Here is a 41,025-nt window from a genome sequence, read left to right on the forward strand (position 1 = left end):
GGGGCCCCCGAGGGCCCCGATGCAGCCACCGCAAGACCCGCCTACGCAACCGGGCGGGCGTGGGGGGTTCGGGTGCGGGTCAGGTGGGGGTGGCCAGGGTCAGGGGGAGGGTCGAGCGGGCGCCGGACTCCTTCAGCAGGCGGGTCGCCACGGTCATCGTCCAGCCGGTTTCCATGCGGTCGTCCACCAGGAGGATGTGGCCGGGGTTGTCGGCCAGGGCCTCCGCCAGGTCGGTGGGGACGGTCAGGCTGTGCCAGACGGAGCGGAGCCGCTGGGCGCTGTTGTGCCGGCGCGGCACGGGCTCGCCGACGGGGACCAGTTCGCCCAGGTAGGGCAGGCGGCCGATCTGGGCGATGCGCTGCCCGAACGTCGTGACCAGGCGGGGGCGGGAGCGGGAGCCGATGGTGACGACGCCGGTGGGGCGGGCCGCCCAGTCCCAGGCGGCGAGGACCTGGACGACGGCGTCCACCAGGTCGGCGGGGACGTCGGTGTCGCCGGCGGCGAACAGGTCGCGCAGGCGGTTGCCCCAGCCGATGTCGGTGAGGCGGCCGAGCGCCCGGCCCGTCTCGGCCTGGAGCTCGGGCTTGATGCGGCCGGAGACGCCCAGGTCCTCCTTGACGCCGGTCGGCCACATGCGGCGGGGGGCGATGTCGACGCCGGGACGGTGCAGGCGGTCGCGGGCCCGGTCCGCGCTCTCCCGGGTGACGTCGGTGGGCCAGTGGCGGCCGGTGCAGTTGTCGCAGCGGCCGCAGGGGGCCGCGTCGGGGTCGTCCAGCTGGCGGCGCAGGAACTCCTCGCGGCAGCCGGTGGCCGCGATGTAGTCGAGCATCGCCTGCTGCTCGCGGCGGCGTTCGGCGGTGACGCGCTCGTAGCGCTCGCGGTCGTAGGACCAGGGCTCGCCGGTGGACGTCCAGCCGCCCTTGACGCGGCGGGCGGCGCCGTCCACGTCGAGCACCTTGAGCATCATCTCCAGGCGGGCCCGGTTGAGGTCGACCAGCGGTTCCAGGGCCGTGGTGGAGAGCGGGCGGCCGGCGGAGTCCAGGACGTCCAGCGTGCTGCGGACGATGTGCTCCGGCGGGAAGGCGAGGCTCGCGAAGTAGGCCCAGATGTCGCGGTCCTCCCGGCCGGGCAGCAGGATCACCTCGGCGCGGTCGACGCCGCGGCCGGCGCGTCCGATCTGCTGGTAGTAGGCCACCGGGGACTGCGGGGCGCCCACATGGACGATGAAGCCGAGGTCGGGCTTGTCGAAGCCCATGCCGAGGGCGCTGGTGGCGACGAGAGCCTTGAGCTTGTTGTCGTGGAGGTCGCGCTCGGCCTGGAGGCGCTCGGCCTGCTCGGTCTGGCCCGAGTAGGCGGCCACCTCGTAGCCGCGGTCGCGGAGCCACGCGGTGATCTCGTGGGCCGCGGCGACCGTGAGGGTGTAGATGATGCCGCTGCCCGGGAGGTCGCCGAGGTGCTCGCCCAGCCAGGCGATGCGCTGCTCGGCGGTGGGGAGGCTCACCACGGCGAGGTGCAGCGAGTCGCGTTCGAGGGGGCCGCGCAGGACCAGCGCGTCGTCGCCCGCGAGCTGCTCGGCGACGTCCTTGGTGACGCGGGCGTTGGCCGTCGCGGTGGTGGCGAGGACCGGGATGCCGGGCGGCAGCTCGGCCAGCAGGGTGCGCAGCCGCCGGTAGTCGGGGCGGAAGTCGTGGCCCCAGTCGGAGATGCAGTGCGCCTCGTCGACCACGACCAGCCCGGCGCCCGCGGCGAGCTTGGGGAGGACGAGGTCGCGGAAATCGGGGTTGTTGAGCCGCTCGGGGCTCACCAGCAGGACGTCGACCGCGCCCTCCTCCACCTCGGCGAAGACCTGGTCCCAGTCGCCGGTGTTGGAGGAGTTGATCGTGCGGGCGCGGATGCCCGCCCGCTCGGCGGCGTCGATCTGGTTGCGCATCAGCGCCAGCAGCGGCGAGACGATCACGGTCGGGCCGGCGCCGCGCTCGCGCAGCAGCCGGGTCGCCACGAAGTAGACGGCGGACTTGCCCCAGCCCGTCCGCTGGACGACGAGGGCGCGCCGCCGCTCGACGACGAGCGCGCTGATCGCCGTCCACTGGTCGTCGCGCAGGCGCGCGTGGTCACCGGCGAGGGCGCGCAGGCACCGCTCGGCCTCGTCGCGCAGACCGTCCGAAGAACTCATGCGTCCTTGCTACCAGTGCTTCGGAGCACACCACACCAGAATCGAGTTCTGTGGAAAACAGCGGAGGCCCTCTTGGGGGGTCGGCGCCCGGCGCCCGCGCGGTGACGCCGACGAGTGCGGAACCGTGCGGGTCGGGCTCACCGATCGGGGAACCAACACCCTGGAGCGCCTGCCAACGTCAACGGACGGGCGCCGGACGGCGAACCAGCCGGTCACTCTTCTGATTCAGCAGGTGGACGCGGCGGCGCCCGGCGTCCCGGTCGCCGCCTGCGCGGGCGGTCGACCTCTGCGGAAGGGGTGGGACGCAGGCCACGGATTGGGGACACCGGGCTGGTGGGTAGCCTGCCAGTCAAGATCGGTTCATGGGCGGGAAGGGACACCGGCGGGGGTATGGGCGCGGCTGATCGCTTGCGGCGGACATGGCAGGTCCTCATGGACGGGTCGCCCCCGGAACCGCCCGAAGACGAGCCCGGCGAGGTCGTCGACCCGCGGGCCATCGACCTCGTCCTGCGGGTGGGCGAGCTCCTCCTGGCCAGCGGTGAGACCACCGAGCGCGTGAACGAGGCCATGCTCGGCCTGGGAGTGGCCTTCGAACTCCCCCGGTGCGAGGTGCAGGTCACCCTGACGAGCATCCTCGTCTCGGCGCATCCGGGAGGGGGCGCGGCGCCGATGACCAGCGCGCGTTCCATCCGGCGGCGGACCCCGGCCTACTGGCGGCTCACGGCGCTTCACCAGCTCGTCCAGGACGCCTCCATCGGCATGCTCGAACTGGACGAGGCCCACAAGCGGCTCGCGGAGATCAAGAGGGGCGGTCCTCCGTACCCGACCTGGCTGCTGGTCGTGTCCCTCGGCCTCATCGCCGCCTCGGGCAGCGTGCTGTCCGGCGGCGGACCGCTGGTGGCGACCACCGCGTTCGTCGCCACGATGCTGGGCGACCGCACGGCCGCCGCGCTGGCGCGCCGCGGCATCGCGGAGTTCTTCCAGTTCGCGGTGGCCGCGGCGATCGGCGCGGCGGCGGCCGCGGGGGTGGTGGCGCTGGGCAACCCCGGCCAGGCCGCCACGATCGTCACCGGCTCGATCCTGGCGCTGCTTCCGGGGCGCCCGCTGGTGGCGAGCATCCAGGACGGCATCACCGGCGACCTGGTGAGCGCCGGGGCGCGGATGCTGGAGGTCTTCTTCATGATCGCGGCGATCGTCGCCGGGCTGGGCGCCGTGGTGTACGCCGCGGTCAGCATGGGTGTGCCGATCGACGTCCGGCACCTGCCCACCCCGTCGGCGAGCCTGGAGCCCGTCGCCGTCATCGCCGCCGCCGCCATCTCGCTGTCGTTCGCGGTGTCCCTGGCCGCCCCGCGGGACGTGCTGACCACCGTCGCCCTCGGCGGCGCGCTGATCTGGGTGCTCTTCGTGCTGGCCCGCGGATGGCACGTTCCACCGGTTCTGGCCGCCGCCGTGGCCGCCACCATCGTCGGCGTGATGGCGAGCTGGCTCGCCCGCAGGCACGGGGAGCCGGTCATGCCGTTCGTGGTCCCCGCCATCGGCCCGCTGCTGCCGGGGACCGCGCTCTACCGGGGCATGGTCGAGCTCAACACCGGTTCGCCGCAGGCGGGCGTGCTGAGCCTCATCGGAGCGGTGTCCGTGGCGCTCGCCCTCGGCGCCGGCGTGAACCTCGGCGGCGAACTCGTCCGCGCGTTCCAGCACGTCGGGCTGAGCGCGTCCGGCCGCTGGGCCCGCCCCGCCGCGCGCCGGACCCGCGGCTTCTGACCCCCGCCGCCCTCGTCGGGGCGCGGGTTCTGTCGGTGGCGGGCGTTACGTTCGCCGCATGTACCGACAGGGAGACGTCCTGATCCTGCCCGTGCCCGAGGAGACGGTTCCGCAGTCCGTCCGCGAGCTGCCGCCGTCCCCGCGCGACGGCCGGGGCCGCATGGTGCTCGCCCTCGGCGAGGCCACCGGGCACGCGCACGCGCTGGCCGCGCCCGGCACGCTGCTGCGCACCCCCGACCCGCTCGTGCCGGACCACCTGCACCTGCCGTCCGGCGGGCGCCTGGTGCACGAGGAGCACGCGGCGATCACCCTGCCCAAGGGCTGGTACCGGGTGATCCGCCAGCGCGAGTACGTGCCCGGTTCCGTCCGCGTCGTGGCCGACTGAGGAGGCGGGATGCTCACCGGAACGGTACGCGAGACCCACTTCGTCGTCGGCGACTGGCAGGCGGCCGGGTTCGCCACCGGCCCCGCCGACCGAGCCCGTGCCGAGGCGGGCGTGGCCGCGGCCTACGCCTCCGCCGGGCTGAAGCCCCCCGAGCGGTGCCTGTGGGTGCCCTCCCCCGCGCGCGGCTCCGTCGCGGCGGCCGTGCTCGCCGGCCACGGCGAGGCGCTGGAGGCGGCGGGGCTCGACGACCTCCTCGAACAGGCCCGCGCCGACCTCGGTGACCTCGCTGCCGGGCCGAGCGTCCTGACGGACGTGCGCACCCGCCCCTGGGAGGCCGAACGTGCGGCGGCGTGCTCCGAGCAGGGGCCGGAGCAGTGGCCGCGCACGTGGGCCGACACCGGCGGGCTCCTGTGGGACCAGGTGCAGGCACTGGTCGCGCGCGTGCGCGGGGCGTGCGGCGAGCAGGCGACCGGCCGGTCCCTCGGTGCGCGGAGAAGGCGGTCGACCCAGGAGAAGCGCGAGGCCGAATCGCTGCTGCGCGCGGCCACGCTCGACGCCGTCCTGGGCCAGCACGACGCACCGTGGCTGGCGTTGTTCGAGTCGCTCGGACGGCTCGACGGCCGGCTGGCCGGCCTGGCGGAGGTGGCCCGGTCCGCCGGCTGGTGGTGGCCCTACGAGCGGCTGGTGATCCTGTCGGAGCGGCCGAGCGAGCTGTACCGCGACGAGCCCGGGCGGCTGCACCGCGGGGACGGCCCCGCCCTCGCCTACCCGGACGGGTTCGCGCTGCACGCCTGGCGCGGCATGCCGATCCCCGCCGGCTTCGTCGCGTCGCTGAAGAACCTGACGCCCGACCGCATCTCCTCCGAGCAGAACGCCGAGCTGCGCCGCGTGATGCTGGAGATCTTCGGCTACGACCGCTACCTGGCCGAGACCGGCGCGCGTCCCCTGCACCGGGACGAGACGGGCGTCCTGTGGTCGATCGAACTGCCGGGCGACGAGCCGGTGGTCATGGTGGAGGTGGTCAATTCCACCCCCGAACCGGACGGGACCCACCGCACCTACTACCTGCGCGTCCCGCCGGACACCCGCACGGCGCGCGCTGGCGTCGCGTGGACGTTCGGCGTCGACGAGGCCGACTACCACCCCGAGAAGCAGACCTGAATCCGGCGAGCGGTTCCGGCCAGACGCCGGTCGGAACCGCCCCCGTTGCTTCTGCCTCGGCGGGTGACGGCGGGCGCGACCACGCTTCCGGTCTTGCTGCGAGCCGCTGGCGACCCGCCGGGTGGAGGCATGGGCGCGGTCTGGTGACAACACGCGGCGGGACGCCCGCCCTGCGGAGGGAAGCGCAGTGCGCTTCCCTCCGCGCGCGTCTGCGCCCCGGTTCCGGCGATCGGTTTCAGCGATCCCGCAGCTCGGAGAGCGCCCTGTTCAGGCGGGTGGCGCGCCCGGCCGGGGTCCGGGCCTTGAGCAGCGGCAGGATCATCAGGTAGCGGGACGTCTTGTCGAGCGCCTCGAAGCGGGCGGCGGCCTGCGGGCAGGTCGCGAGCGCGGCCGCGAGGTCGGGCGGGACGGTGGCGTCGTGCTGGGCGGTGTAGGCGGCCGCCCACCGGCCGTCCGCCTGGGCGGCGGCGACTTCGGCCAGGCCGGGCGGGCGCATCCGCCCGGCGGCGGTCAGCGCCTCCACCCGCTCGACGTTCTTGCGCGACCAGGAGCCCCCCTTGCGGCGGCGCGAGTACCGCTGCAGGTAGAAGCGCTCGTCGTGGGTCCGGCGATGGCTGTCGATCCAGCCGTAGCACAGCGCGATCTCCAGCGCCTGCGTGATCGTGACGGAGGCGGCGTCCGACCCCTTCTTGGCGATCTTCAGCCAGGCGCCGTCCCCGCTCTCGTGGTGCTCGGCCAGCCACGCCTCCCACTCGGCGGCGTCCGCGAAATGCATCATCGGTGGTTCCCCTCTCGGTGGGCGACGCCTTCCATGCTTCCGGGTAAAGTGCTCATCCTCTGAGCACTTTCTGCGGAAATCCGGGTTCATGCGCGCTGACCGCCTCGTCGCCGTCCTGCTGCTGTTGCAGGTCCGCGGCCGTGTGACCGCCGCCGACCTGGCGGCCGAGCTCCAGGTGTCGGTGGCCACCGCCCGCCGCGACCTGGAGGCGCTCGCGTCGGCCGGCGTCCCGGTCTACCCGCAGCCGGGCCGCGGCGGCGGCTGGCAGCTGGTCGGCGGCGCCCGCACCGACCTCAGCGGTCTGACGGCGGCCGAGGCGCGGGCCCTGTTCCTGCTGGTCGGCCCCGCCGCCGTCTCGCCCGAGGCCAGGGCCGCGCTGCGCAAGCTCATGGGAGCTCTGCCGCGGACCTTCCGCACCGATGCCGAGGCCGCCATGGACGCGACGTTCGTCGACCCCGTCCGGTGGGGTGAGCGGGGCCGTCCCCGGCCCGCGATGGTCGACCTGCTGCAGACCGCCGTGATCCGCCGCCTCAGGGTCCGCCTGACCTACGCCGGCCGCACCGGGGAACCGTCGGAACGGCTGGTCGACCCGTGGGGCCTGATTGACAAGGACGACGTCTGGTACCTGCTGGCGGGCACCGAGCGGGGGCGGCGGACCTTCCGCGTCGACCGGATCACCCGGGCCGAGCCGACCGGCCTTCCCGCCGAACGCCCCGACGACTTCACCCTCGCCACCGCCTGGCAGGAGGTCACCGACGAGATCGAGAGCCGACGCTCGCGGACGTGGGCGACCGTGCTCGTCGAGGAGCGGTTCGTGCCCGTCCTGCGCGACCAGTTCGGGCGGCATTGCCACACCGACGGCGAGGCGGGCGACGGGCGTGTCCGGGTGCGTCTCGCCGCCCCGACGCCACTGGACATCGCCCGCCACCTCGCCGGCTGGGGCACGCTGCTCGACGTCGTTGAGCCGTGCACCGTCCAGCGCGAACTCGCCAGGATCGGTGCCGAACTCGCCGGCCGCTACGCCGCCGATCCGGACGGGCGGAGCGGGCAACACGAGGCTCCGGGTCCGGACCGCTGAACGGCGGCGCGACGGTCAGGGCTGGTCGAGCAGGGCGGGGATGCGTTCGAGGATGCCGCCGGCGAAGGTGTCGTAGAGGCCGAGAGGTTCGAGGTGCACGTAGCCGATGTGGCAGTCGCACGTGTCGAGGGGGCACGGGCGGGGCGCCAGGGCGGCGCGGAACGAGCCGTCGTAGAGATTGCCCAGGACGGACGGGACGAAGTGGCAGCGGCGCACCGTGCCGTCGCCGTCCACCGAGACGACCGTGTCGCCCGTCCGGCAGGAAAGGCCGCGGCTGGCGTGCGGGTGGCGGCTCACGGGGAACAGCGGGTCGATCTCGGTCCAGGAGGCGGCCTCGGCGTCGTCGTAGGTGCGCCCCTCGGCCGCGTTGACCCAGAGATAGGTGCCGGCGGGAAGGTCGGCCCGGAGGCGGCGGGCGGCGTCGAGGTGCTCCGGCTGGCCGACGACGCCGACGCTGAAGCGGACCCCGCGCTCCGCCAAGTCATGGCATTTGCCCAGGAACCGCTCGTAGGGGACCTGGCCGGGGTGGTAGGTCGCCCACAGCGCCAGCCGTGAGAGGTCGGCGTCGGCCGTCCAGGAGACGCGGTGGCTGAGGTTCGTCTGGATCGCGACCCGGTCCACATGCGGAAGGCGGCTGAGGCCGGTCAGGGCGCGCCGGTACCAGGAGCGGACGAGCCCCTCGCCCCACGGCGTGAAGAGGACCGAGACGCGATGGTCGCAGCCCGACACCCACTCCGTGAACCGTTCGAGCGCGGCGCGGTCGGCGCGGAGCTGTTCCGGGGTGTCGCGGCGCTTGGCGAACGGGCAGTACGGGCAGTCGTAGTCGCAGCTGGCGAGCGGCCCCCGGTAGAGGATCGTCAGATGGTCCATCACCGCGCCTCGTAGGACGCCATCAGCGCCTGCACGCGCGAGGAGAAGAGCGCCGGGCCGACGGCGTCGGAGTAGGCGAGCCCTTCGGGGGTCAGCCGGAGGACGTCTTCCGAGGTCTCCAGCCACCCTCGCTCGGCGAACGGCTTCAGGTCGGCGGGGAAGTCGTCCATCGGGTCGCTCCCGAAGCGCGCACGGTAGGCGCGCAGGTCGACGCCGGCCGCTTGCAGAAGGGACTGGACGAGATGCCGCCTGCGGCGCTCGTCGTCTTCCAGGGTGAATCCGACGCGGGCGGTGGTGAAGTCGGTCTCGCGCACGTAGTCGTCGATGATCGAACGGACCTGCCCGGCTCCGACCGCGTACTCGAACGAGTAGTGGAGGCGGGAGGTGTAGGAGCGTGCACCGCAGCCGAGGCCGACCATGCCGTCGGTCTGGCAGCAGTACTCCGTGCCGCCCGCGCCCGATGACGGCAGCCGGAACATCCGCATCGACACCTGCTCGTAGCCTTCGCCGAGAAGGTGGTCGCGGCCGAGCCTGTAGAGGGTGAGGCGCTGGTCGTCCCAGTCCTGGGCGCGGCGTCCGAGGCCGGTCAGCGGGCGGACGTAGAGCGGGTACAGGTAGATCTCCTCCGGACGCCATGTGAGAGCGGCGTTCAGGGAGTGCAGCCACGTCGCGGGTGTCTGGCCGTCGATGCCGTAGATGAGGTCGATGTTGAGGATCGGGAACCCCACGGCGCGGATGCGGTCCAGCGCGGCCTCCACTTCGGCGCGCTTCTGCGGCCGGACGGCCGCGCGCGCCTCCTCGTCCAGGAAGCTCTGCACACCGATGGAGACGCGGGTGGTGCCGTGTTCGGCGAGGACGGTCAGCCGGTCGGTGGTGGCGGTCGCCGGGGACGTCTCCACGCCCAGCGGGATCGACCCGAATCCGGGAAACCGTCCGGCGATGCCGCAGAGCCGTTCCAGCTCGGACGCGGTGAAGTAGGTCGGCGTCCCTCCGCCGAAGGCCGCGGTGGCGAAGGCGGCGCCGTCCAGGGCGTCCAGGACGGCGGTCGCCTGGCGGTCGAGCGCGTCGAGGTAGGCGCCGGTCAGCTCCTCGGGCGCGCCGGTGCGCGTGAAGAGGTTGCAGAAGCCGCACCGCATCTCGCAGAAGGGGACGTGCAGGTACAGGAAGAGCGCGTCGAGCGGCTCCCCCGCCCATACGTCGCGCAGCCCGGGCGCCGGTCGCAGCGGACGGTAGGCGGTCTTGTGCGGGTAGGCGTACACGTACGCCTGGTATGGATTCACGACAGAACGAACTCCCCGTACGGAACGGTCCAGACGACTTCATGGCCGATGCGGTGGCCCGTGTGGCCGTCCTCGCCGTACGCCGTTCCGTGGTCGGAGCAGACGATGACGAAGCACGGCCGGCGCATCAGTCCGAACAACCTGCCCATGTGCGCGTCCACATGCCGGAGGGCGGCGGCGTGACTCGCACGGGTGTCTCCGTTCGAGCTTGTGGCGCCGTCCAGGTAGAACCAGTTGGGCTGGTGCAGGGACGCGACGTTGAGCAGCAGGAACAGGCGCCGTTCGGCAGGCAGCCGCGCCACGACCTCGGCGATCCGGTCGATCTGGTTGGGCAGCGACTCCGGGTCGGTCACGCCGAACCCGCGCTCCCAGTGGCTTTCGGCGAACAGGGACGGCAACGCCGACCCGAGCGGTGTCAGCTTGTTGAAGAACCCGACGCCGCCCACGCAGACCGTGTGGTAGCCGGCCGACGCAAGGCCCGTCGGCAGGTCGGCGGCGTCGAACGTCCACGTGCCGGGGGCGGTGGTCTCGCTGCCCGGGAAGGCTCCGGCGAACAGGCGCGGATGCGGGCCGGGCGACGCGGGCGTCGGCAGGAAGCCGGCCAGCATCGCCGCGTGCGCGGCGTAGGTGAAACTGCCGGGTGTGTGGCGGCGCTCCCAGCGGCCTTCTGGAAGCAGCCCGGCGAGCGTGGGGGTCTCGCCGGCCGCGGCCAGTTCGGCGGCCACGTCGTAGCGCAGGGTGTCGAGGGTCAACAGCAGCACGTCGTGGCTGCCGATGATGTCGTTCATGTCGTGCATGCCTGCACCAGCGACCTGACCTGGGCGCCGTAGGTGTCCAGGCCCTCGGCGGAGCTTCCCGGCAGGCCGGTCAGCCCGGGGAGCAGGTCGCCGAAGGCGTTCACCTCGCACACCGCGAACCGCCTCAATCCGAAGCCCACGAGCAGGTCGACGCCGACCATCGGGCTGCCCGGGAAACAGGCGGCGGCCCGCGCGCACACGTCCAGGGCCCGTCTCCAGCCGTCCTCCCCGAGCGCGTGCCGCACCGCTTCCAGGTCTCCCCTGGAGCCGCCCAGGTGCAGGTTCGTCATCGGGGTCCGGCTGGTGCGGACGACCGCGTGCGTGGGCTCGCCGCCGATGACGACGACGCGCAGGTCGAACACGCGCCCGCCGAGCGCCGCCTTGGGCAGCCACCGCTCGACGTGCAGGCCGTCCGGCGCGAGCAGGTCGATCAGCGTCGCGACCTCCTCCTCGGTCTCGTACGAGCGGACGCGCAGCGAGTTGACCAGCCGGCCGCCGGTCAGCGACGCCGACGTCACGGCCCGCACGCGGCCCGGCGCGGTCTGGAGCGCGACCACCCCGGAGGCGGAGGACCCGTGCGCCGGCTTCACGAACACCCGCCGCTCGCCCGCCTCGTCCATCCGGGAGCGGAGTGCCGCGTACCCGTCGACCTCGGGCAGGGCGACCGGGACGGGGACACCCGCGGAGAGCAGGCGGGCATGGGTCAGCCGCTTGTCGAACATGACCGCGATCTCCTCGACGTCGCCGAGGACGCGGGCGCCGGCGGCCGACGCCGCCGACGACAGCCGCCGCAGCGCCGCCGTGAACGTCCGGTGCCAGCGCGCCCCGCCGCCGACCCGCTCGGGCGCGCCGGGGCCGCGCAGCAGCGCGTCGGCCCCGGCGTCCTCACCGGGCGAGTCGACGCGGACCAGCTCGCCCGCCTCGAAGGAGAGCGGGAGGCCGCGCAGCACGTCCGTCCAGGGGACGAGCCGGGGTTCGGGAAGCCCGGCGGACCGGCACGCCACGGCGAACAGCGCGGGACGCCGGTCGCCGGGCGCGCCGACCACGGCGAGCGTCATTCCGACACCGCGACGTAGGAGTCGCTGAAGAGCCATTCCTGGTCCCGCCACGCCGGCTCGCCCAGCGCGTCGGTGAGATCGAGGTCGACGCCCGGCAGCGCCGCACGGAGCCGCTCGGCCATCGGCTCGCTCAGGAAGGCGTGGTGCAGATCGAGGCTGCGCAGGTGGGTGAGGGGCTGCCCGGACAGCAGGGCCTCCGCTCCCTGGTCGGACAGCATCCCCATCGCCAGGCTGAGGGACTCCAGCCGGGCGACGACCGGCGCGCTCGCCAGGGCCTCCGCCAGCTCGTCCTGGAACGGGCCGTTCTCCAGGCCGAGGTGCTTCAGGGAGGGGAACCGCTCGCCGGTGAGGAAGGGCGCGAAGTCCTCGGCCGAGGACGACCCGCCGTGCTGCTCCGAACCGATCCACAGGTCCAGGTGCTCCAGCGCGGGCAGGTCGCCGCCCGCGACCGCCCGCACGACCTCGGCCGGCAGCCCGCCGGACTCGATCCGCAGGGCCTTCAGCCGCTGGTGGCGCAGGGGCTCGAACCGCAGGTCGGACGCGCCCCGGATCTCGAAGTGCTCCAGCCCTGGGAAGGCGGCGAACAGCGGCGAGATGTCGCCGTTCTGGATCCAGGAGATGTGGCATTCCCAGTCGAGGATGTCGCCGAGGAACAGCGCGCGCAGGCGGGGGAAGCGCCCGGCGTTGTCCACCAGCCACTGCACCGGGTCGAACTCCTCGCGGGAGAACCCCCAGAAGCCGATGACGAGGTGGGTGACCTTGGAGGTGTCGACCGTCTTCAGGAGGAGGTCGAGGTTCTCGGGGACCTCCGCGCCCCACGCGCCGTTGTCGTGGACATGGTGGTAGACGCCCCAGGCCACCTCGCCCGGGTCCGGCAGCGGGCCGTCCGGCTCGCCGTCGAAGGTGTGGACGGGCAGCCCCGCGAACGTGGACAGGCGTTGCTGGATCATTCGGACACCGCGATGTAGTGCCAGTCGCCGTCCGGCTTCTCCTGGTCGTCCAGGTCGACCTCGACGCCGGGCAGCGCCGCCCGCACCCGCTCGATCATCGCGTCGGACAGGAAGTGGTGGTGCAGGTCCAGCTTGCGCAGGTGGGTGAGCGGCTGGCCGGCCAGCAGCGCCTCGGCGCCCCGGTCGGTCAGGACGCCCATCGCCAGGCTCAGCGACTCCAGCCGGGCGACGACCGGCGCGCCGGCGACCGCCGCCGCGACCTCGTCCTGGATCTCGCTGTCCTCCAGGCCGAGGTGGCGCAGCGCCGGCAGCCGCTCGCCGGACAGGAACGGCGCGAGGTCGGCGACGGTGGCGTCCCCGCCGTAGTTCGCCTCGCCGAGCCACAGGTCGAGGTGCTCCAGGTTGGGCAGCTCGCTCGCGCCGACGGCGCGGACGATCCGCGCCGGCAGCCCGCCCGACTCGAAGCGCAGCACCTTCAGCCTGTCGCTCTTGACCGGGTCGAGGACGAGCTCCTGCGCGCCGCGCACCTCCAGCCGCTCCAGGTCGGGGAACGCGGCGAACAGGGGCGTGATGTCACCGTGCTCGATCCAGGAGATCTCCGCCTCCTCGCCGGTGATGTCCCCGAGGAACAGCGACCGCAGCTTCGGGAACGACGCGGCCGCCCCGGTCAGCATCTCCACCGGGTCGGGGACGTTCTCCAGCTCGTAGGACGCGCCCCAGTAGCCGATGATGAGCGCCGTCACCTCGGTGGTGTCGACGGTCTCCATGAACCGCGCCCAGACGGCGCCGAACGGCTCCTCGTCGAAGGAGGTGCCGACGAACCAGGCGGCCTCGCCCGCGGGCGGGAAGTCCTCCCCGCTGACGGGATCGGTGCCCGCGCCGCGGCCGTCGTCGTCCTCGGTGCCGTCCTCCTCCTCGGTGCCGGTGTCCTCGTTGAACGTGGCCACCGGCAGGCCGACGTACTCCTCAAGGTGCTGATAAATGGCCATGAGTCCCCTTCGCCTGATCGTCGGCACTTGTCCTATCAGGACCGACGGACAGTCCGCGCCGCTTTCCGGGGTTCGAAGACCGGCCCGGGCCTGGGACGAAGCCGGGTCAGGAGGCGATCAGCACCGACCCCTTGTACTTGTCCTCGACGAACTTCTTCACCTCGGGGCCCTGCAGCAACTGGACGAGCTTCTTCACGCGCGGGTCGTCCTTGTCCTCCGGCAGCGTCACGATGCCGTTGGCGTAGGGGTTGCCCTCGGCCTTCTCGGCGGCGAGCGCGTCCCTGTTCGGGGCGAGCCCCGCCTCGATGGCGTAGTTCCCGTTGATGACCGACAGGTCGACGTCCTCCAGCGAGCGGGGCAGCTGCGCGGCCTTGAGCGGCTTGAACTTCAGGCCCTTGGGGTTGCTCGCGACGTCCCGCTCGGTCGCGCTGGTCGGCGCGTCCGGCTTCAGCGTGATCAGGCCGTTGTCGGCGAGCAGCTTCAGCGAGCGGCCCTCGTTCGCCGGGTCGTTCGGCACGGCGACGGTCGCGCCCTGCGGGACGGCCTGCAGGCTCTTCACCTTCTTCGAGTACACGCCGAGGGGCTCCAGGTGCACGGGCGCGACGAACGCCAGCTTCGTCCCGGACTTCTTCTCGAACTCCTCCATGAACGGCACGTGCTGGAAGTAGTTGGCGGTGACCTGCTTCTCCTTCAGCGCGGTGTTGGGCTGCTGGTAGTCGCTGAAGGTGACGATCTCCAGCTTGAGCCCGGCCTTGCCCGCGAGGTCGTCCTTGACGTACTTGAGGATGTCGCCGTGCGGGACGGGGTTGACCGCGACCTTCAGCGGGGCGTCCGGGTCGTCGGACGCCGACGAGGAGCCGCAGGCGGTGAGGCCCGCGAGGAGGACGGCGGAGGCCAGCGCGGCGGTGAGTCTGCGAAGCACGAGGAGTGCCTTTCTCTGTGGGGTCGGTGCTACTTGTGGGTCAGGCGGCGGGCGACGAGGTCCCCCGCCGCCTGGATGATCAGGACGATGACGACCAGCAGCGCCACGGTGGAGACCATGACCTTGGTCTCGAAGCGCTCGTAGCCGTAGACGACGGCGAGGTTGCCGAGCCCGCCGCCGCCGACCGTCCCGGCCATGGCCGTGTAGCCGATGAGCGCGATGACGGTGACGGTCAGGCCGGACACCAGGCCCGGCCGCGCCTCGCGCAGCAGGACCTTGCCGACGATCTCGCGCCGGGTGGCGCCCATCGCGTCCGCCGCGGCGAGGACGCCCGGGTCGACCTCGCGCAGCGCGATCTCGACGAGCCGCGCGTAGAACGGGATGGCGCCGACCGTCAGCGGGACGATCGCGGCGGCGTTGCCGATGCTGGTGCCGACGACCGCCCGGGTGAACGGGATGATCGCCACCATCAGGATCAGGAACGGCAGCGACCGGCCGATGTTGACCAGGACGCCGAGCACGCCGTTGACCGGCGGCGCGGGCAGCAGCCCGCCCCGCTCGGTGATCACCAGCAGCACCCCGAGCAGCAGCCCGAGGACGGCGGTGAACAGCGTCGCGACGCCGGTCATGTAGAGGGTCTCGCGGGTGGCGGGCCACAGCAGCGGCATGACCTCGTCCCAGCTCATCGGGGGTCCTCCTGTACGGGGTTCGCGGCCTGCGCCGGATTCGCCGCCCGCACCGGGTTCGCGACCTCCACGGCGAGGCCGGACTCGCGCAGGAACGCCAGCTGCGCGGCGTTGGCCTCCGGGTCGCCGGGCAGTTCGAGCTGGAGCCGGCCGACGCGCTCGCCGCCGACCGTCTCCACCGCGCCGCCGAGGATGTTGACGTCCAGCGCGTACTTGCGGGCGAGCGCCGACACGAACGGCTCGTCGGTCGCGCCGCCGGTGAAGGTGACCTCGACCAGCGTCCTGCCCTCGCGGGGCTCGGCGGCGGGCAGCGGGAACAGGCCGCGCGCCAGCTCCGAGCCCGGACGGGCGAGCAGCGCGGGCACCGGCCCCGACTCGGTGAACCGGCCCTCCCGCATGACCGCGGCAGAGTCGCAGATGCGCTTCACCACCTCCATCTCGTGGGTGATGAGCAGGATCGTGAGGCCGAGCCGGCGGTTGAGGTCGCGCAGCAGCTCCAGGATCGAGGCGGTCGTCTCGGGGTCGAGCGCCGAGGTCGCCTCGTCCGACAGCAGCACCTTCGGCCGTCCCGCGAGCGCCCGGGCGATGCCGACGCGCTGCTTCTGCCCGCCGGAGATCTGGGCGGGGTGGGCCTTCGCGTGCTCGGTGAGCCCGACGAGGTCGAGCAGCTCGGCGACGCGCCCGGCCCGCTCGGCGCGCGGGACGCCCATGACCTCCAGCGGGAACGCGACGTTCCCGGCGACGGTCCTGCTGCCGAGCAGGCCGAAATGCTGGTGGATCATGCCGATGCCCTGGCGCGCCCGGCGCAGCTCCCCGCCGCGCAGCGCGAGCAGGTCCCGGCCGCCGACCACCACGCGGCCCTCGTCCGGGCGCTCCAGCAGGTTGACGCAGCGCAGCAGGGTGCTCTTTCCGGCGCCGCTGCGGCCGAGCACGCCGAAGACCTCGCCCTCGGCGACGGTCAGGTCGACGCCGTCGACGGCGGTCACCTCGCGGCCGCGGCCGCGGTAGACCTTTCGAAGTTTTTCGATCTGAATCACAGGGAATCACCCATGCGGACGGGGGCCGCCGGACGGGCGGCGGCGTTCGGGACGGGTCGGCGATCGGGACGCGCCGGGCGTCAGAGGACGCGCCTAGGAGGCGCCGCGCGGGTCAGGAGCGACCGGGCGGGTACGGCGCGTGGCTCAGCAGGTGGCGTTGGAAGAACATGCGCGACTCCAGGGGGTCGGAGTTCGCTCGCTTCGGGGCGCGAGTCTCAGGCGGGGGCCCTCAGCGGTCACACATTCGCCGGCAACACGTACGCCGCATGGCCCGCCGCATCGGCGGGCGGTGCTCACGGCACGGGCGTACGGAAGGCATGCCAGCAGTTAACCGGCCGCACACCGATGACGCAAATCCGCCCGGTGTGATGCTCATCGCTCCGGATCGTCCCGTTCGCCCTAGTCATCGCGGTAGTCGACCCAGGTCTCGCCCGAACCGCTGCGGACGGAGATCAGGCGGGGCGAGCGGTCGTCGTAGACGGCCGGGTTGAGGTGGGCGTTGCCCGCGCCCGTCCACCCGGCGACCCGGTAGCGCGAGCCCGGCGGAACGATGATCTTCACGGTGCCCGAGCCCGCGGAGGCGTCGACCGAGCCCGGCGGCTCGGCGTAGCGGAGGTCGAGGGTGCCCGACGACACGTCGGCCTGCGTCTTCGCCGAGGCGAGCGCGCGGCCGTTGATCGTCCCGGACCTCGCCAGCAGCCGCAGCCGCCCGCGCGCCCCGGTCACGTCGATCTCTCCGGACCCGGTCCGCAGGTCGAGGTCGCCGGTCACCCCGCGCACGTCGATGCTCCCGGAGCCGGCGACCGCCGACACGCGCGCCCCGGCCGGGACCTGGACGTCGATGTCCGCCCCGCACCCGACGCCCAGCCGGTCGGGTCCCGGGCAGCGGAAGGTGACGAACAGGATGTCGTCCACCAGCGACTCGGTGAGCTCGGGCTTGCTCAGCCCCCAGTGGAGGTCCTTGTAGACGCGCGTCCCGCCGTCCGATCCCGGACCGACCGAGATCTCGGCGTTGCCCACGTCCAGCCGCACCTCCCGGATCGGCTGCGGGTAGGGGGTCATGGACGTCGCCGTCCGCTTGACGGCGCGGCCGAACGCCGTGAGGCCGATCGGCGCGGCCACGACCAGCGCCGTCGCGATCGCCAGCGCGATCCAGACGCCGCGGCGGCGCGGCCGGTCCGGGGCGGCCGGGGCCGTCACCCCTCGCCGTCCAGGAAGCGCAGCACGGCGAGGACGCGGCGGTGGTCGCCCTCGGCATGCGGGAGGTCGAGCTTGGCGAAGATGCTGTTGATGTGCTTGGCGACCGCGCTCTCGCTCACCACCAGCGCCGCGGCGATGCCCGCGTTGGAGCGTCCCTCGGCCATGAGGGCGAGCACCTCCTTCTCGCGCGGCGTGAGCCGGTCGAGCGGGTCGCGGTGCCGGCGCAGCAGCAGCTGCGAGACGACCTCGGGATCCAGGGCGGTGCCGCCGGAGGCGACCCTGCGCAGCGCGTCGAGGAACCCCGACACGTCCGCGACGCGGTCCTTGAGCAGGTAGCCGACCCCGCTGGTGCTGGTCGACAGCAGGTCCGCCGCATACCGCTCCTCGACGTACTGCGACAGCAGCAGCACCGCGGTCTCGGGCGTCTCGCGCCGCATCACCAGCGCCGCGCGGACGCCCTCGTCGGTGAAGCCGGGCGGCATCCGGACGTCCACGATCGCCGCGTCGGGGCGGTGCTCGCGCACGGCGGCCAGCAGCCCCTCGGCCTCGCCGACGGCCGCGGCGACCTCGAACCCGGACGTCTCCAGGACCTTGATCAGCCCGGCCCTCAGCAGGACCGAGTCCTCGGCGATCACAATGCGCACGGCAACTCCACGGTGACGGTCGTCGGGCCCCCCGCGGGGCTGGTGATCCGGAACGTACCGTCCACGGACCGGACGCGGCGCGCGAGCCCGGTCAGTCCGGTCCCGGCGGACGGGTCGGCGCCGCCCGCGCCGTCGTCGCGGACGGTCACCCGCAGCACGTCGCCGAGGCGGGCGACGCGGACGTCCACCTCGTTCGCGCGCGCGTGCTTGACCACGTTGGTGAGGGCCTCGGAGACGACGAAGTAGGCGACGGCCTCGACGGTGGAGGAGGCGCGCGGCTCGATGTCGACGCGGAGCCGGACGGGCAGCGGCACCCGCGCGGCGACGCCGGACAGGGCGGCGTCCAGGCCGCGGTCCTCCAGCACGGCCGGGTGCAGGCCGCGGATCAGGTCGCGCAGCTCGGTCAGCGCCGCCTTGGCCTCCTCGTGCGCCTCCACGATCACGCGCATGGCCTCGTCCGGGACGCCGCCGAGCGTCTCGCGCGCCAGCCCGAGGTTGAGCGCGAGGGAGACGAGCCGCTGCTGGGCGCCGTCGTGCAGGTCCCGCTCGATGCGGCGGCGCTCGATGTCGGCGGCGTCCACGACGCTGGCGCGCTTCTCGGCCAGGTCGTCGACGCGCCGCTGGAGCTCCTTCGCGCGGTCGGGGCCGAGCAGCGCGGCGGCGGCGCGGGCGTCCAGGCGCCGGACCCCCGCCGCCGCCCACGGCGCCGCGGCCAGGAGCAGCACGCCGGCCGCGGTGAGCACGGCGACGCGCTGCGGGTGGCCGGACAGCGGGTCGCCGGGGTGCACCGCCCACGCGTAGGTCCCGGACGTGGCGAGGGCGAGCCCGGCCGTCCACGCCACGGTGACGGCCAGCCCGCCGAGGGCGAGGAGCGGCCCGACCAGCAGGTGGTACTGGAGCACCCGCCACAGCTCCGGCGAGCGGAGGTCGCGCAGGACGTCCCAGGCGCGCCCGCCGTCGAAGTCGGGCATGCGCGGGATGTCGAGGCCGAGCATCGCCCAGCACCGCTCCCGCTGCCAGGACGTCAGCGGGCGCAGGGCCAGCAGCAGCAGGATCGCCGACACGCAGGTGAGCACGAGGATCGGCGTCGCCCGCACCGGCGTCCAGAGCGTCCAGAGGGATCCGAGGATCAGCCAGCCGGCGAGCTGCAGCGGCACCCCGGAGACGACGAAGACCGTGTCGCGCCACGCCGCGGCCGACCACGGAGCGCGCACGCGGACACGCCGGGCCGCGGAGAGGGATGCCATGGGGAAACCGTATTGCCCCACTTCGGGCGCCGCCATGAACCAGAGTGCAGGGCCGGGGGTGAACCCAGTGCCACCCCCGGTCGGAAGGGTGCGCTACTGATCGTGCGGCCGATCCCGGCGAGGCTTTGATCAGGCATCCGGACCGCGGATGCGCACCGATCACCGTCCGCAGGAGCCCCCCATGGTCGCCGTCCTCACCCGCCCCGGTCCCCCCTCGCCCCGTCCCGCGATCAGCGTCCGGCGCCGTCCGCGTCCCGGACGGTACGGGCCGCCGGGCGCCGTCGCGCGGCGCGGGGAGGGAGGCCGGCGGCTCGGCTGGGCGTTCATCGGGGGCGCCGCCGCGCTGGTGCCCTGGATGTGCATGCTCGCCGCCACCATGCCGTCCACCGCCACGGTGTCGAACTGGTCCGCCGCCTGGGTGGGGCTGGACGCGATGGAGGCCGCCGCGCTGCTCGGCACCGGCGTGCTGCTCGTCCGTCGCGATCCGCGCCACGGCCTCGCCGCCGCCGCGGCCGGGGCGCTGCTGGCCGTGGACGCGTGGTTCGACGTGACGACCTCCGCGTCCGGTGCGGAGCGGACGGCGGCGATCGCCCTGGCGGCGGGGGTGGAACTGCCGCTGGCCGCCCTGTGCGCCGTCCTCGCCTCGCGGGCGCTCCGGCCGCGCGGGCCGGTGATCGACCATGAGATGAAGGACGGATGGCAAAGGCTTGTCGGGAGTACGCCAGACGGGTGAAACCAGACGAGCCGGACCTCTAGAGTGAACCTCACGTGGGGCCCTCTCGCGGGAGGGCCCTTTGCCCTGCCTGCACGATCAAAGGTCCCCCATCATGAACGACCACGAGGTGCACGAGGAGTGCCTGCGGCTCCTCCGGGACGGCCTTCCCGTCCCCGCTCCCGCCGCCTTCGCCGAAGGCCGGGACTACCTTCCGCTCGGGCTCGACAAGGACGGCGACATCGCCGTTGTCACGTTCCTGTACCAGTGGGGGGACTCCGCGTCCTCGTTCATCGAGGGCTGGACGTTCCACCGCCGCGACGGCGAGTGGATGGAGCTGGGCGGCGCGGGCGGATCGGCCCCCGAGGAACCGCTGGCGCGCCGCTCGTCCGGCGAGATGGGGCGCCACCTGCTCAAGTACGGGTCGGGCCGCACGGTCCGCAACGCCAACCGGCTGCTGCCGTGGGGCGCCAAGTGGGTGAACGAGGCGCGGCTGCGGGCCTCGGCCGAGGTCGCGCGGGTGCGGGTCGGCAAGCGGATCCTGGACGTCCCCGAGCACGGGCACGTCGTCGTGGTCTGGGGCGCCCGCCGGGGACCGGTCGTGGAGGCGCTCGCCGCCGACGGCGCGGTGCTGGACGTCATGGACCTGGACCGCCCGTCCCTCCCGATGCCGTCGCGGGCCTGATATTTGACCGCTCGTTCTTGAACGCTCTATCGTCGTCGGCATGGCACGGGCGAAGGAGTTCGATCCGGACGCCGCGCTGCGGCGCGCGCTGGAGCTGTTCTGGGAGCGCGGCTACGAGGCGACCTCCATGGCCGACCTGGTGGCCCATCTCGGCATCGCCCGGGCCAGCCTCTACGCCACGTTCGGCGGCAAGCGCGAGCTGTACCTGAAGGCCCTCGAACGCTACGTCCGCGACACCGACCCGAAGATCGCCGAGGCGCTGTCACAGCCCGGGCCCGTGCTGCCCGCGGTCCGCGCGCTGATCGAGCGCTACGCCGCGGAGTCGGCGCGCGACCGGCCCCGGCTCGGCTGCCTCGTGGTGAACACCGCGGTCGAACTGGCCGGGCGCGACCCCGAGGCCGCGCGCCTGGTCGAGGCGAGCTGGAATTTCCTGGAGGCCTCGCTCACCACGGCGCTGACCCGGGCGCGGGCCCAGGGCGAGCTGCCCCCGGACAGGGACCCCCGCGCGCTGGCCCGCCTCCTGCTCGTCCTGTTCCAGGGCATGCGCGTCCTCGGCCGCGCCCCCGCCGACGACCACCGCCTCCGCGACGCGACCCGCCAGGCAGCCGCCCTCTTCGTCTGACCCCGCCCTCTCTCCGAAGGCGGGCTTCTCTCGGCCCTTATTCAAGACCGTTCGTTCTAATATTCTGGGAGCTCGGCATGCGATTCGACAACAAGATCGTTCTCATCACCGGCGGCGCGGGCGGCATCGGCCGCGCCGCCGCGCACGCGTTCGCCCGCGAGGGCGCGACCGTCGTGCTGGCCGGACGCGACGAGGCCGCGCTGGCCGAGGCGGTGAAGGAGGTCGGCTCCGGCCGCGCCGACCACGTCGTCGCGGACGTGACCGACCCCGCGTCGGCCGCCGGGATGGTCGAGGCGGTCGCGCGCCGCCACGGCGGCCTCCACGTCGCCGTCAACAACGCCGGGATCTTCGGCGCTGCCGGCCCCGTCGCCGACATCGACGACGCCGCCTGGAACGAGGTCCTGGCGGTGAACCTGACCGGCGTGTTCCTGTCGATGAAGCACGAGATCGCCCACATGCGCGCCCACGGCGGCGGGACCGTCGTGAACGTCTCGTCCAACATCGGCGTGCACGGGCGCCGTCCCGGCCTCGCGGCCTACGCGGCCTCCAAGGCGGCGGTCAGCGTCCTCACCCGCACCGCCGCCCTCGACCACGTCGCCGACGGCGTCCGCGTCAACGCCGTCAGCCCGGGCGCCACCGACACGCCGATGTCGCTGCTCCCGGGCGAGACGCCCGCCGGGCGCGCCGAGCGGATGCGCGCCTCCGCGCCGTCCGGCCGGGTGGCCGAAACCGCGGAAGTGGCCGAGACCATCCTCTGGCTGGCCTCCGACGCCTCGTCCCACGTCATCGGGCACGACCTGGTCATCGACGGAGGCGTCACCGCCTGACGACGCTTTCGGGGCGGCACACCGGGCAGACTCTCTGCATGGCCCTCACGCCCGACCACGACACCGGCCCCGAGCGCTTCCGCCTGGCCGCCAGGGTCATCAGGAAGTACCTGATCGGGGCGCGGAGCCTGCACGACCACATCGCCACCAAGCTGCTGGGCTCGGGCGCGTCCCGCGTCCTGGACATCGGCTGCGGGGAGGGCGCCCTCAGCGACGCCCTCCCCCACCCGCCGCCGTTCCGGCTCGTCGGGCTGGACGCCTCCGCCGAGCTCGTGTCCGCCCATCCGGCGCCCCGCCTGCGGGCCGACGCGCTGCGCCTGCCGTTCCGGGACGGGACGTTCGACGCCGCCGTGGCCGTGAACCTCCTCCCCCAGCTGGACGACCCCGACCGGGCGCTGCGCGAGGCCCGCCGCGTCCTCGCCCCGGGCGGCCTCCTGCTGGTCACCGCGATCTGCCGGACCGACAGCCCCGAGCTGTCGCCGGTGTGGCGCCCCGAGCCGACCACGTTCGACGCCGAGGAGGCCCCGGCCCGCGTCGGCGAGGTCTTCGGCGAGGTCGAGGTGGAGCGCTGGGACGCCCCGCTGATCACCCTCCCCGACGAGGCCGCCGTCCGCGACTACCTGATCGCCCGCCAGGTCCCCCGCCCCCAGGCCACCGAGGCGGCCACCCACCTGAACACCCCGCTCCCGGTGACAAAACGAGGCTCCCTGGTCCTAGCCCGCCGCTGACCCCCCGCCACCACCGCAACCAAGCGACAGCCTCCACCAATGCGATCGCACCCAAAGGCAGATTCGAGCAAAGCAAGAATCTGACCGCGCACCGAGCCGCAGACGAGACGGAGCGAACCAGCGATCACCAGCATTCATCGACAACCCCAGCCACCACCGCAACCACACAACAACCTCAACCCATGCGATCGCGTCCAAAGGCAGGTTCGAGCTTGCGAGAACCTGATCGCGCAGCGAGCCGCAAGGCGAGACGAAGCGATGCCAGCGATCGCCCGCGTTTATCGACGATGGAGGGCCGCCAGGCCCGAAGGAGGAGAAAAACGCAATAAAACTACAACCAGCCGAGGTCCTTGGCGGTGCGGGCGGCGGTGTGGCGGTTGTCGGTGCCGAGTTTGGTGACGGCGGCGGAGAGGTAGTTGCGGACGGTGCCCTCGGAGAGGCCCAGGGTGCGCGCGATGCGGGAGACGGGGGCGCCGTCGGCGGCGGCGCGGAGGGTGTCGAGTTCGCGGGGGGTGAGGGGGCACTCCTCGGCGGCGAGGGCGTCGGCCGCGAGCTGGGGGTCGATGTAGCGGGCGCCGCCGGCGACCTGCCGGACGACCTCGGCGAGACGGCGGCCGGGGGCGTCCTTGCCGAGGAAGCCGCGGACGCCGGCGGCCATGGCGCGGCGCAGGTTGCCGGGGCGGCCGTGCGCGGTCACGATCACCAGGCGGCAGTCGGGCAGCTCGCGGGCCAGGCGCTCGGCCGCGGCGAGGCCGTCCAGGCCGGGCATGTCGATGTCGAGGACGGCGACGTCGGGCCTGAGGGCGAGGGCGCGTTCGACGGCCTCGTCGCCGCGCCCGACGTCGGCGGCGACCTCGATGCCGTCCTCGGTCTCCAGGAGCAGGACGAGCGCCTCCCTGATCAGGAGGTGGTCGTCGGCCAGCAGCACGCGGATCATGCGTCTCCCTTCGCGGGGACGGCGGCCGTCACCCGGAACGTCCCGTCGCCCTCGGGGCCCGCCCGGAAGCGGCCGCCGGCGGCCGCGATCCGTTCGGCGAGCCCGGCCAGGCCGCTGCCGGCGTCCGCGGCGGCGCGGCGCGCGGCGCCATCGTTGACGATCTCCAGCTGGACGCGGTCGCGGCCGGCCCGGACGGTGATCCGGCACCAGGTGGCGCTGGAGTGCCGCAGGACGTTCGTGGCGGCCTCGCGGGCGACCCAGCCGAGCGGCTCGTGGACGTGGGCGGGCAGTTCCGGCGACACCTCGGGGCGCTCGCAGCGGATCCCGGCGGCGCGCAGGACGGCGGACATGCCGTCCAGCTCGGTGCGCAGGGAGGTGGCGCGGTAGCCGCGGACGACCTCGCGCACGTCCCGCACCGCGTCCCGCGCCATCGTCTGGATCTCGGTCAGCTCCTTGCGGACGCGGCCGTCGTCGCGTTCGACGAACCGTTCGGCCACCTCGGCGCGCAGCGCGACGGCCTGGAGGCTGTGGCCGAGGACGTCGTGCAGGTCGCGGGCGAACCGGAGGCGCTCCTCCCCCACCGCGGACCGGGCCAGCTCGGCGCGCGCCTCCCGGAGCTCCTGCACGACGTGGAACAGCCAGACCGTGACGTATCCGGAGAAGGCGGCGAGCGGCACGGCCGCCGTCTCGTACAGGACGGTCAGCGCGGGGAGCCCGAGGAGCACGCCGTAGGCGGGGGTCAGGACGGTCGCCGCCGCGATCACGGCGACCGCCTCGCGCACCGGGAGCACGACGGCGATCAGCCCGGCGGGGACCAGGAGGGCGTTGCCCCAGCCCTCACCGGTGCCGAGCAGCGGGGGCAGCGCCCAGCAGACCGCCGCGACCGCGGCGAGCCCCAGCCTGTGCGCCGGTGCGGTGCGGCGCATCAGGTTCTGCCACAGGAGGCGGGCGTAGAGGGCGAAGGCGCCGCCGGTGCCGGCGAGGGCCAGGAGCAGGCGTCCGGCGTCCCGCCGGTCGACCGCCTCGTACCAGAGCGCCTGCAGCAGGGACCCGGCCAGCGTCAGCACGGTCATCCCCACGATGATCGCGGCGATGACGGTGGGACGGGGGATCCGGGGCTGCACGCGCCCAGCGTATGCGGCCGTCAAGGGGGGCGCGGGGGCTCAGGCGGCGCGGAGGCGGGCGGCGTCCCGTCCGGTGACCAGGCGGCCCTCGTCGAGGATCCCGACCCGGTCGGCGCGGCACGCCTCGCCCGGGTCGCGGGTCGCGACCACCACGGCGGCCCCGTCCGCGGCCACCCTCGCCAGGACGGACCACACCTCGCCCGCGGCGGCGGCGTCGAGCCCCGCGGTGGGCTCGTCGAGGACGAGCACGTCCGACCGTCCGACCAGGGCCAGCGCCAGGTCGAGCATGCGGCGCCACCCCGCGGTCAGCCGCTCGAACGGCACGTCGGCGAGGCGGCTGAGGCCGACCAGCCGCAGCGCCTCGTCCCGGGTGAGCGGATCGAGGGTCCAGCGCCGCCAGGCGTCGACCACCTCGGCGACGGTCAGTCCCGGGAAGAGGCCCCCGTCGCGCCAGACGGCGGCGGCGCGCGCGGTGTCCCGGTCGGTGTAGGGGTCGGCGCCGCGGAGCCGGACGGTTCCGCCGGTGGGCCGCCGCAGCCCCGCGAGGATCTCCAGCAGGGCCGTCTTGCCGGAGCCGTAGCGGCCCAGCAGCGCGTAGACCTCTCCCCGCGCGACGGTGAACGAGACGTTGCGCACGGCCTCGTTCAGGTCCAGGTCGCGTACCTCGATCACAGGTGCCCTCATGGCCTCCATGCTGTCCGGCGGCGGCGCGGGCGTGCAGTCACGGACGTCAGGAAACGATCATGAAGTTCTCAGGGGCGGCCCATGACGGATGTCATGGTTCGGCGATCGCCCAGCCGGCGGGCGGGACGACGGCGCCGTCCCCGGTGAAGGCCGCGTCACCCGCCACGCACGTCCAGCCGGCGGCGGGCAGGGACACCTTCGCGGGCTCCTCGCCCGCGTTCAGCACGACGCCCAGCCGCTCCGGACCGTCCTGCACGGTGTAGGAGAAGGCCGTGTTGGTCAAGGTGTGCGCCGTGGTCCGCGCCCGGACGAGCCAGGGGTGGCGCCGTCGCACGCCGATGAGGTCCTGGTGGAGGCGGTGGTGGGCGCCGCCGTGGCCGGGGACGTCGCCGGGCCGGGCGGGGAACGTTGGCCGTATGGCGTCGTCCCCGCCCTCGCGCTCCTCCTTGACGCCTTCGAAGGCGAACTCGTCACCGGCGTAGATGGACGGGACGCCGCCGACGGTCATCAGGATCACCAGCGCGTGGGCCAGATCGCGCCGTTCGGTCAGCCTTGTGGCGATGCGGGTCACGTCGTGGTTGCCGACGAAGGTCTGCGGGGCGAAGGTCGCCAGCATCCCGTTGTGGCGGTCCAGCGCATGGGCGAGCTCGAAGAAGTTCCGGTCGTTCAGTGAGCTCCAGATGGCCTTCCACAACTCGTACTGGGTGACGGAGTCGAATCCGGTCCGTTCCACAAGGCCCGCGTAGTCGCCGTGGATGACCTCACCGACGAGCCAGGCATCGGGGAAGCGCGCGCGGACGCGGTCTGTGACAGTCCGCCAGAAGTCCGCCGGGACGGCGTAGGCGGCGTCGAGGCGCCATCCGTCCACGCCGCGCTCCAGCCAGTGGGTCATGACATCGGTGACGTAGTCGGCGACCTCGGGTTCGGCGTGGTTCAGGGTCACGAGCCGATCGTGGCCCTCGAACGTGCGCAGGTCGTCGTGGAACCACTTCCTGTACGCCGAGCCCTCGCCCTTGGCGGCGACATCGGCGAACGGGGGGAACCCGCGCCCGACATGGTTGAAGACACCGTCGAGCAGCACGCGGACGCCCTTGCCGGACGCCTCGTCGATCAGCCGCCGCAGGTCGCCCTCGCCGCCGAGACGGGGATCGACCCGGTAGTGGTCGACGGTGTCGTAACCGTGCGTCTCGGACGCGAACACCGGCCCGAGCGCGAGGCCGTTGCAGCCGAGGCCGACGAGATGGTCGAGCCATCCGGCGATCCGGCCGAGCCGCGGCTCCGGGGCAGCGCCCCCGGGTTCGGCGGGCCAGGGTTCGGCGCCGACGAAGCCGAGGGGATAGGCGTGCCACCAGATGGCGTGATCGGGCCAGCGCATGCGCGTCTCCCTACCCGCAATCGCCTGTGAAAGTCCGGCGGGCGGACCTCGCCCTTCGCGCGGGCTAAGCGCGAACGAGGATCTCCGGGTGCAGTTCGTCTGGACGCTTGACGCCGGAAAGCGCCATCGTGAGCTCCAGTTCCGCCTGGAGGCAGCGCAGGACGTGCTGGACGCCCGCCTGGCCGCCCAGTGCCAGACCGTAGGCGTACGGCCGCGCGACCAGGACGGCCTCAGCGCCCAGGGCGAGCGCCTTGACGATGTCGGCCCCGGTCCGGATCCCGCTGTCGAACAGGACCGTCGCCTGGTCGCGGACGGCCTCGACCACGCCGGGGAGCGCGTCCAGCGACGCGACCGCGCCGTCCACCTGGCGCCCGCCGTGGTTGGAGACGACGACGGCGTCCATCCCCTCGTCCACGGCCTGGCGGGCGTCGTCGGGATGCTGGATGCCCTTGAGCGCGATGGGCCCGTCCCAGTGCTCGCGCAGGAAGATCAGGTCGTCCCAGGTCAGGCTCGGGTTGCCGAAGTTCGCCACCCAGTGCAGGAGCGCCATGTCGCGGTTGGCCTCCGTCACCGGCCCGCCGACGGCCTTCTGGAAGACCGGGTCGCTGAAGTAGTTCGCGACGCCGATCCCCCGCAGGAACGGCAGGTAGGCCTGGTCCAGATCGCGCGGGCGCCACGCCAGCGTGAACGTGTCGAGCGTGACGACCAGGGCGGTGTACCCGGCCGACTTCGCCCGCTCCAGGAAGCTGACGGCGAGTTCCCGGTCCTTCGGCCAGTACAGCTGGTACCAGCGCGGCCCGTCCCCGTTCGCCTCCGCGACCTCCTCGATGCCGAACGAGGACGCGGTGCTCAGCACCATCGTCAGCCCCTCGGCCGCGGCCGCCCGCGCGACCGCCAGCTCGCCGTCCGGATGGAGGATCGACTGCACGCCGATGGGGCCGAGCAGGACCGGCGACGGCATCGGGGTGCCCAGCACGGTCACCGACAGGTCGCGCTCGGCGACGTCCCGCAGCATGCGCGGGACGATCCGCCACCGGTCGAACGCGGCGCGGTTCGCCCGCGCGGTCGCCTCGCTGCCCGCCGACCCGGCCACGTAGCCGAACGCCCGCGCCGACAGCGACCGCTCGGCGAGGCCCTCCAGCCTCGTCAGGTCCGTGGGCAGCGCCGGCAGGACGTCGCCGAGCCCCTGCAGATAGATCGAGTTCTGGAAGTCGGCCAGCCCGCTCAACGAAACCTCCACCTGCTCGACGAACTTCTCCCGGAGAAACCGGCAGGTTCCCACCCAATCTGCCAGGTCCGCGGAGGTGACGAAACGGGATCGATCCGCCGACTCGGCCGGATCACCCGGTGAGGCGGGCGAAAGATGTCCCCGGGACCGGCCACAATGTGGGGCATGGCACGACGCGGATCCCAAGCCCCTCCACCTCCGCCGGACTTCGAGGAGAACATCGTCGACGTCGACGTCTCCGACGAGATGCGCGGCAGCTTCCTCGAATACGCCTACTCGGTCATCTACCAGCGGGCCCTTCCCGACGCGCGCGACGGCATGAAGCCCGTCCAGCGGCGGATCCTGTACTCGATGAACGAGATGGGGCTGCGCCCCGACCGCGGGCACGTCAAGTGCGCCCGCGTCGTCGGCGAGGTCATGGGCAAGCTGCACCCGCACGGCGACAGCGCCATCTACGACGCGATGGTGCGGATGGCGCAGCCCTGGGCGATGCGGATGCCGCTCGTGGACGGGCACGGCAACTTCGGGTCGCTCGGCGGCGACGACATGCCCGCCGCCATGCGGTACACCGAGGCGCGGCTGTCCCGCGAGGCGATGCTGATGGTCTCCTCCATCGACGAGGACACCGTCGAGTTCCGGCCCAACTACGACGGGCAGGAGCAGGAGCCGGAGGTGCTGCCCGCCGCGTTCCCGAACCTGCTGGTCAACGGCGCGTCCGGCATCGCGGTCGGGATGGCCACGAACATGGCGCCGCACAACCTCGGCGAGGTCGTCGCCGCGGCCCGGCACCTGATCGACCACCCGGACGCCACGCTGGAAGAGCTGATGCGCTTCGTGCCCGGCCCCGACCTGCCCACCGGGGGCAAGATCGTCGGGCTGGACGGCATCCGCGACGCCTACGAGCGCGGCCGGGGGACGTTCCGCACCCGCGCCACGGTCTCCATCGAGAGCGTCACGCCCCGCCGCAAGGGCATCATCGTCAGCGAGCTGCCCTACGCCGTCGGCCCCGAGCGGGTGAAGGCCAAGATCAAGGAACTGGTCAACGCCAAGAAGATCCAGGGCATCGCCGACCTGAAGGACCTCACCGACCGCACCGTCGGCCTCCGCCTGGTCATCGAGATCAAGAACGGCTTCAACCCCGAGGCCGTCCTCGCCGACCTCTATCGGCTGACGCCGATGGAGGAGACGTTCGGCATCAACAACGTCGCCCTGGTCGACGGCCAGCCCCGCACGCTCGGGCTGCGCGACCTGCTCCAGGTCTACATCGACCACCGCATCGACGTCGTCCGCCGCCGCTCCCTGTTCCGGCGCAGGAAGCGCGAGGACCGCCTGCACCTGGTGGAGGGCCTGCTCGTCGCCCTGCTGAACATCGACGAGGTCATCCAGGTCATCCGGCAGAGCGACGACGCCGCCCAGGCCAAGCAGCGCCTCATGCAGATCTTCGAGCTGTCGGAGATCCAGGCGCAGTACATCCTCGACACCCCGCTGCGCCGCCTCACCCGCTTCGACCGGCTGGAGCTGGAGAAGGAGAAGGAGCAGCTCGCCAAGGAGATCGCCAAGCTGACCGCGATCCTCGACTCGGAGCGCAAGCTGCGCGGCGTCGTCTCCAAGGAGATGGGCGAGGTCGTCAAGGAGTTCGCCACCCCGCGCCGCACCATCCTGCTGGAGTCCTCGGGCCAGACCGCCGCGAACGCCGTGCCGCTGGAGGTCGCCGACGACCCGTGCACGGTGCTGCTGTCCGCCACCGGCCTCATGGCCCGCACGCACGACGCCTCGCCCCTGCCCGACAGCGGCCCCCGCGCCGCGCACGACGTGCTGGCCTCGGTCGTGCCCGCCACCGCCCGCGGGCAGGTCGGCGCGGTGACGTCCCTGGGCCGGATGATCCGCGTCGACGTCCTCGACCTGCCGACGCTGCCGCCGTCCGCGACGCCCCCGTCCCTGGCGGGCGGGGCGCCGGTCACCGAGTACGTCGATCTGGAGCCCGACGAGACGGTCGTGGGCATCGCCTCCGTCGGCGAGGAAGGCGGCGGCCTGGCGCTGGGCACCGCCCAGGGCGTGGTCAAACGGGTGGTTCCCGACTTCCCCGCCAACCGCGACGAGTTCGAGGTCATCGGCCTCAAGGACGGCGACCGCGTGGTCGGCGCCGTCCAGCTGACGTCCGAAGAGCAGCACCTGGTCTTCATCAGCACCGACGCCCAGCTCCTGCACTTCCCCGCGTCCGTCGTCCGTCCGCAGGGCCGGGCCGCCGGCGGCATGGCGGGCATCAAGCTCGGCTCCGGTGCGAGCGTCCTGTGGTTCGGCGCCCTCGACCCGTCCCGCGAGGCCCGCGTCATCACGGTCTCCGGCTCGTCCTCGGCGCTGCCGGGCACCCAGACCGGCGGGATCAAACTCGCCGACTTCGCCGACTTCCCGTCCAAGGGCCGCGCCACCGGCGGCGTCCGCGCCCACCGCTTCCTCAAGGGCGAGGACGTGCTGCTCCAGGCCTGGGCGGCCCTGACGCCCCTGCGGGCGGCGGGCGCCGGCGGCAGGCCCGCGACGCTCAACGTCACCCTGGGCCGCAGGGACGGCTCCGGCGAGCCGCTGGACACGCCGCTGACCGCCGTCAGCGGTCCGATCGGCCCGGCCCCCGAAGAAGCGCCCCCCGAAGAGGAATGACGCGAAAGGCCCCGGGCGATCGCCCGGGGCCTCCGCCCCTCACCCACCGTCCGGCGGCTCGGAGGCGGCCGGGACCGGCGGAAGGGGTCGACGTCAGTCGGCGCAGATCGCGTAGACGCTGATGCCGACGTCGTTGTAGCCGATCTGGCGGCCGAGCGCGATCCAGCCGCGACCGTCGTCGGTGGGGAACGAGCCCACCAGGATGGCGCCGTTGCCGCGCGCCTCCCCGCCGCCGCCGAGGACGTGCTTGGTGCCCGGGCAGACGACGACCCGCCGCTGGAAGTTGGGGACGTTGGCGTTCGGCAGGGCCACGATCTGATAGCCCGGCGGAACGGCGGCGGCCCGGGCCGCGGCGGGCTTGGCGGGGGTCTGGGCGGGGGTCTGGGCGCTGGCGACTCCGGCGGTGACCAGGCCGGTCACCGCGGCGGTCGCGGCCAGGGCCAGAGCCGCGGTCTTGATCGACGACATATGTTCTCCTTCGACGGTGGCTCCCCACCGCCGGTGCCCACGCGCACCCCGAGACGCGGGGTGTGTCTGAGGCGTGAGCGGCGGCAGGTGAGCCAGGGGGACCGAACACAAGGAGTGTTCATCACGTCACGCTCGGCTGCCAGATGCCTCGGCGACTCACTTGATTACGGAGCGTGCACATAACCGGGATTGAGAGCGGACCCCACTCGCCCTTTCCGACTCTCACCTGCAGTGAGCGATGAGTTACAGAAAGCGCGCGGCCGGATGCGGCCACTCGCAGTTCATGCCTTCGAGGTCACCAGGCCGCCGGACACGGCGACAGAAGGCACGGCACGGACACGGTTCCCGCACCTTCGTCGGCGGACGCGCCGATGGCGACAAGGCCGCTCCACCCCGGCAGAGACGCGGCGACGCCTTCCCCAGGCCGTCAGGTCTCGATGTCGTCGGGGCCCCAGTGGGCCTCCATCCGGACGATCTTGCCTTCGGCGTTGAAGGTCATGACGTCGATGGCGTGGACGCGCAGGCCCGGGACGTCGACGGTGAAGGCCATGGCGGCGCGGTCGCCGTGGGAGCCGCGGATGGGAGCGTCCAGGGTGAGCTTGGCGCCGCCGGCGATGGCGTTGGCGTAGAACTCCTCGATGGCGGCCCGGCCGCTGATCGGGGGGTGGCCGACCGGGTCCTCGATGACGGCGTCGTCGGCGTAGAGGCCGGAAACGGTCACCGCGTCGGCGGCGTTGAAGGCGTCGACGTAGGTCTGGAGCGCCTGCTTCATGTGGTCCTGGGAGGGCATGCCCGAAGCCTAGCAAGCGATCGCTTGGTCACCGGTGGGCCATGATGGGGGCATGGCCATCGCATCGTTCATGGTTCCGCTCGGCTCCCCCGTCCCCGCGTTCCGGCTCCCCTCCGTCGAGGGCGGGTTCGTCTCGGACGGCGACTTCCCGGACGCGGCGGTCCTCCTGGTGGTGTTCCTGTCCAACCACTGCCCCTACGTGCGGCGGATCGAGGACGGGATCGGCGCTCTCACCGCCGAGTACGCGACCAGGGGGCTGGCCACGGTCGCCGTGTGCAGCAACGACGTCTCCAACTATCCCGACGACGGCGCCGACCACCTCCGGGAGCAGGCGAAGAGGGCCGGGTTCGGCTTCCCGTACCTGGTGGACGAGTCGCAGGAGACGGCCAAGGCGTTCAAGGCCGCCTGCACGCCCGACTTCTTCCTCTACGGACGAGAGCGCACGCTCGCCTACCGGGGCGAGTTCGACGGGGCGAGGCCGAGCAACGACGTCGTGGCGGACGGCGCCGCGCTCAGAGCCGCGCTCGACCTGGTCCTGGCCGGAGAGGACGTCCCCGAGCCCCACACGCCCAGCCTGGGGTGCGGCATCAAGTGGAGGCCCGGCAACGAGCCGGCCTGATCACACAGGGGCGGTCTGGCCCTCGCGGGGATGCGGCACCGTCGTCCGCAGGCCGCGCTCGGCGCAGTCCGCCAGGATCTCCAGGAGGTCGGCCGGGCCGCCGGAGGCGTCGTCGTAGTGCCAGAACCGGATGACCTTCTCCCCCTCCGCGCCCGGGTTGAAGCGGCCCAGGGTGAAGCAGCCGGCGATGGCCATGCGCACGATGACGCGTTCGCTGTCGTCCAGCTCGTTCACGTAGGCGGCCGCGTCGATGAGGCCGATCGCGGCGCGGGCGTTCCGGCCGTCGTCGCAGGGGTCGGGGCGGTTGATCCGCCATTGCGCGTAGGGGCGCAGGTAGTCCGCGATCATGCAGGTTCTCAGCACGGTCCCATGCTGGGGCCGCGCGGGCGCCCGCGACGGGGGCTTGACCCGGCCCTTGCCGGACCCTGACCGAAGATCATCCGCCGAGGCCGTGCCGGAAGGCGTAGGTGACGGCCTGGGCCCGGTCGCGGAGGTTCGCCTTGGCGAACAGGTTGTTGATGTGCGTCTTGACGGTCGCCTCGGAGATGAACAGGTCGCCCGCGATCTCGGCGTTGGAGCGCCCCCGGGCGATGAGGGCCAGCACCTCCGCCTCGCGCCTGGTCAGGCCGTCCGGCAGCCCGGAGCCCGAAGCCCGGCGGGGGGCCTCGCCGGCCGCCACGGCCTCGACCAGCCGGCGCTGGACGGCCGGGTCCAGCCGCGACGCGCCCCCGCGGACGGCGGCGACGGCGCGGGCGATCTCGTCGGCGTCGGCGTCCTTGGTGAGGTAGCCGCGGGCCCCGGCGCGCAGCGCGGCGAAGATCGACTCGTCGTCGGCGTAGGTGGTGAGGACGACGATCCCGACGTCCGGGTGCGCCTCCCTGATCCGGCGCGTCGCCTCCACCCCGTCCATCCGCGGCATGCGCAGGTCCATCAGGACGACGTCGGGACGCAGCTCGGCGACCATCGCCACGGCCCGCTCGCCGTCGCCGCACGCCCCCGCGACCTCGATGCCCGGCAGCAGTTCCAGCAGGAGGACCAGGCCCTCACGCACCACGGTCTGGTCGTCGACGACCAGGATCCTCGCCGTGTCGCTCACCGCTCGCCCTCCCGTCAGGCCGGCACGCTGAGGGACACGCGGAATCCCTTGCCGTCCGGTCCGGTCACCAGCGTCCCATCGATCAGCTCCGCGCGCTCCCGCATGCCCACGAGGCCGTAGCCGCCGCCGTCCGGCTCCTCGACGGGCTCGGTGCCGCCCGTATCGGTCACTTCGAGTTCCACCCTGCCGGCGAGGTACCGCAAGGCGACGTGGGCGCGCGCGCCGGGAGCGTGCTTGCGGACGTTGGTGAGCGCCTCCTGCGCGGTCCGGACGACCGCGAGCCCGGCCTGCGGCGGCAGCTCGCGCGGCGCGCCGGTCACGTGCACGTCGCAGGGGCGCCCAGTGCTCGCATGGAATTCCTCCGCGAGCTCCTGGATGACCTCTTTGGGCTGCGGGATCTCCCCGCGCAGCGTGGCCAGGGCCCGCCTCGTCTCCTCCAGGCCGGACCGGGCGAGGTTCCGGGCGCGCTCCACCCGGTCCAGGGCCTGGGCGCGGTCGCCGTCCCGCGCCAGCAGCAGCCGCGCCCCCTCCAGGTGGACGATCTGCGCCGACAGCGAGTGGGCCAGGATGTCGTGGATCTCCCGCGCGAGGTGCGATCGCTCCGCGAGGACCGCGTTGGCCGCCTCCGCGCGGCGGGTCGCCTCCTGCGCGGCCTTGCCCCGGCGGCTCGCGAGCGCGCCCAGCGTGATGCCCGCGACCGCCGCCATCTGACCGACGTCGGCGCCGCCGGAGCCGAACGCCTCCCCCAGACCGCCGATCGCGGCGACCGTCAGCGCGCTCACCGCGATGCCCCACGGCATCGGCAGCCACATCAGCAGCATCCAGAGCCCGGCCATGGAGAAGAAGAAGCCGGTGCCGGAGTCGGGGGCGAGCGCGTACAGCGCCAGCGCCGAACCGATGGCCGCCAGCAGAAGGGCCACGCCCGCACGCCGGTGCCGCGTCTCGCTCTTGCGCCCGACCCAGATGCCGCTCCCCAGCAAGGCGAACATGACCACGTTGAGCACGACGAGTGCCAGGCCGGCGCCGTGCAGCGCCGGAGCGGGATCGGCCCTGAGCAACCCGCGTACGTAGGCGGTGAGCACCCAGGTCACCAGGCCCCCGGCGATCACGACACGGGTGATCCTCATGGCGCCACGCCGACCGGCACGGCGACGAGGGGCACGGCGACGAGGGGCACGGCGTGCGCGCGGCGCGCGTCGGCGAGACCCGCCCGCCACCGCCGGTACGGGACCGAGGGGGCGGTGCCGGCGGCGGGGAGGACGTCGTCCAGCGTGTTCATGCCCCGAGGGTAGGACGGGACGGCCCTCGCGCGGATCGCCGCACGGCTGGACTTCCCGCACTCCACCCCAGGGTGGAGATCAGGTGTCGATGCGCTCCACGTCCAGCTCGGTGGCCCCGGCGGTGATGAACGCGCGGCGCGGGGCGACCTCGCTGCCCATGAGCAGGTCGAACACCTTGCCCGCCTCCTCGGCGTCCTCGATGCGCACGCGGCGCAGCACCCGGTGCCGGGGGTCGAGCGTCGTCTCGGCCAGCTGGTCGGCGTCCATCTCACCGAGGCCCTTGTAGCGCTGGATCGGCTCCTTCCAGCGCTGGCCCTTGCGCTCCAGCTCGACGAGCCGCTGCCGCAGCTCGGCGTCGGAGTAGGTGTAGATGTACTTGTCCTGCCCCTTGCGCGGCTTGACCAGCTCGATGCGGTGCAGCGGCGGGACGGCGGAGTAGATCCGCCCGGCCTCCAGCATCGGCCGCATGTAGCGGTGGAAGAGCGTGAGCAGCAGCGTGCGGATGTGCGCGCCGTCGACGTCGGCGTCGGCGAGGATCACCACGCGCCCGTAGCGGGCGGCCTCGACGTCGAACGTCCGCCCCGACCCGGCGCCGAGCACCTGGATGATCGCGGCGCACTCGGCGTTCTTCAGCATGTCGGCGACGGACGCCTTCTGCACGTTCAGGATCTTGCCGCGGATGGGCAGCAGCGCCTGGAACTCGGAGTTGCGGGCCAGCTTGGCGGTGCCGAGGGCCGAGTCGCCCTCGACGATGAACAGCTCGCTGCGGTCGTCGGCGGAACGGCAGTCGACGAGCTTGGCCGGGAGGGCGGAGTTCTCCAGGGCGTTCTTGCGGCGCTGGTTGTCGCGCTGGGTGCGGGCGGCGATGCGCGTCTTGGCGGCGCCGACCACCTTCTCCAGGACGGCGCGCAGCGGCTGCTTCTGCCCGCGCGACGGGTTCTCGAAGATCGCGCGCAGCTCGCGCTGCACGACCTGGGAGACGATGCGCGTCGCCGCGGAGGTGCCGAGGATCTCCTTGGTCTGGCCCTCGAACTGCGGCTCGGGGAGGCGGACCGTCACCACGGCGGTGAGGCCCTCCAGGACGTCCTCCTTGATGACGTCCTCGTCGCCGTTCTTGAGCAGCTTCACCGCGCGGAGCTGCTCGTTGAGGACCTTGAGCACGGCGCGGTCGAAGCCGCGCACGTGCGTGCCGCCCTTCGGGGTGGCGATCACGTTGACGAACGACTTGGTGATCGTGTCGTAGCCGTTGCCCCAGCGCAGCGCGACGTCGACCTCGAGATCGCGCTCGACGTCGGTGGGCGTCAGGTGGCCCTGCTCGTCGAGGACGGGGACGGTCTCGGTGAAGTGGCCGCGCCCCTGGAGCCGCAGCACGTCGACGATCGGGGCGTCCTTGGCGAGATAGGAGCAGTACTCGCTGATGCCGCCGTCGAACCGGAACGTCTCGTCGACGACCTCCCCGCCGCGCTCGTCGCGGACGTCGATGGTCAGGCCCGGGATGAGGAACGCGGTCTGCCGCATCCGGTCGAGGACGAGGGACTGCTCGACCGTGGCGTCCTTCAGGAAGATCTGCATGTCGGGCCAGAACCGGGTGCGGTTTCCGGTGGTCTTCTTGGCGACCTTGCGGATCTGCCGCAGGCCCGACTTCTTCTTGAACCGGGCGTTCGGGCGGCCGTCCTCGGCGAACTCGCCGGGCAGGCCGCGCCGGAAACTGATGGCGTGGGTGTGGCCGTCGCGGTCGACCTCCACGTCCAGCCGCGCGGACAGGGCGTTGACGACGGAGGCGCCGACGCCGTGCAGGCCGCCGGAGGCGGTGTAGGACACGCCGCCGAACTTTCCTCCCGCGTGCAGCCGCGTCATGACCAGCTCGACGCCGGGCAGGCCCGTCTTGGGCTCCAGGTCGACCGGGATGCCGCGGCCGTTGTCGCCCACCTCGAAGGAGCCGTCGGCGTGCATCGTCACGCTGATGTGCGTGCAGTAGCCCGCGAGGGCCTCGTCGACGGAGTTGTCGACGATCTCCCACAGGCAGTGCGCGAGGCCACGGCTGTCGGTGGACCCGATGTACATGCCGGGTCGCTTGCGCACGGCCTCCAGCCCCTCCAGCACCGAGAGGTGCCGGGCGGAGTAGCCGTGCGGGTCTTCGGTTGTCGCTTCGGCGGTCGCGGCGGTCAACGTGCGTGTGCTCCTCGGGGGTAGGACGGTCGGCAGCAGGGTACCCCCGGCCGCCGACAATCCACCGAAAGGCTCGCCGCCGCCGACGTTCCGCACGCCGGCGCGGGAGGGCCCGTACGGTTCGCCAGGCTACCCGCACTCCGACTTCTGGACCCGGACCTCCACCCGAGGGTGGGTGCGCGAAAGCCCGATTAATCCCTACTGTCCTCGCATGGCGCAAACGATCGAGGTCTCGGGCCTCCGCAAGCGATACGGGGACGTCCGAGCCGTGGACGGGGTGACGTTCTCCGTCGAGGAGGGCGAGTTCTTCGGCATCCTCGGGCCGAACGGCGCGGGCAAGACCACCACCCTGGAAATCATCGAGGGCCTGCGGGAGCCGGACGAGGGCGACCTCACCGTGCTCGGCATGTCCCCCTGGCCGCGCAACTCCAAGCTGCTCCCCCGGATCGGCGTCCAGTTGCAGGCGTCCTCCTTCTTCGAGCGGCTGACCGCGCGCGAGCAGCTGCGGACGTTCGGCTCCCTCTACGGCGTCCCCGCGAAGAAGGCCGACTCGATGCTCGAACTGGTCGGCCTGGACGACAAGGCCGACACCCGCGTCGAGAAGCTGTCGGGCGGCCAGGCGCAGCGCCTGTCCATCGCGTGCGCGCTCGTGCACGACCCCGAACTCGTGTTCCTGGACGAGCCCACCGCCGCGCTGGACCCGCAGGCGCGCCGCAACCTGTGGGACGTGCTCCGGTCGATCAACACCGAGGGCCGCACCATCGTCCTGACCACGCACTACATGGACGAGGCGGAGAGCCTGTGCGACCGCGTCGCCATCATGGACGCGGGCAGGGTCCTGCGGCTCGGCCCGCCCGCGGTCCTGGTGCGCGGGCTGGACGCCCCGGCCAGGATCAGCGTGGCCAGCGGCGTCCTGGACGTGGCCGACGCGCGGCTCCTGCCGGGCGCGGACGAGGCCGAGGACGACGGCGTCTCGCTCACCATCTCCACCCGCGACCCCTCCGCGGTGGTCGCCGCCATGGCCGCGAAGAACGCGCTGGACGGCGTCCAGATCCGCGGCGCCACCCTTGAGGACGTCTTTCTGGAGCTCACCGGACGGGAGTACAGGGCGTGAGCACGTTCGAGAGTTTCAAGAGCCTGTCCAGAGCGATGTTCCTGGGCTTCCGGCGCGACCGCACGGCCCTGTTCTTCACGGTGCTGTTCCCCCTGATGTTCCTGGTCGTCTTCGGCGGGATCTTCGGCCACCAGTCCACGTCCAAGGTGAAGATCCTGGAGGTGGGCAGGGCGCCGGTCCTCGACCAGGCGGTGGCGCAGGCAGGGGGCGAGCTCGGCAAGGTCATGAAGGTCGAGAAGGCCTCCGACCGCGGCGCCGCCCTGCGCACGGTGGAGAAGGGCGACGCGGACGCCGTCGTGGAGCAGCGCGGGGGCGAGCTGGTCGTCCACTACTCGGCGGCCGACCAGGTCAAGTCCGGGACCGTGCGGGGGCTGATGAACTCGGTCGTCCAGTCGGCGAACCTCTCGGCCTCCGGCAAACCGCCGGCCTACCGGCTGACCGACCAGCGGGTGGAGGACGACTCGCTCAAGGCCATCCAGTTCTTCACGCCGAGCCTGCTGGGCTGGGCACTGGCGTCGGCGGGTGTCTTCGGGGCGTCCCAGACGCTCGTCACGTGGCGGACCAAGGGCATCCTGCGCCGCCTCCAGCTCTCCCCGGCCCCCATCCCCACCGTGTTCGCCGCGCGCGTGGCGGTCAGCCTCGCCGTGGCGCTCGTCCAGTTCGCGCTCTTCGTGCTCGTGGCGCAGCTCCCGATGTTCGGCCTGAAGCTCAGCGGCGCCTGGTGGATGGCGATCCCCATGGTCATCGCGGGCGTGCTGGCCTTCCTGTCGATCGGGATGCTGATCGGCGCGTGGGCCAAGACGCAGGAGACCGCGCAGGCCGTGACCCAGCTGATCGTGCTGCCGATGGCGTTCCTCGGCGGCTCGTTCTTCCCGCTGGACGCCTCGCCGACCTGGATGAGGACGCTGTCGTACATCTTCCCCCTGCGCTATCTCAACGAGGGCATGCTCAATGTGATGGGCAGAGGACTCGGGCCGACCTCGGCGTTGCCCCAGATCGCCGTTCTGCTGGGGGTCGCGATCGTCGGAGCCTTGATCGCCGTGCGCCTGTTCCGGTGGGACGCGGCCTAATGTGACCTCGGTCACTTATTGGGCCATTCTGCTGTGGGCGTACGAAGAACCAGGTTGGGAACGCCCACGTCGGGTTAGATGTTGTCCTAAGTACCGACCCCGAGCATGAGGAAGGTGCCGTGACTGGAGCCCTTGCCCCAACCAAGCCGCTGACCGTCGCCGACCGATGCGACCGCTGCGGCGCTCAGGCCTACGTCCGTGCGGTCCTTGTAGGCGGCGGCGACCTTCTGTTCTGCGCCCACCACGGTCGCAAGTACGCAGAGGCGCTCCGCTCCAACGGGGCCGACATACAGGACGAGACCGACCGGCTTACCGAAACCCCGACTGTCGCTCCGGACGAGGAGCGGTAGACCTCCAAATAGAGCGAGCCAAGGACGGCGGCTACCGGAGACGGTGGCCGCCGTTCCCTTTTCCTTCATTGACCCTCCGCACAGCGCGATGCTCCGATAACTGCGGAGAGTATATGAGTGACTGCGTATCGTAACCATATTGGGACAGTGCCCTGATGCGCTCGCCCCCGCGGTTCTCACCTCGCGGTGACATTCCTTACGCGGTAGTGATAGGCCTCCGCCGGCACGAACCCCTCCGATTCGTACAGCGCCCTGGCGGCGGCGTTCCGCTCGACGACGACCAGGTACGCCCGCTCGCATCCCCGCTCGCTCCCCCAGCCGAGAAGAGCCCGCAGGACGCGCCGCCCCAGGCCCCGCCGTCGCGCGTCCGGCGCGACGGCCATGGCGTAGACGCCGAGCCACTTCCCCTGGATGACGCCGCGCCCCACGGCGAGACCGTCCACGCCGGCGTAGCCCGCGCCCACCCCCGTGAGAATCTTCTCCGCCATCGGCAGCTGGTGGTCGTGGCGACCGTCCACCGACCACCACAGATCGAGCCACTCCCGCGACGGGGCGTCCATGACGTCCACGCCGCCGCGCTCGCGGGGACCGCTCAGGTCCGTCGTCATCGCGATCGTCGGTTCGACCAGCTCGTAGCCTCGCCGCTCAAGGACTCCGTCGAGCCCCCCGGGCCGCGCCTGGGCGTCCATCAGGAACACGGTCGGCAGCCCGAGCTCGGTGTAGAAGCGCTCGGCCCGCCCGATGGCCAGGTCCACGTCCCCTGGGTCGCGCACGGGCAGGACGGAGTTGGCCCGCTTGGTCACACCGTCGGCGTGGCGCAGCAGCCAGCCGCCCATATCCTGGGCGAACGGCGCGGGCCACGCCTCGGCGACCAGTTCGCCCAAACGCCTGTCCAATGACCGCGCCATCCGTCACCGCTTTCGGGGGGATCGTGCACATCCTGCTGCCGCCGTCGGAGAAGAAGGCTACCGAGGGGGACGGTCCGCCCCTCGACCTGGCCTCACTGAGCTTCCCCGGCCTGACGCCGACGAGGCGGCGCGTCCTGGCGGCCCTGGCGAAGGCGTCCCGGGGCGCAGACGCCGCGGACGTTCTCGGGCTTCCCCCCGGACAGGCCGACGAGGCCCTCGCTCGCAACAAGGCTCTCCGCAAGGCGCCGACACTGCCCGTGGCGCAGCTCTACACCGGCGTCCTCTACGACAACCTCGACCTGGCCGATCTGGACGCCGAGGCCGCCGCACGGCAGATCATCGTGTTCTCGGGGCTGTGGGGCGCGCTGAGGCTCACCGACCGCGTCCCGCCCTACCGGCTGTCCATGGGCGTGTCACTGCCGCCTGGAAGCGGCCTGGGGGCGTCGTGGCGCCCGGCGATGCGCAGGACCCTCCGCCTGGACGACGACCTGGTCGTGGACATGCGGTCCGGACCGTACGCGTCGGTGTGGAAGGCGCCCGGCCCGGCGGTCTCCGTCCGGGTGTTCCG

General features: G+C 72.9%; 42 protein-coding genes. 15 read left to right on the top strand and 27 right to left on the bottom strand.

Annotated elements, in window-relative coordinates:
• Positions 1 to 79: 79 nt before the first annotated feature.
• Positions 80 to 2,173 carry a RecQ family ATP-dependent DNA helicase gene (locus tag AB0C69_RS04135; RefSeq protein WP_360349514.1) on the bottom strand — a complete coding sequence of 698 codons (2,094 nt, stop codon included), beginning with the start codon at positions 2,171 to 2,173 and terminating at the stop codon, positions 80 to 82.
• Positions 2,174 to 2,605: 432 nt separating this feature from the next.
• Between AB0C69_RS04135 and AB0C69_RS04140 the strand changes: the two genes are divergently transcribed.
• Genes AB0C69_RS04140 through AB0C69_RS04150 form a run of 3 tightly spaced genes read left to right on the top strand, consistent with a single transcriptional unit; the run spans position 2,606 to position 5,480 of the window.
• A complete protein-coding gene (locus tag AB0C69_RS04140; protein ID WP_360349517.1) occupies positions 2,606 to 3,934 on the top strand; it encodes a threonine/serine exporter family protein in 1,329 nt (442 codons plus the stop codon).
• 58 nt (positions 3,935 to 3,992) lie between these two features.
• Positions 3,993 to 4,319, top strand: a complete 327-nt coding sequence (locus AB0C69_RS04145) for a hypothetical protein (RefSeq protein ID WP_345185666.1) — start codon at positions 3,993 to 3,995, stop codon at positions 4,317 to 4,319.
• 9 nt (positions 4,320 to 4,328) lie between these two features.
• Positions 4,329 to 5,480 (top strand): DUF6745 domain-containing protein, encoded by a 1,152-nt coding sequence (locus tag AB0C69_RS04150; RefSeq protein WP_360349520.1) that lies wholly within the window; start codon positions 4,329 to 4,331, stop codon positions 5,478 to 5,480.
• 235 nt (positions 5,481 to 5,715) lie between these two features.
• Here the strand turns inward: AB0C69_RS04150 and AB0C69_RS04155 are convergent, their stop codons facing one another.
• Positions 5,716 to 6,258, bottom strand: coding sequence for a YdeI/OmpD-associated family protein (locus tag AB0C69_RS04155; protein ID WP_360349523.1), 543 nt, complete (start codon positions 6,256 to 6,258; stop codon positions 5,716 to 5,718).
• Positions 6,259 to 6,346: 88 nt separating this feature from the next.
• Here AB0C69_RS04155 and AB0C69_RS04160 point away from each other — a divergent pair, with 88 nt between their 5' ends.
• Positions 6,347 to 7,336 carry a WYL domain-containing protein gene (locus AB0C69_RS04160; protein WP_360349526.1) on the top strand — a complete coding sequence of 330 codons (990 nt, stop codon included), beginning with the start codon at positions 6,347 to 6,349 and terminating at the stop codon, positions 7,334 to 7,336.
• Positions 7,337 to 7,351: 15 nt separating this feature from the next.
• On the opposite strand, the gene AB0C69_RS04165 is transcribed toward AB0C69_RS04160, so the two are convergent.
• The 12 genes from AB0C69_RS04165 to AB0C69_RS04220 form a co-directional block, all read right to left on the bottom strand.
• Positions 7,352 to 8,206: an STM4011 family radical SAM protein gene (locus AB0C69_RS04165; protein ID WP_360349529.1), complete on the bottom strand. Its 855-nt coding sequence runs from the start codon at positions 8,204 to 8,206 to the stop codon at positions 7,352 to 7,354.
• Positions 8,206 to 9,486 (bottom strand): STM4012 family radical SAM protein, encoded by a 1,281-nt coding sequence (locus tag AB0C69_RS04170; protein WP_360349532.1) that lies wholly within the window; start codon positions 9,484 to 9,486, stop codon positions 8,206 to 8,208. Before AB0C69_RS04170 ends, AB0C69_RS04165 begins: the two co-directional genes overlap by 1 nt.
• On the bottom strand, positions 9,483 to 10,283 hold the full coding sequence (locus AB0C69_RS04175) for an STM4013/SEN3800 family hydrolase (RefSeq protein ID WP_360349535.1): 801 nt from the start codon (positions 10,281 to 10,283) through the stop codon (positions 9,483 to 9,485). Before AB0C69_RS04175 ends, AB0C69_RS04170 begins: the two co-directional genes overlap by 4 nt.
• Positions 10,271 to 11,341: an STM4014 family protein gene (locus AB0C69_RS04180; RefSeq protein ID WP_360349538.1), complete on the bottom strand. Its 1,071-nt coding sequence runs from the start codon at positions 11,339 to 11,341 to the stop codon at positions 10,271 to 10,273. The genes AB0C69_RS04175 and AB0C69_RS04180 overlap by 13 nt, the downstream gene beginning before the upstream one ends.
• Positions 11,338 to 12,291, bottom strand: coding sequence for an STM4015 family protein (locus tag AB0C69_RS04185; protein ID WP_360349541.1), 954 nt, complete (start codon positions 12,289 to 12,291; stop codon positions 11,338 to 11,340). The genes AB0C69_RS04180 and AB0C69_RS04185 overlap by 4 nt, the downstream gene beginning before the upstream one ends.
• The gene (locus AB0C69_RS04190) at positions 12,288 to 13,280 is read right to left on the bottom strand and encodes an STM4015 family protein (RefSeq protein WP_360349544.1); all 993 of its coding nucleotides are present in this window, start codon (positions 13,278 to 13,280) and stop codon (positions 12,288 to 12,290) included. The genes AB0C69_RS04185 and AB0C69_RS04190 overlap by 4 nt, the downstream gene beginning before the upstream one ends.
• A gap of 106 nt (positions 13,281 to 13,386) precedes the next feature.
• Positions 13,387 to 14,202, bottom strand: coding sequence for a MetQ/NlpA family ABC transporter substrate-binding protein (locus AB0C69_RS04195; protein ID WP_345185638.1), 816 nt, complete (start codon positions 14,200 to 14,202; stop codon positions 13,387 to 13,389).
• Positions 14,203 to 14,231: 29 nt separating this feature from the next.
• On the bottom strand, positions 14,232 to 14,888 hold the full coding sequence (locus AB0C69_RS04200; RefSeq protein ID WP_360349547.1) for a methionine ABC transporter permease: 657 nt from the start codon (positions 14,886 to 14,888) through the stop codon (positions 14,232 to 14,234).
• Positions 14,885 to 15,925, bottom strand: coding sequence for an ATP-binding cassette domain-containing protein (locus AB0C69_RS04205; protein ID WP_360349550.1), 1,041 nt, complete (start codon positions 15,923 to 15,925; stop codon positions 14,885 to 14,887). Before AB0C69_RS04205 ends, AB0C69_RS04200 begins: the two co-directional genes overlap by 4 nt.
• A gap of 399 nt (positions 15,926 to 16,324) precedes the next feature.
• Positions 16,325 to 17,125 carry a DUF4097 family beta strand repeat-containing protein gene (locus AB0C69_RS04210; RefSeq protein ID WP_353834906.1) on the bottom strand — a complete coding sequence of 267 codons (801 nt, stop codon included), beginning with the start codon at positions 17,123 to 17,125 and terminating at the stop codon, positions 16,325 to 16,327.
• Entirely contained in the window at positions 17,122 to 17,769 is a 648-nt protein-coding gene (locus AB0C69_RS04215) for a response regulator transcription factor (protein WP_345185625.1), read from the bottom strand. Before AB0C69_RS04215 ends, AB0C69_RS04210 begins: the two co-directional genes overlap by 4 nt.
• Positions 17,757 to 19,016, bottom strand: a complete 1,260-nt coding sequence (locus AB0C69_RS04220) for a sensor histidine kinase (RefSeq protein ID WP_360349554.1) — start codon at positions 19,014 to 19,016, stop codon at positions 17,757 to 17,759. The genes AB0C69_RS04215 and AB0C69_RS04220 overlap by 13 nt, the downstream gene beginning before the upstream one ends.
• 181 nt (positions 19,017 to 19,197) lie before the next feature.
• On the opposite strand from AB0C69_RS04220, the gene AB0C69_RS04225 reads away from it, so the two are divergent.
• From AB0C69_RS04225 to AB0C69_RS04245, 5 genes are all read left to right on the top strand, one after another.
• On the top strand, positions 19,198 to 19,749 hold the full coding sequence (locus tag AB0C69_RS04225) for a hypothetical protein (RefSeq protein ID WP_360349557.1): 552 nt from the start codon (positions 19,198 to 19,200) through the stop codon (positions 19,747 to 19,749).
• Positions 19,750 to 19,843: 94 nt separating this feature from the next.
• Complete coding sequence (locus tag AB0C69_RS04230; protein WP_345185615.1) at positions 19,844 to 20,413, top strand: hypothetical protein; 570 nt, start codon at positions 19,844 to 19,846, stop codon at positions 20,411 to 20,413.
• A gap of 40 nt (positions 20,414 to 20,453) precedes the next feature.
• Entirely contained in the window at positions 20,454 to 21,035 is a 582-nt protein-coding gene (locus AB0C69_RS04235; RefSeq protein ID WP_360349561.1) for a TetR family transcriptional regulator, read from the top strand.
• Between the two features lie 77 nt (positions 21,036 to 21,112).
• A complete protein-coding gene (locus AB0C69_RS04240) occupies positions 21,113 to 21,862 on the top strand; it encodes a glucose 1-dehydrogenase (RefSeq protein ID WP_360349564.1) in 750 nt (249 codons plus the stop codon).
• A 38-nt stretch (positions 21,863 to 21,900) separates the two neighbouring features.
• Positions 21,901 to 22,590: a class I SAM-dependent methyltransferase gene (locus AB0C69_RS04245; RefSeq protein WP_360349567.1), complete on the top strand. Its 690-nt coding sequence runs from the start codon at positions 21,901 to 21,903 to the stop codon at positions 22,588 to 22,590.
• Between the two features lie 331 nt (positions 22,591 to 22,921).
• Here the strand turns inward: AB0C69_RS04245 and AB0C69_RS04250 are convergent, their stop codons facing one another.
• The 5 genes from AB0C69_RS04250 to AB0C69_RS04270 all read right to left on the bottom strand — a co-directional run bounded on the left by AB0C69_RS04250 (position 22,922) and on the right by AB0C69_RS04270 (position 27,938).
• A complete protein-coding gene (locus tag AB0C69_RS04250) occupies positions 22,922 to 23,527 on the bottom strand; it encodes a response regulator transcription factor (RefSeq protein ID WP_345185599.1) in 606 nt (201 codons plus the stop codon).
• Positions 23,524 to 24,651, bottom strand: coding sequence for a histidine kinase (locus AB0C69_RS04255; RefSeq protein WP_360349571.1), 1,128 nt, complete (start codon positions 24,649 to 24,651; stop codon positions 23,524 to 23,526). Before AB0C69_RS04255 ends, AB0C69_RS04250 begins: the two co-directional genes overlap by 4 nt.
• Positions 24,652 to 24,690: 39 nt before the next feature.
• Positions 24,691 to 25,335 (bottom strand): ABC transporter ATP-binding protein, encoded by a 645-nt coding sequence (locus AB0C69_RS04260; protein WP_360349574.1) that lies wholly within the window; start codon positions 25,333 to 25,335, stop codon positions 24,691 to 24,693.
• A gap of 91 nt (positions 25,336 to 25,426) precedes the next feature.
• The gene (locus AB0C69_RS04265; protein ID WP_360349577.1) at positions 25,427 to 26,710 is read right to left on the bottom strand and encodes an alpha-amylase family protein; all 1,284 of its coding nucleotides are present in this window, start codon (positions 26,708 to 26,710) and stop codon (positions 25,427 to 25,429) included.
• Positions 26,711 to 26,774: 64 nt separating this feature from the next.
• Positions 26,775 to 27,938, bottom strand: a complete 1,164-nt coding sequence (locus AB0C69_RS04270) for a lactate 2-monooxygenase (RefSeq protein ID WP_360349580.1) — start codon at positions 27,936 to 27,938, stop codon at positions 26,775 to 26,777.
• A gap of 165 nt (positions 27,939 to 28,103) precedes the next feature.
• Between AB0C69_RS04270 and AB0C69_RS04275 the strand changes: the two genes are divergently transcribed.
• A complete protein-coding gene (locus tag AB0C69_RS04275; RefSeq protein WP_345185583.1) occupies positions 28,104 to 30,593 on the top strand; it encodes a DNA topoisomerase IV subunit A in 2,490 nt (829 codons plus the stop codon).
• Between the two features lie 93 nt (positions 30,594 to 30,686).
• On the opposite strand, the gene AB0C69_RS04280 is transcribed toward AB0C69_RS04275, so the two are convergent.
• On the bottom strand, positions 30,687 to 31,061 hold the full coding sequence (locus AB0C69_RS04280; RefSeq protein ID WP_360349583.1) for a hypothetical protein: 375 nt from the start codon (positions 31,059 to 31,061) through the stop codon (positions 30,687 to 30,689).
• 427 nt (positions 31,062 to 31,488) lie between these two features.
• Positions 31,489 to 31,851 carry a nuclear transport factor 2 family protein gene (locus AB0C69_RS04285; RefSeq protein WP_345185575.1) on the bottom strand — a complete coding sequence of 121 codons (363 nt, stop codon included), beginning with the start codon at positions 31,849 to 31,851 and terminating at the stop codon, positions 31,489 to 31,491.
• 52 nt (positions 31,852 to 31,903) lie between these two features.
• Here AB0C69_RS04285 and AB0C69_RS04290 point away from each other — a divergent pair, with 52 nt between their 5' ends.
• On the top strand, positions 31,904 to 32,470 hold the full coding sequence (locus tag AB0C69_RS04290; protein ID WP_360349586.1) for a thioredoxin family protein: 567 nt from the start codon (positions 31,904 to 31,906) through the stop codon (positions 32,468 to 32,470).
• On the opposite strand, the gene AB0C69_RS04295 is transcribed toward AB0C69_RS04290, so the two are convergent.
• From AB0C69_RS04295 to AB0C69_RS04315, 5 genes are all read right to left on the bottom strand, one after another.
• Complete coding sequence (locus AB0C69_RS04295) at positions 32,471 to 32,833, bottom strand: hypothetical protein (RefSeq protein WP_345185568.1); 363 nt, start codon at positions 32,831 to 32,833, stop codon at positions 32,471 to 32,473.
• A gap of 73 nt (positions 32,834 to 32,906) precedes the next feature.
• The gene (locus AB0C69_RS04300; protein WP_345185566.1) at positions 32,907 to 33,566 is read right to left on the bottom strand and encodes a response regulator transcription factor; all 660 of its coding nucleotides are present in this window, start codon (positions 33,564 to 33,566) and stop codon (positions 32,907 to 32,909) included.
• Positions 33,567 to 33,580: 14 nt separating this feature from the next.
• The gene (locus tag AB0C69_RS04305) at positions 33,581 to 34,693 is read right to left on the bottom strand and encodes a sensor histidine kinase (protein WP_360349591.1); all 1,113 of its coding nucleotides are present in this window, start codon (positions 34,691 to 34,693) and stop codon (positions 33,581 to 33,583) included.
• Positions 34,690 to 34,845 carry a hypothetical protein gene (locus tag AB0C69_RS04310; RefSeq protein ID WP_360349594.1) on the bottom strand — a complete coding sequence of 52 codons (156 nt, stop codon included), beginning with the start codon at positions 34,843 to 34,845 and terminating at the stop codon, positions 34,690 to 34,692. Before AB0C69_RS04310 ends, AB0C69_RS04305 begins: the two co-directional genes overlap by 4 nt.
• Before the next feature lie 79 nt (positions 34,846 to 34,924).
• Positions 34,925 to 37,015, bottom strand: coding sequence for a DNA topoisomerase IV subunit B (locus AB0C69_RS04315; protein ID WP_360349597.1), 2,091 nt, complete (start codon positions 37,013 to 37,015; stop codon positions 34,925 to 34,927).
• Positions 37,016 to 37,226: 211 nt separating this feature from the next.
• Between AB0C69_RS04315 and AB0C69_RS04320 the strand changes: the two genes are divergently transcribed.
• The 3 genes from AB0C69_RS04320 to AB0C69_RS04330 all read left to right on the top strand — a co-directional run bounded on the left by AB0C69_RS04320 (position 37,227) and on the right by AB0C69_RS04330 (position 39,549).
• A complete protein-coding gene (locus tag AB0C69_RS04320) occupies positions 37,227 to 38,129 on the top strand; it encodes an ABC transporter ATP-binding protein (protein WP_345185553.1) in 903 nt (300 codons plus the stop codon).
• Entirely contained in the window at positions 38,126 to 39,199 is a 1,074-nt protein-coding gene (locus tag AB0C69_RS04325; protein WP_360349600.1) for an ABC transporter permease, read from the top strand. The genes AB0C69_RS04320 and AB0C69_RS04325 overlap by 4 nt, the downstream gene beginning before the upstream one ends.
• 119 nt (positions 39,200 to 39,318) lie before the next feature.
• Positions 39,319 to 39,549, top strand: coding sequence for a hypothetical protein (locus AB0C69_RS04330; RefSeq protein ID WP_345185546.1), 231 nt, complete (start codon positions 39,319 to 39,321; stop codon positions 39,547 to 39,549).
• A gap of 176 nt (positions 39,550 to 39,725) precedes the next feature.
• Here AB0C69_RS04330 and AB0C69_RS04335 read toward each other — a convergent pair whose 3' ends face one another.
• On the bottom strand, positions 39,726 to 40,445 hold the full coding sequence (locus tag AB0C69_RS04335; RefSeq protein ID WP_360349603.1) for a GNAT family N-acetyltransferase: 720 nt from the start codon (positions 40,443 to 40,445) through the stop codon (positions 39,726 to 39,728).
• On the opposite strand from AB0C69_RS04335, the gene yaaA reads away from it, so the two are divergent.
• A partial coding sequence (gene yaaA, locus AB0C69_RS04340; protein ID WP_360349606.1) for a peroxide stress protein YaaA occupies positions 40,445 to 41,025 on the top strand: 581 nt, incomplete at its 3' end. The two genes, AB0C69_RS04335 and yaaA, sit on opposite strands and share 1 nt — an antisense overlap.

The organism is Actinomadura sp. NPDC048032, assembly GCF_040653175.1.
Lineage (GTDB): Bacteria > Actinomycetota > Actinomycetes > Streptosporangiales > Streptosporangiaceae > Spirillospora > Spirillospora verrucosospora.

Coding starts and splice junctions, on each gene's coding strand:
- AB0C69_RS04250 (WP_345185599.1), bottom strand. CDS start 23,527: ATGATCCGCGTGCTGCTGGCCGACGACCACCTCCTGATCAGGGAGGCG.
- AB0C69_RS04165 (WP_360349529.1), bottom strand. CDS start 8,206: ATGGACCATCTGACGATCCTCTACCGGGGGCCGCTCGCCAGCTGCGAC.
- AB0C69_RS04175 (WP_360349535.1), bottom strand. CDS start 10,283: ATGCACGACATGAACGACATCATCGGCAGCCACGACGTGCTGCTGTTG.
- AB0C69_RS04320 (WP_345185553.1), top strand. CDS start 37,227: ATGGCGCAAACGATCGAGGTCTCGGGCCTCCGCAAGCGATACGGGGAC.
- AB0C69_RS04180 (WP_360349538.1), bottom strand. CDS start 11,341: ATGACGCTCGCCGTGGTCGGCGCGCCCGGCGACCGGCGTCCCGCGCTG.
- AB0C69_RS04150 (WP_360349520.1), top strand. CDS start 4,329: ATGCTCACCGGAACGGTACGCGAGACCCACTTCGTCGTCGGCGACTGG.
- AB0C69_RS04260 (WP_360349574.1), bottom strand. CDS start 25,335: ATGAGGGCACCTGTGATCGAGGTACGCGACCTGGACCTGAACGAGGCC.
- AB0C69_RS04155 (WP_360349523.1), bottom strand. CDS start 6,258: ATGATGCATTTCGCGGACGCCGCCGAGTGGGAGGCGTGGCTGGCCGAG.
- AB0C69_RS04220 (WP_360349554.1), bottom strand. CDS start 19,016: ATGGCATCCCTCTCCGCGGCCCGGCGTGTCCGCGTGCGCGCTCCGTGG.
- AB0C69_RS04275 (WP_345185583.1), top strand. CDS start 28,104: ATGGCACGACGCGGATCCCAAGCCCCTCCACCTCCGCCGGACTTCGAG.
- AB0C69_RS04305 (WP_360349591.1), bottom strand. CDS start 34,693: ATGAGGATCACCCGTGTCGTGATCGCCGGGGGCCTGGTGACCTGGGTG.
- AB0C69_RS04140 (WP_360349517.1), top strand. CDS start 2,606: ATGGACGGGTCGCCCCCGGAACCGCCCGAAGACGAGCCCGGCGAGGTC.
- AB0C69_RS04310 (WP_360349594.1), bottom strand. CDS start 34,845: ATGAACACGCTGGACGACGTCCTCCCCGCCGCCGGCACCGCCCCCTCG.
- AB0C69_RS04185 (WP_360349541.1), bottom strand. CDS start 12,291: ATGATCCAGCAACGCCTGTCCACGTTCGCGGGGCTGCCCGTCCACACC.
- AB0C69_RS04290 (WP_360349586.1), top strand. CDS start 31,904: ATGGCCATCGCATCGTTCATGGTTCCGCTCGGCTCCCCCGTCCCCGCG.
- AB0C69_RS04190 (WP_360349544.1), bottom strand. CDS start 13,280: ATGGCCATTTATCAGCACCTTGAGGAGTACGTCGGCCTGCCGGTGGCC.
- AB0C69_RS04160 (WP_360349526.1), top strand. CDS start 6,347: ATGCGCGCTGACCGCCTCGTCGCCGTCCTGCTGCTGTTGCAGGTCCGC.
- AB0C69_RS04200 (WP_360349547.1), bottom strand. CDS start 14,888: ATGAGCTGGGACGAGGTCATGCCGCTGCTGTGGCCCGCCACCCGCGAG.
- AB0C69_RS04135 (WP_360349514.1), bottom strand. CDS start 2,173: ATGAGTTCTTCGGACGGTCTGCGCGACGAGGCCGAGCGGTGCCTGCGC.
- AB0C69_RS04285 (WP_345185575.1), bottom strand. CDS start 31,851: ATGCCCTCCCAGGACCACATGAAGCAGGCGCTCCAGACCTACGTCGAC.
- AB0C69_RS04225 (WP_360349557.1), top strand. CDS start 19,198: ATGGTCGCCGTCCTCACCCGCCCCGGTCCCCCCTCGCCCCGTCCCGCG.
- AB0C69_RS04230 (WP_345185615.1), top strand. CDS start 19,844: ATGAACGACCACGAGGTGCACGAGGAGTGCCTGCGGCTCCTCCGGGAC.
- AB0C69_RS04240 (WP_360349564.1), top strand. CDS start 21,113: ATGCGATTCGACAACAAGATCGTTCTCATCACCGGCGGCGCGGGCGGC.
- AB0C69_RS04245 (WP_360349567.1), top strand. CDS start 21,901: ATGGCCCTCACGCCCGACCACGACACCGGCCCCGAGCGCTTCCGCCTG.
- AB0C69_RS04280 (WP_360349583.1), bottom strand. CDS start 31,061: ATGTCGTCGATCAAGACCGCGGCTCTGGCCCTGGCCGCGACCGCCGCG.
- AB0C69_RS04145 (WP_345185666.1), top strand. CDS start 3,993: ATGTACCGACAGGGAGACGTCCTGATCCTGCCCGTGCCCGAGGAGACG.
- AB0C69_RS04235 (WP_360349561.1), top strand. CDS start 20,454: ATGGCACGGGCGAAGGAGTTCGATCCGGACGCCGCGCTGCGGCGCGCG.
- AB0C69_RS04265 (WP_360349577.1), bottom strand. CDS start 26,710: ATGCGCTGGCCCGATCACGCCATCTGGTGGCACGCCTATCCCCTCGGC.